This is a genomic window from Roseovarius mucosus DSM 17069, from assembly GCF_000768555.3.
Lineage (GTDB): Bacteria > Pseudomonadota > Alphaproteobacteria > Rhodobacterales > Rhodobacteraceae > Roseovarius > Roseovarius mucosus.
Genome location: NZ_KN293981.1, coordinates 57,222 through 113,072 on the forward strand (window position 1 = coordinate 57,222; position 55,851 = coordinate 113,072).

A 55,851-nucleotide genomic window follows, 5' to 3' on the forward strand; every position below is an offset into this window, starting at 1 on the left:
ACCGTCGACGGGCTGCGCCGCGCGCTCGAGGATATGGGCGAGGACGCCTTCGAGAAACACTCCTATTACGAACGCTGGATCGCCGCCGTGAACCAGAACCTGCTGGAAGCCGGGGTCTACTCGCTGGAAGAGCTGGCCACCCGGATGGAGGCGGTCGCGGCCCGTGGCCCCACCTATGCCGAGGCGCAAGATGGCTGAGCGGGTACGGGTCAAGGCTCTAACGCCGCCGGGCCATGTGCGCGCGCCGTGGTATCTGCGCGGCAAGGAGGGCGTGATCGAGCGGCCCTTGGGGGCATTTCGCAACCCCGAGCAATTGGCATACGGCCTGCCTGCCGAGGAAAAGCCACTTTACCGCGTGCGTTTTGCCATGCGCGACATCTGGGGTGAGGCGGCCGAGAACCCCGACGACACGCTCGATGCCGAACTCTACGCGCATTGGCTCGAAAAGGTGGATCACCATGCCCCATGACCACCACGATCACGACCATTTCCACCACGAGGGAATGAGCCCCTCTGGACACCCTTACCGCGCCGATAATGATGGCCCACTGACCTATTGGCAGCGTATGGAAATCGCGGTGCGCGAATTGCTGGTGGAAAAAGGCCTGATCACCCCTGCCGAGATTGCCGCACAGATTGAGGCGATGGATGCCCGATCCCCGGCCAATGGCGCGGCAGTGGTGGCGCGCGCTTGGGTCGATCCCGATTTCAAGGCGCGGCTCTTGGCGGATGCCTCTGCCGCCAGCCGCGAGATGGGGTTCGACATCGGTCCGCTCCACCTGATCGCGGTCGAGAATACCGCGCAGACCCATAATCTCATCGTCTGCACACTCTGCTCCTGCTATCCGCGCAACCTGTTGGGCCTGCCGCCCGATTGGTACAAAACGCGGGAGTATCGCAGCCGCGCGGTACGCGAACCGCGCGCGGTGCTGCGCGAATTCGGCCTCGATCTGCCCGATGATGTCACAGTGCGCGTCCACGACAGCACCGCCGACATGCGCTATATCGTACTGCCCGCCCGACCCCAAGGCACAGAAGGTCTGGACGAGGCGCAATTGGCCAGCCTTGTCACGCGCGATTCGATGATCGGCACCGGCCTGCCCCGCAAGCCCTGACGCGGCGGCGGGCATGTGCGGGCGCTTTGTCATCACCCTGCCAAACGACGCGATGGCGCAGCTCTTTGGCGCGGCCCCCGACAATGACCTGTCCCAGCCCCCCGAATACAACGTCTGTCCTACAGCACGGATCGCCGCCGTGCGTCTGGGAGAGAGCGGAGCTCGGCGGCTTTCGGCCCTGCGGTGGGGATTCCTGCCCTCATGGTATGACAGCCTGACCGCCGGACCGCTCTTGATCAATGCCCGCGCCGAGACCATCGCCGACAAGCCCGCCTTTCGCGAGGCGGCGCGCGCGCGCCGCTGCCTGATCCCATGCACGGGGTTCTACGAATGGACCCGCGACGGCGACAGCCGCCTGCCATGGTTCATCCGGCGGCGGCATGGCACACCGTTGGTCATGGCCGGGATATGGCAAAGCTGGGCGCGCGGGGCCGAGCGGATTGACACCTGCGCGATTGTCACCTGCGCTGCCAATGACAGCATGGCGCAACTGCATCACCGCATGCCCGTGATCCTCGAGCCGCAGGACTGGCCGCTCTGGCTGGGCGAGGCAGGCCATGGCGCGGCGCGGCTGATGCGCCCAGCGCCCGAGGATTGTCTGGAGATGTGGCGTGTCGCCCCTGCGGTAAATTCCAACCGTGCGCACGGCCCGGACCTGATCGCGCCGGTCCCCGACACGGCGGATTGAATGGCTTCTTTCACTGGGACCCTTTTCTAACCCCGATCAAACGATATATAGACGTCATGAAACAGACCCTGTCACATGGCAATGATCCGAGTGTACGACTGAAATGATCCAGCATCCGATGACACTGACCGGGCCCAAGGAGGACGCGGGCGATCCTGCGGTGGTCGTTGCAACACGCCCCAAGACCAAGCGTCCGCCGCTTTACAAGGTTTTGCTACTGAATGACGACTACACCCCGATGGAATTCGTGGTCGCTGTGCTCGAGAGATTTTTCGGCATGTCGCATGCGCAGGCCTTTGAGATCATGCTGACCGTTCACAAGAAGGGACTGGCTGTGGTTGGTGTCTTCAGCCACGAAATCGCAGAAACCAAGGTGGCGCAGGTGATGGATTTTGCGCGTCGTCACCAACATCCGCTGCAATGCACCATGGAAAAAGAATAGCTTGGCCCTTGCCACTCGCCTGACACTTGCCCTCGCCGACGGGGTTGCGACCCTGCCCGAGGCGGGACGCATTGCCGTTTTGACCCCGCGCGCAGGTGCTGATCTGTCGGCCCTACCTAAAGAGCGCGTGCAAGTGATTACTGCGCTCAAGCCCGATCACGATCACTTTGCCAGCTTGGGATATGACTGTGCCATTGCCACCGAGGGGCGGTATGGTGCCGCAATCCTCTGTCTACCCCGCGCAAAGGCGCGGGCGCGCGCGCTCTTGGCAGAGGCCGCCGCTGTCACCGATGGCCCGATCATCGTGGATGGTCTCAAGACCGATGGCATCGAATCGTTGCTGCGCGATTGCCGGCGCCGTGTGACGGTCAGCGCGCCACTCTCCAAAGCGCACGGAAAGATTTTCAGCTTTGCCGCAGGTCCAGAGTTTGCCGATTGGACCGCCACCGCATCGCAGCCCATCGCTGACGGCTTTGTCACGGCGCCGGGGGTCTTTTCGGCCGATGCCATCGATCCGGCATCGCGCTTCCTGGCCGAGAGCCTGCCGCAGGCGCTTGGCGCGCATGTAGTCGATCTGGGCGCGGGCTGGGGCTATCTGAGTGCACGAGCACTGGAGCGCGCAAGCATCGCGCGGCTTGATCTGGTCGAGGCGGATCATGCGGCCCTCGACTGTGCACGCAAGAATGTGACAGATTCACGCGCGCAGTTTTACTGGGCCGATGCAACCGTTTGGCAGCCGGACGCGCGTGCCGATAGCGTCATCATGAACCCGCCCTTTCACGAGAACCGCAGCGCCGATCCCGATATGGGCCGCGCCTTTATCCGAGCGGCAGCGGGAATGCTCAAACCCTCGGGTAGCCTCTGGATGGTCGCGAACCGCCACCTGCCTTATGAAACCACGCTTGCGCAAGCCTTTAGCTCGGTCATCGAGGTTACAGGCGATACGCGCTTCAAGATACTCCACGCCAGCCGTCCGATGCGACAGGGCCGATAGCACCGCCCGTGCGCCATGGACCCAGCTTGAAAGGCCAGACATGTCCTTCTCCATCACCGGGAAAACCGCCATTGTCACCGGGGGCGCCAATGGTATCGGACTCGCCATAGGGCGCCATTTCGCTGACAAGGGTGCCAATGTCGTCTTTGCCGATATGGACGAGGCGCGCCTGATCAAGGAATTGGGCGAGAATGACGACAGCAGCAACATCCGGTATTTTGCAGGCGACCTGCGGCAAAAGCTGACGCAGGCCAATCTGCTGTCAGCGACGATTGACGCCTTTGAGCAGGTGGATATTCTCGTCAATGCCTGCCGTCAGGTCGTGCCTTCAGACGCGCTCAACCCGGATGACGATGCAGTGGAGATGCTGCTGGAACAGAACCTCTTGACCGCCCTGCGCATGAGCCAGCAGGTCGCGCGCCGGATGATCAAGCAATCCGAGGGCCAGACCGAGGGCAGCGCCGGCACCATCGTGAACCTGTCCTCGATTGCCGCGCGCTGCACGCATCCCGATCTCTTGGCCTATTCTGTGGCCTCGGCCGCCCTTGATCAGATGACGCGCAGTCTGGCGCTGGCACTGGCACCGCACCGTATCCGCGTCAACGCCCTGGCCTTTGGTTCGGTCATGAGCGCTTCGCTCAAGGAAGCGCTGAGGGAACACAGCGATTACCGAAGCGACATCGAATGTCACACCCCTCTGGGTCGGATTGCATCGGCGGCAGAACTGGCCGAGGCGGTGCATTATCTGGCCTGCGATGGGTCGGCATTCATGACCGGGCAAATCATGACGGTGGATGGCGGACGCACTCTGCTTGACCCCTGCGCGGCCCCGGCGCACTAATAGGCATCATGGCCCTAGGACAAGACGAATGACCGACGATTTCACCCAGCAGAAAAACCGCGCCGCCGCATGGTTCCGCCAATTGCGCAACGACATCGTCGCCGCCTTCGAGGGGTTGGAAGACAGCCATGTCACCGGACCAATGTCAGAGGCGGCACCCGGACGGTTCGAGGTCAGCGAGACCCGCCGCCACAGCGATGACGGATCGGACGCCGGCGGTGGGCTCATGAGCGTGCTCCGTGGCGGCCGGGTGTTTGAAAAGGTCGGTGTAAATGTGTCCGAGGTTTACGGCACCTTGGGCGAAGCGGCCCAGCGTGCGATGGCCGCGCGGGGCGTGCCCGGCATGGACAGCGACCCGCGGTTCTGGGCCTCTGGCATCAGCCTTGTGGCGCATATGCAAAATCCGCACTGCCCGGCCGTGCATATGAACACCCGCATGTTCTGGACCCCTCATGCGTGGTGGTTCGGTGGTGGCTCTGATCTCAATCCCTGCATCGAGTATCCCGAGGATACGGCGCATTTCCATGACCAGCAGCAGGCGCATCTCGACCCGCACGGGTCGGATCTTTATCCCAAGCTCAAGGCCTGGGCTGATGAGTATTTCTATGTGCCGCATCGCAACCGGGCGCGCGGCGTGGGCGGAATTTTCATGGATGACCGCAACACGGGCGATTGGGAAGCCGATTTTGCGCTGACGCAGGACATCGGCCGCGCCTTTCTGCCCGCCTATGTACCGCTGGTGGAAAAGCGCAGGAGTCAGCCGTGGTCGGACGCGGACAAGGACACGCAGCTTCAGCATCGCGGCCTCTACGCCGAATACAACCTCGTCTATGACCGGGGCACCAAATTCGGTCTGGCCACGGGACACGATGCCAACGCCGTGTTGATGAGCCTGCCACCTCTGGCAAAATGGGTCTGAGCGCGTCTCAGGCGACCAGTTTCGACAAATCCGCCGCCGCCGCGCGCATTGCATCCAAGAAATCCATCGCCTGCTCGATGCTGAAGCGCTGAGTGGGCGCGTGAAAGGCAAGTGTCGCCATCAACCGGTCATTGACATCGAGGATCGGCACAGCGAGGGCGATCATATCTTCCATGAACTCCTCTCGGTCGAGCGAATAGCCCTGATCACGCACACGCTGAATTTCCGCCAAGAGCGCGTCGGGATCGGTCAGAGTGTTCGGAGTGCGCGCCACAAGATCGGTGGCTGAGAGGTAGCGCACAAGGTGGCTGCGCGCCAGCGTGCTGAGATACATCTTGCCGCTTGCGGTACAGTAGAACGGCACACGCGTGCCGATGGGTAATTGTATGCGCAGTGGCCATTGCGTCTCGACCCGCTCGAGATAGATCATCGCGTCCCGATCCGGCAGAGCGATATTGCAGGTCTCGCCGACCTCTTGGCTCAGGCGTTGAAGGATCGCCTGACGCGCGGTGCGGATGCGCAGCGAGGACAGAACCCCGCCCGCCAAGGTGCGCAGGCGTGGCCCCGGCGCATAACCGCGCCCATCGAGATCGCGTTGCAAGAACCCTTCTTCCTCGAGCGTGGAAAAGAGGCGGTGAATGGTTGGCTTGGGCAGACCTAGAGATGCATTGATCTCAGTGGGCGTGACTGGCACGCCCACGCGTGCGATTTCCTCGAGCACGAGTAGAAGTCGCAGATTGGTTGGGATTGTTCCTGCGCCTTCGCCATCCATGTTCAGCCCTTTCTTACCGTTGCGGAAGCAGCGCTGTAGACAGGGCAGGCACCAGAGCCACAAGCACCCAGACCGACAACAGCGCCACAAGGTATGGCACGGTGTAGCGTAAGAGCTTGAAATATGGAACGCCCGTCACCCCAGAGGCCACATAGAGGTTGAGGCCATAGGGCGGCGTGACAAACCCGATTGAGGCCCCGACAAGGAAGATCACCGCGAATTGCACCGGCTCGACCCCGACGGAATGGGCAATAGGGGCCAGAATCGGGGCCAGAATGATCGTCACCGGCAGGCTCTCGAGAACCATGCCGCAGACAAAGACGATGGCCATCGCGGTAAAGAGCACCGCGTAGTAGCCGCCCATCGAGGTCACGAAATTGCCGATTACTTCCTGCGCACCCAAAACCGAGAGGATTTGCTGCATAACCACCGAAACCGCGATAAGCGGTGCGAGAATGCCCGTGATCTGCGCCGAACGCATGGTGATCGAGGGCAATTCCAGGGGGCTGAAGCCTTCCACCACCAGCATTTCCGAGATCTTCTTTTCGCTGACGTCGCGCCCCTTGGCACCGCCCATCAGCTTGTAGAGCGGCAGGCTAAGAAAGCCCACGATGACGCAAAAGCCCACCGTCACACCCGCCGCCTCAGTGGGTGAAAATTTACCAGTGTAGATGCCCCAAAGCACGAGACCGATGGCAAAGAACCCCAGCCATGCGCCAATCGCGGTCTTGAAAACCCGCAGCGGGCTGAGCGGGATCAGGAACCCCCAGCCATTGCGCCAGCAGATCAGGAAGGCGGCGAACATCATGGCCAAAACCATCAATGTGCCCGGAATGATGCCCGCGACGAAAAGTTCGGAAATCGGCAGGTTGAGCAAGAAACCATAGACGATGAAGATGATCGAGGGCGGGATGATGATGCCCACCGTGCCGCCCGCCGCAGCCGTCGCCGCCGAGAAGCGCGCATCATAGCCGCCTTTGACCATCTCGGGATGCAGCATCGAGCCGATGGTCGCAGTGGTGGCCGAGTTGGACCCCGAAATTGCTGCGAAGAGACCGCACGCGCCAAGCGCCGCCATGGCCAGCCCGCCGCGTATCCAGCCAAGGCAGGCATAGGCGAAATCGCTCAGGCGCCGTGCAATCCCTGAGCGGTTGATGAGATCGCCGGTCAGAATGAAGAGCGGCATCGCCAGAAGCGCAAACCCATCGGTGAACACATCCCCGAGCGCCCCTCCAATGTTCTGAAGCGGCATGCCAAGAACAAAGGAGACGCCGATCACCCAATAGCCGATGACCAGAAACACCGGCACACCCAGCATGAAGAGAAACGTTACCCCGATGGAGATAGCAGTGATGAGAGTTGGGTCGCTCATGTCAATCGCCTCCGATCACTGCTTGGGTGATCAGGGTCTCGCCACTGCGGAAATTGGCAATATCTATCACAACATTCTCGATCACCCGCGCAACCAGCGTGGTAAAGGCCAGAGGCACGGACAAAAGGAACCACCATTGCATCACATTGTCGGTGCCCAGCATGATCTGAAAATTCGCGGCCGAGTTGATGGCGACTTTGGTTGACGTAACAACGACGACCCAGGCAAACCCGGTCCAAAGCAGTGCGTCGAGCATCAGGCACCCCATCTGACCCGCACGCGACATGGCGTTGCGGAATTCGGCAAAGGCCAAATGCGTGCGTAGTTTGACGTTATAGCTGCACCCGAAATACGTCATGATCAGAAAGAGAAACGGCGGCAGCGTAGTGGACCATGGTACCTGTTGCGACAGCGCGAAGCGGCGAAACACCTCGACAAAGATGATTCCGCCGATAGCCAGATAAGACACGACCATGATGGTCTTTTCCAGATTTCGCTCTGCCCAAGGGCTAAGGCGATAGAACACCAATATCACCAAGGCCAACGCCAGCATCGCGGCCAGACCGAGCGGCCAGGCCGCTGGTTCGTTCATCGCCTGACTCAACATCCAGGAATCGCCTGCCATGAGGGCACTCAGGATATCGCCTGTGCCCTGAAACCAGCCGGTCATGCCCGTTCCTCCCTTTGGGTTGCCGTATGTCCGTGCCGCACGTGTCGGCGGCTTGGGGTATCGGGCCACGCGGATTGCGCGACCCGATCAGAGCCTATCGTCTTAGGCTGACCGCCACCAGCGGCGCGGTTCGACGTTCTCAGGCAGCGTATCCACAGGGATCTCCCGCGCGACGTTGTAGATTTCCTGATAAGTGTCGATGCCACCGGCCCAACCATTGAGCCGCTCGCGCCATTGCGCCCAAGGCTCTGGGTTGAACTCGGGCGAGCACATTTCCTCGGCCATCTTGATCTGATCGTCGGCGAGAAATGCCGGGCGCACACCGTTCTGGGCAAAAATGGTGCCGGGCAGTTGCGGGTCTGAAAAGCCCACCGTCTTGACAAGCGCCGCCTCGTTGGCCGCCTGCACATGGACCTGCGCCAGATAGGCGGACTCCATGATTGCATCCTGCAAATGCGCCTCCATCGCGTCGAACACCTTGACCGACATCGAAGTGTGCTCTGTGCCACAGAAGAATTTGAGGTCGACCGACTGGCTGACAACGGGGGCCATATTCGCATAGGCCACGGCAGAGGCCCAAGTTTCGGCCCCGTCGATCAACCCCTGCTTGAGCCCATCGAGCGTTTCCTCCCACGCCACTGGCACCGGGTTAAGGTTGAGCAGTTGCATTGCGATCCGACCGAGTTGCGTGCCGGTCACGCGGTTCTTGGTACCGAACAATTCCTCGAGCTTCGTCACGGTGGGCTTATCGGCAAAGGACTGGCCCATCTGGAGACCGCGCAATTCGCAATGCGAGAACAGGAACTTTAGCCCATGCCGCTTTTCCAAGGGCTCGCGCAGAATTTTCTGCGAGGCGGGGCTATAGAGGAAATGATACTGCGCGGCCCGGCTGGGGAACATATAGGCATAGTCGAGCACGTTCAGATAGGGCGCACCGCCGGCAGAATTCTGCGTCGAGGCGGAATACATATCGACCACACCTGTTTGGGTCTTTTCCACGCAGTTGAGCTGTCCACAGATCTGGTTGTCGCCGATGAATTCCACACGAATTTCGCCCTCGGTCCGCTCCTCCAGATCGCGGGCAAATTCCAGAACGCCGGCGCGTTCGATCAGGAGGTTGCGCGCGTTAAATCCTGCGGCCCCCAGTTTCAGCGTGTGCTTGGGCTCTTTGCCAAAGCGCTTTTCATAGGTGCTCTCGGCCGCGCGCGCCAAAGACGGAAGCGAGACCGCCCCCGTCAGCGCCCCCGCACCCAATACCACGGATGACAGGCCGAACTGACCTGACAGGCGGAACAGGTCCCGGCGGGAAATTCCGCTCAGGGCTTTCGATACTTTCATGGTCTCCTCCCTATTGTGCAATTTTGATACTTGCAGTCTCAATATTGATCGAATTATCCTTAATCTGGCAAGGATATTTTTTCCATGCACCAAGAATGACCAAATGGAGGCCCGGAATGTCGGAGATTTCAGCGGATTACGTGATCGTCGGCGCGGGCTCTGCCGGATGTGTGCTGGCGAATCGCCTCTCAGCGAACCCCGCGATCAAGGTCGTTCTGCTTGAGGCAGGCGGCCGCGACTGGAACCCGTGGATTCATATTCCAGTGGGATATTTCAAGACCATGCACAATCCGGCGGTGGATTGGTGTTATCGCACAGATCCCGATCCGGGGCTGAATGGCCGCGCACTCGATTGGCCACGCGGCAAGGTGTTGGGTGGCTCGTCCTCTCTCAACGGCTTGCTCTACGTGCGCGGTCAGCCGCAGGATTACGATCGTTGGGCGCAAATGGGCAATCCGGGCTGGGGGTGGGAGGATGTGCTGCCGCTCTTCAAACGCTCCGAACATCAAGAACGCGGTGCCGATGAGTATCACGGCGATCAGGGCACGCTTTGGGTCTCTGACATGCGCCTCAAACGCCCGATCTGTGACGCTTGGGTGGCCGCCGCACAGGAGGCGGGCTATCCGTTCAATCCCGATTACAACGGGGCCACACAAGAGGGCGTGGGGTATTTCCAACTGACCACGCGCAACGGGCGGCGGTGTTCTGCGGCTGTGGCCTTTCTCAACCCGGCGCGCAAACGGCCGAACCTGACCATAATCACCCATGCCCAGGCCAGCCACATCATCCTTGAGGGGCGGCGCGCGACCGGCGTGGCCTACCGCGACCGGGCAGGCTTGGATCAGGTGGTCCGGGCGGGACGCGAGGTGATCTTGTCCTCGGGTGCAATCGGCTCGCCCCAGATATTGATGCTGTCGGGCATTGGCGAAGCAGCGCATTTGCAGGATCACGGAATCGAGGTGCGCCGTGACCTGCGGGCGGTTGGGCGTCACATGCAGGACCATCTGCAAGCACGGCTGGTGTTCAAATGCCATGAGCCGACGATGAACGACGAGGTGCGCAGCCTCACCAACCAGGCTCGCATCGCGCTGAAATATGCTCTCTCGCGTTCAGGCCCCATGGCCATGGCGGCCAGCCTTGCGACCGGCTTCCTGCGCACGGGCGACCATGTCGAGACACCGGATATTCAGTTCCATGTCCAACCCTGGTCCGCCGACAGCCCAGGTGAAGGCGTGCATCGCTTCTCGGCCTTTACCATGTCGGTCTGTCAGTTGCGGCCGGAAAGCCGAGGAGAAATCCGCCTCGCCTCAGCCGATCCGCGGCGCTATCCGAAGATCATCCCCAACTACCTCTCGACCGAGACCGATTGCCGGACCATCGTCGAAGGGATCAAGATCGCTCGCCGCATCGCGCGCTGCGCGCCGTTAACGTCAAAGATCTCAGAGGAGTTCCGCCCCGACCGCACGCTTGACCTTGAGGATTACGAAGGCACGCTGGATTGGGCGCGGCGCTATTCAACCACGATCTATCATCCGACCGGCACCTGCAAGATGGGACAGGGACCAGATACCGTGGTGGATGCGCGGCTGCGCGTGCATGGCATTGACGGGCTGCGCGTGGCGGATTGCTCGATCATGCCCGAGATCGTTTCGGGCAACACCAACGCCCCCGCCATCATGATCGGCGAGAAAGCCTCGGACATGATCCTCGAGGATCGCGTGGTGGGCTAAGCGCGGCTCGTGGCTAGGTTTCGGCCTGTAATACCTCGGGCGGCCCGTCTCAGCCGGATCAGTCCGCGTCGCCACGTCCGCGCAGGTGGCTAGCGCTAATCTTGGCGTTCAGTGTGCGACGCGGGATGCCAAGCTCCTGCGCCGCGCGGGCGGTGTTGCCCTTGCAGCGGTCCAGCACACGCGCGATCTCCATCGTCTCGAACTGGCGGACGCGCTCCTTCAGCGTGCCAACGGGGGCGGCGCCCGTGCCGCCGGCGCGGGTGTCGAGGCCGATGACGCGGCGCTGCGCAAGCTGGCGGAGCTCATGCGCGTTACCGGGCCAGTGGTGGCGCAGCAAGGCCTTGCGGTCGGCGAAGGTAATCTCGGGTTCCGGCAGGCCGTAGCGGGCGGCGGCTTCGGCCACGAAATGAGTGAAAAGCAGTGGGATATCGGCGGATATCTCGCGCAGCGGCGGCAGGGTCAGCTCGACCGCGGCGAGGCGGAAGAAGAGATCGAGGCGGAAGCGGTCCTGAGCGATCAGGTCCTTCAGGTCAGCGGCGCTCGCCGCCAGGATGCGCAGGTCGACGGGGCGAGTGTCGCCGTCGACCTCCACCGCGCAGGACTGGATCACGCCGAGCAGCCGGGATTGCAGCGAGAGGGGCAGCGCCTCGATCTGGTCAAGAAAGAGCGTACCGCCGTCCGCCTGGACGATGCGACCGGAGCGATAGGTGCCGTCAGAGCGGAGGTGGCCGAAGAGGTCTGCGTCGAAGTTGTCCTCGCGAAGGGCCGCGCAGTTAATGGTGACGAAGGGACCCGCTGCGCGCGGTCCTCTCTGGTGCAGGATGCGCGCAGTGAGGTCTTTGCCGGTCCCTGTCTCCCCCATCAAGAGCACGTCGACGTCGAGGGGGGCGATCTTTTCTATGCGCTTGCGTATGTTGTCGATCGCCGTGGTCTCTCCCAACAGACGCGGCTTCAGCGCGTCGAGGGAGGCGCGGAGTGCCGCGTTCTCTTTCCGTAGGTGAACGGCTTGCAGCGTTCGGGTCACAACGGAGAGAAGGTGATCGGCGTCATAAGGCTTTTCGAGGAAATCCTGCGCGCCAAGGTGGATAGCCTTGACCGCCTGTCCGACGTCGCCATGGCCGGTGAGCAGGATCAGCGGCAAGTCGACGGCGCGGCCGCGGACCGCTTCTAGAAAGGCGATGCCGTCCACGCCGGGCATCCGCAGGTCGCTGAGGATGAGGTCTGGCGTGTCGACGTCCATCTGGTCGAGGGCGGCGCGCGCGCCGTCGAATCCCTGCGCGTCATAGCCTGTGGTAGCCATCAGATCGCAAAGACCGATGCGGTGGTCGTCGTCGTCGTCCACGACCCAGATGCGGGCGCGGGTCATGCGGCGTCAACCGCTGTCGCCCCGGCGGCGCGAGGCAGTGTGATGGTGGCGCAGGTGCCGGCGCCGGGGTTAGAAGTCAGGCGAAGGGTGCCGTGGAAATCCTCCACGATGGTCTGGCTGATCGAGAGTCCGAGGCCCAGACCGTCGCCGCCGGTCTTGGTGCTGTAGAAGGGCTCTCCGATCTTGCTGAGCGCGGCAGGCTCGATCCCGGTGCCGGCGTCGGTGACGCGCAGGATGACCTGGGTGGCCGTCACTTCCCGTGACACAGTCACCGCGCGAGTCTCGACGTTTGCCACTGCGTCGAGCGCATTCAGCAACAGGTTCACCATCACCTGTTCCAACCGGACGAGGCCGCCGATGACCTCTGGTGCCGGGCCCTCTCTTGGGGCGGAAAGGGTGACGCCCAGAACGTCGGCGCGGTGGCGGACGAGGTCGAGGGCATTGTCGACCACCTGATCCATATCGACCCGGGAGAGGTTGCCGGTTTCCCTACGTCCGAAGCTCTTGAGATGACGGATGGTGCGCAGCATCCGTCGGATGTGACCGCGGGCGCTTTCTATCCGGGCGGTGGTTTCATCGTCGGTGCCTCGCGTGCTGATGACGGCCGCTGCAAGGGTCGCCTCCATCGCCGCAAGGGGCTGTGATACCTCGTGCACGATGGCCGAGGACATGCGGCCGAGGGCGGCCATCTTTTCCGAATGGATCAGCGCCTCCTGGGTGTCGCGCAGTTCGGTTTCGGCGGCGCGGCGGGTCTCGATCTCCTGGGCCAGTTCACGGGTGCGCCGCTCGACCTGCTGTTCCAAGAGGCGACCCTGTTGCAGTCGCATCGCGACGAGACGACGACGTTGCAGGAGGGTCTGCGCCAGCAGGGCAGCAGCGAGCGCCGTCAAGCCGGAGATCGCGGCACCCGCCAGAGCTGCGCGCAGGGCACCGCGCGCGGGGAGGGCGGAAAGCACCTGCCAGCCGTCGGGATCGATCGGTAGCCTGCGCATTAGCAGCCAACGCCCGTTGACGTCGACCGGGCGCGCGTTCTGAAGCGCGCCGTCTATCGAGAGGAGCGGCGGCGTGGTGTCAAGCGCGACCCCTTCGTAGCGGCGGGTGGCAGACACGCGGGCCAGCACCTCGGGGCTCAACGCCAGCAGCGGCTTGTAGAGCCAGGAGGGGTGACCGGAGAGGAAGACAATACCGTTGTCATCCGCGATGGCGACATCCGCGGCCGCGTTGCGCCAGGCGTCCTGCAGCGGCACAAGGTCGACCTTAACGACGATCACCGCACGCGTGCCATTCGGAAGGGTGACGCGCGATGATAGGAAATAGCCGGGCCGGCCGGTGGTCACCCCGATGGCGTAGAACCGCCCCGACCCCGTCTGCATGGCGTCGCCGAAATAAGGGCGAAAGCTGTAGTCCGCGCCAACGAAACTTTCCGGCGTGTGCCAGTTGCTGGCGGCAAGGGTGCGGCCCTGATCGTTCAGCAGGTAAAGTTGATCGGCTCCGGAGGCTCTGGCAACGGTTTCGAGGTAGCGGTTGGCGGCGTCGATCGCCGAAGGGTTCTGCGGGTCGGTTATGGCCTGACCGATCCGCACGTCCTCTGCCGCAACGCGGGGGAGATATCGGAAACGGTCGATCTCTGTCTCGATGGCGCGGCGTGTAAGAGTGAGGGACTGGTCCAGCGTTTCGGCCACGCGGGAGGTGGCGATGCGATAGGCAACGCCCCCCCCGGCCAGCGCCACGGCAAGCGCAAGGCATACAAGCAGGATCAGCGGGCGGGTCCGGAGTGGGCGGGTCATGGCGTCGCGCAGTCTGGCACCATGCTTGCGGAAAGTTAAGCCACTTATCGGCATGGCGAGAGCGTGATGGGCGCCCCCATTTCCGCACCAATGACACGACAGTTGCCGTCCCCGCAGAGCGTCCAGCCGTCTTCTGTCGCGCCGGAGGCGGCAAGCGTCAACTCCGGCACATCAAGGTGGCCCGGCGAGACCCACCAACCGTCCTGCAGGACGGCGTCCGGTCCGGGCTCCATCCCTGCGCCAGAGCCCTTGATCCGGGACTGTCGCAGGGTGAGACCGGTTGCCGTCACGTGCCAGGCCTCCTCCCACGTCACCTTTTCGACGGAGTGGGTCCAGGACAGTGTCACCACCGGGTCGGCCAGTGTCAGCGCAAAGGTTCCGATGGCGAGGCAGATGCTCATGCCGCTGCCCGCCGGCCCATCAAAACGACCCCCGCGACAAAGGCGGCGGCCAAGGCAAAGCCGATCTCGTCCGTCAGGGGCAGAGCCGCGATCAGCGTTCCGGCCGCGACGACGCCCAGCAGGCGCAGCGGCCAGCCGAGTGGTCGGCCCAGCCATCCGATCACCGCGGCGCCCCAGAGACCGATACAGATCACGGTTTTGAAAACGATGTAGGCGACGGCCGGCCAGTAGCCGATGGCATCCGCCAGCGGCCCGCCCGCCTGTAGCATCAGCGCCGGAGTATAAACCGCCATGAAGGGAATGACAAAGCCCGCCGCCGCAACCTTGATTGCCTCAAAGGAGATTCGCAGCCCGTTCTCTTTGGCTATCGGCGCCGCAGCAAAACAGGCGAGCGCGACAGGCGGTGTCAAGTCCGCGAGAATGCCGAAGTAGAAGACGAACATGTGGCTGACGATCAGCGGCACACCGAGCGCCAACAGCGCGGGTCCAGCGATGGAAGAGGTGATGATGTAGTTGGGAATTGTGGGGATTCCCATGCCAAGCAGGATGCAGGTAAGCATGGTCAGGATCAGGCTGAGCAGCAGGGATGTCTTGCCGACCGAGACGATGAACTGCCCGAAGGTATTGGCCGCACCCGTTAGCGTCATGGTGCCGATGATGATGCCGACGAGGGCACAGGCGACACCAACCGGCAGGGCGGTCTTGGCCCCTTCGGCCAGAGAGTCTCGGCAAAGGCGCAGCGTCTCGCGCCCTCCGTTCGTCACTGCGCACCACAGGATCAGCGCGGCGAGTGCGACCACCAGCACTTCGATCCCGAACTCAAAGAAGGCTGCGGCGACAAGGCCGAGGCAGACCCAGAACGCTAGGCGCATGGCCCCCGCGGGCAGGTTCATCACCGCCGTGCCACCGAGGATCAGCAGTACGGTGAGGCCCAGGCCGATGGTCCCGGCAAAGAGCGGAGTGTAGCCGCCGAACAGCAGGTAGATCAGCACGCCGAGTGGGACGAGCAGCATCCAGTTTTCTGCAATCGCCTTACGGGGGGAGGGCAGGTCAGCCTTGGCGAGGCCCTTGAGCCCGTGCTTGCCCGCCTCAAGGTGCACCATCCAGAATGCAGAGGCGAAGTAGAGGATCGCGGGGATCAGCGCGGCCTTCACGACCTCGACATAGGGCACGTCCAGTGTCTCAGCCATGATGAAGGCGACGGCCCCCATCACCGGCGGCATGATCTGCCCGCCCATAGAGGCCGTGGCCTCGACCCCGCCGGCGAAGGCGGAGCGGTAGCCAAACTTCTTCATCAGCGGGATGGTGAACTGACCGGTCGTCACGACGTTGGCAACGCCCGAGCCAGAGATTGTCCCCATGAGTCCCGAGGAGACCACTGCGACCTTGGCAGCACCGCCCTGCCGATGGCCGAAGAGACCCAAGGCGACGTCCGTGAAAAGCCGGATCATTCCGGCCCGTTCGAGGAAGGAGCCGAAGAGGATGAAGAGAAAGATGTAGGTGGAGGACACATACGTCGGGATGCCGTAGATACCTTCCGTACCATAGGCCATGTGGTCGATGACCTGGGTGAAGTCGAAGCCCCGGTGGTTCAGCGGAGAAGGCAGGTATTCGCCGAAAAGGCAGTAAGCCAGGAAGGCCCCAGCAATCAGCGGCAGAGCCGGGCCCATCATCGTCCACGCGGCGGCGAAGACAACGATCAGGGCAACGACGCCGACCACGATGTCCTGGGTCAGGGGACGCCCGGCGCGCATGATCAGCGGCTGGTATTCCCACCACTGGTAGAGCGCGACCGCAACACCGGCGGCCGCGAACAGCCACGCGATCGCCCTGAGTTGGACCCCCACGCCGCGCCCGTAGGCGATCAGCGGGAAGGCGAGCAACGTCAGGAAGCCGACGTGGAAGGCCCGCGTGATTTGGCTGGGCATGTCGATGATGTGGGCTGCCGTGGCGATCTGAAAGACAGAGAAGACGACGGCGATCCAGAACAGGAGGCGGCCGGTCATGTCGGCAGCAAAGGACATCTCGTGTCCCTCCTGCGGATCAGGGGGAGTGGTGACGTCGGTCATGGGAACCTCGCTTTTTCTTGAGGTAGGACCTGGCGCACCGATACGGAGCGCCAGATATTGCCGTGGCGCACCGCTTACTTGAGGACGCCAACCTCGCGGTAGTACTTCTCCGCACCCGGATGCAGCGGAATGGGCATGCCGCTCAGTGCATTCTCGATTGAGATCTGCGCGGCAGCCTTGTGGGCGGCGGTCAGAGTCTCGAGATTTTCGAACAGCTGCTTCGTCATCAGGTAGGCTGTTTCCTCACTGACACCCTCGTGGGTGACCAGAAAGTTGGAGACGGCAACGGTAGGCACATCCTCGGTCTGGCCGTCGTAGGTCCCGGCCGGAATGGTGGCCGCGACGTAGGGCGCGCCGAGCTTCGTTGCAACATCCCCGGGAATGGACACGACGTTGATCGGCAGGGAGGAAGCGAGATCGCGGATCGAAGCCACGCCCAGTCCCGCGGACTGAAGAGTGGCATCAAGCTGACGGTTCTTGATCAGTTCGACCGACTCTGCAAACGGCAGATATTCGACCTTGCCGAGGTCGTCATAGCTTATCCCCTCCGCGCCGAAGATTGCGCGGGCATTCAATTCAGTGCCGGAAGCAGGCGCGCCGACGGAAAGGCTCTTGTCCTTGAGACCGGCAAAATCGGTGATGCCGGAGTCCTTGGAGGCAACGACCTGAATATAGTTCGGGTAGATCGCCGCGATGCCACGCAGCTTGTCGAGCTTGTGGGTGAAACCCGCGTCCGGGTTGCCTTCCCAAGCCATCGCGACGGAATCACCCAAGGCGAAGGCCAGTTCGCCGCGGCCGTCCTGCAGAAGGTTCAGGTTCTCGACGCTCGCCTTCGTCGACTGGACGGATGTGCGGGCGCCCGGAATCTTCTCGCCGTAGATATTGGCCAGACCCGCGCCGAGCGGATAGTAGACGCCCGAGGTGCCGCCGGTCAGGACATTGATGAACTCGTCGGCCTGTACCGTAAACGGCACCGTGACGAGGGCGGATGCAACAAGGCACCCGCGCAAAGCGGATTTCAGATTGATCATGGTTTCCTCCCAGAAATGGCAGTCCCGCCGATCGGGCAGGTCAGTGGTGGAAGTCTGTGCCGCGGACCCCGCATCGGGCAAGAATACGCAGGTTTCTAGGCGAATCCTGTGGGCATAAAACAGCCCGGTGTCTGGCAGATTTCTGCCAAGACCCTTGTTGATATGGTTGAAACGATGCGCCGCCGGTCTGGATGCAGGCGGGTATCCAGTCATCAAAATGATGTTGTCACGTTAACTCGTTAAGATTGCAAGTTGGCATGCCGATCGTTGATCAAGCAACATTTGCGGTGCATTTCCACGCGTCTAAAGCTTTGAGCCAACCGGTGCAGCACACGGTCATTTTGCCGCCGCTGGACGAATATCAGGCGGTGTCGGCGCTTTTCTCGGGCGTGCTGCCCCCAGCCCAGGATTGTGTCAAAATTGTAGACAGGGCGATTTGCTTTACCTAAGGTTCATTGGGCGGTAGATTTCCAAGGCCTTTTTTCACATCCGTTCTTCCACCATCATTATGAGACAAGACATAGGTATGACAGAATCCAGCCCGTTTCAGGGTGTTTCCGAATTACGCTCGTGGGTTGCATCCGGCGGTGTTGCCCGCGCCGGACTTCCTGCCAATTTCATATCTGAGCTGCTGGCTTCGCTGTCAATTTTCGCCGTCCTCGCCAATAATCTATCAGAAAGTCTTGTGAAGATCGACGCCAGGTGGCGCGATATGGGCGGGGACAACATGCTGAAGGCCTCACTCGGTCAGCTTCTCGTACTTCTCGGCGACACGGTCGCTGAATCACGGCACGCCACGCAACAGGCGATGAGCGTCAAGGTAGCCGGAAACAAGGTCTTCGGAAGAATTGAGCGCGAAATCGCGATACACGGCAAACAGATCAGGGAGATGACGGCCGCAATCCAAACCTCTGAAGAGCGCATGGAGGCTGCCGCAAAGGCCGCGAAGGAGGCGAGCGCCAAACTGAACGCGGGCGATTACATCCTGCACGGTCTGGAAGCAATCTTTACCTTTGGTCAGGTCGACAAGAACCGCGACAACCTTAACAAGCTCAACACTTCAATCGCGATCCACAAGGGCGAGGCCGCCTCCCAACGCCAGCATCGAGAACTTCTTGCAATGTACAAGGCCGAGCTTGTTGCGCTGCGAAACGGGGTCGAGCGTGTACTGACCGTCGACCAGACAATGACACAGTTCCAGAATGACTTGGTCGCCTTGGGACCACTGCTACTTCCGGCCTACCAGCAGATCGAGAAATCCGAGGCTACGTCAAACCTCAAAGTCGCGAACATCCACCTCGAGCGGGCGCGTCCAAAGATGGACGCGATGTCGAGATGGATACAGGGCCTCGCCATCAATTAGGTAGCTCAGCCTGAGCTGAAAGGAACCAGCATGACCGATGACAGCATTGAAACAATCGACTTCACCAAGCCGTTCGAGCCCTTGATGTCGCTCATTGGGCGCGAAGGGTCAAACCGGTCAGAGCTTTGGCAGGCTTGGCACTTTCTTCAGGTCTACGCGAACTGGGGTATCCGTTTGCCGACGTCAGAGACGGACTTCAAGGCGATCATGGGTGCCGATGCTCTGAAGTTCGATTTTCTGCCTCCAATGCAAGACGGCAATTCGCTCATCTCGAAAGCCTGCGAGGCGTTCCTGAAGAACGTCTTCTCCGAGGTCATTCAAGTGGGCATGGACCTGAAGGTCTATGCCGAGACAACCGCCGGGGGCGAGGACGGGATGCTGCAGATCATCCTCGACTCGGTCGAAGACGGCGATACCGAGACAGCACTCGAGCTTCTGACAGATCTTCAAAAAGACGCCAATTCCGCCAGCACGAGGGCGGGCCATGTCAAAGTAGCGCTCGACGAGTTCCGGACGGAGCTTGGCAAGGCCTTGGGAAAACTCGACACCGCCCGCACGAGCCTCGATAGCGACAGCAGCACGAACGAGGAGACCCTCGGTATCCTCGCGGCGGACGCGAACACCGAGGGCTCAATCGCCTATAAACACAAGATGCTGGAAGAGGCGCGACGGCTGCACACAGAGGCGACAATAGCGGCGGCGACGTCGCCCACTTACATCTGGGTGCTGCCACCCCTTGGCCTGATCGCAACGGGCGTCGTGATGGGCATCTACACGGACAAGGCGATCCAGCGAATGAAGGATATCGAAGAACTGGAGGATTCGATCCAGAAGGAGGGTGCGCATCTTAAACAAGCTCTCGCGGCGCGCAGCGTCTTTACCCAAGGCTCAAACGGCTTGACGAACGTGATCAGCTATACCGAGGCGGCCTCGGCTAAATGCGGCGTGGTTCAAGAGACATGGAAGGGGATCGCCTCGCATATCTCCGAGATGACGAAGTACCTGGAGAACACGACGAGACAATCGCCCGACGGAGAGATCGAGGTGAAATCGAAGCGGTTGTTGGGCGTGGCTCTGCGCAAGGTCGAAAAAAACTGGCAGACGATGCTGCCAGACCTGAGCGAGCTGATGACAGACAACTACGTCAGTATCGCTCCTGGAACGGCCACCGTTGCCGAAGTGTTCAAAAAGCTCAACGGCTGAAGCGTGGGGTCCCTTGTGGGCCCGCACACCCCTTCGAGCATCCAGGGCGCAGAGAGAGTTTTCGATGACACACAATTGGGCCGAGCTTTATTCCGCCAAGACCATCCAGCGCTGGCACCTTCCAGAATATCAGCACCTCAACCCGGACTATGGAGAGTTCCGCGCGCCGCTGCTGCGTTGGAGCGAGATGGACGCAAGCATTAAGGACGCCGACAATCTGGCGATGCTGGTGATCTGCTGCGACGTTCTGGTCCTGGATAAAACACCGACGCTGCGGTGCCCAACCTTCATCTTCGCGCGCGTGATCGAGGTAGGAGCCAAGGCCGAACTGATTTTCGACCTGAGCGACGGCACAAAGCTTTCCTCCATCATCGCGGCGCAACGCATCGTTGATGCCGCCACGGGCGTGCCCGCCACGCTGACGCTTGCGACCGTCAGTCTCGACGCTGGTGGCGACCTTGTCGAGGCCGAGACGCATATTGTCGCCGACGGCAGCACAACTGCCTATGTGATGGAGCGCGGTGAAGAACGGGCGACAAAGGTCGCCGCCTCAGCCGCTGCGCTCGACTTTCTTGCGCCCGGAGAGCCGCTGGCAGTAATGCTGACGACAACGTTCCAGATCGCTTGCCTGCTCTCGACCGAAGAGCCACGCCTTGCGGCGGACCAAGTCATGTGGGTTGCTGCATTGACGGCACAGCACCCGACCTCGCACATGCTGTCGTCGGATTGTCACGCGCTTTACAAGACATTGATTCAACTGATGGACATCGGTGCTGACGCGCTTCTCGTTCCGCACCTTGACCATGAGATCTACGCCGAAAAATCGAAGGCCTGCCTTGCGTTGCTGCACCAGCGCGTACAGCGCTACGACGCTCTGGTCGAGAAGGCGAGGACAGACGAGCACTGGCGCGATCAGGTCGCAATCACTATCGCAGACAAGCAGAACGAGGCCGAGCTCGCCGCGAACCTACGCGCGCAGACCGAGGCGACCTGCGAGCAGATGCGCAAAGCGCGCCAGATAGCGGCGGCAAACCTTCTGGAATGCCAGACCGATCTGACAGATCTGATGGTGGACTTCCAGCGTGGCATCAAGAACTGGCAGCGCGACGAGACGATCAAGGCGTCGATCGAGATATTCACAGGCGTAGTGGATTTGGTTCAACAAGTCGGGACGATTGTCGCCTCGGGCGGAACGCTCGCGGCCATCCCCGTCATCGACAATATCAAGATGTTGGCAGGTATGTCGGTAGACTTGTCAACGCGCGCTGCGAAAGGTGACAAGTTCGAGGACGTCATCGATATCAGTTGGCTGTTCGAAGACAACGGTGATGACGATCCGCCGGAATATACGGCCGAGAACGCCAAAGAAGACATCATTTCGTATTTCGAGACACGCAAAGCTGATCAGGAAGCGGCCCAAAAGGAGAAGTCGCGACAGGATAAGATCAAGAAGGGTGCTGCCGATCTCAAGAAGGCCGGGATCTCGGCTGGCAAGGATATAAAGGGCATCTACGACGGCATCATGCGCATCGTCGACATAGCAGAGAAAGCGAAGAAGCTCGAGCAGCAAAGCGAGGATTTTCTCGTCAAGGCGGCAGCCCAGGTGAATACGTCCTTCGGGGCGATAGCGCCCATCGGACTCGACGTCGTGACCGGGGGTGAGGACGGCTGGGCGCAGACCGAGCTGGGCCTCGAGGAGATGTTCGATAAAGTCGGCGACATGATGGACAAGCTCGGCGGCGGACGCGCCTACCGGCTAGCGCTCAGGCGGATGGTCCTGCATGGCCGCACCATGAGCCAGACGCGCCTCGCGCTCGCCAAGGCGAACAACGACCTCGCGGATGCGATACTGCGCGAACGGGCGGCGCAGGCCTCGCGGCGACTCTACGATGGCTACCTGCGTGATCTTTCGCAGTCGCAGGCGCGCGATACGGCGTTGCGGCAACTTGCCTTTGGGCGCGTGCTCGACAGCAAGCGCAGCGTCTACTTGGCAATGGAAGCCTTCATGCGTGCGGCAAGCTACTTCACGCTGCGCCCAATCGACCGGTCCGTTCTGCCCCGGATCACCGACAGCGTCGACGCGTTCTCCGAGGCGGTGATGACGCATACGGGAACCTGGGTCACCAGCATTGCACTTGGCCGGTCGCCAGGGCCGATGGATGTCTGGCTAGACGTCGATCTGACTTCGGCGACTGGTACGGCCGACGCTCCAGACATGGTTGTTGCGCAAGGCGATGCCAGAGCCAAGGACGTGACGAACGCCGACGGAGAGGACGACCTGACTTCGTTGGCGATCATGCGAAGCGCAGATGACTCCGTCAGTGTGACGATCCCGACCGATCACCCACGGTTCAACCGGTGGTACAGGGTTCGTCTGGACGCTGTACGAGTCTACGCAGACGGCGTGCACTCCGACGGCGATCTCTGGATCGACATTCAGACAGATGGCACCTACCTCGACAAGACGCCCTCCGGTGGCACGGCGCGATTTGTGACGCAGCCCTTCGTGCGCGCCTTCGTTTATAACCCGCTGGACGCCGCGGCAATGCCCACTGGCGACAGCGCAACGACCGGGCGCTTCGCCGAGGATTTCTTCAAGCCGACACCCTTCGCGACCTGGCGCTTCACGATTTCTCGGCAGGACGGCAGAAAACTCGACCTGCGCGCGTTGACGAGGCTGCGAGTGAACTTGAAGGGAAGCGTCATGTCATGAGCCGCGCCGTTCCGCTCATCAAGCGGATCACGAACCCGATGATGGGCTTCAAGGCTTTCCATTCGGCCTCAGAGACCATCGCAGGCACTGAGACCTCCCACAGGATCCGCAAAGGTCAAATCACGGCCAACGGCGCAACCGCATTCCAAACCTTCGCGGAGCTTGCAGCATAATTCTGTCCGCAGATCAGCCTATGCCGACACTGGGCAATATTTGGGACGGAACCCCAAAATCTACCCCAACCTGTCCGAGCGATTACTCTTTGGTGCGATTACTCTTTGGTGCGATTGCCGCCAAAGAGGCGCGTCACAATAACAAAGAAGAGTGGCACGAACACCACGCCGAGCACCGTGCCCGAGATTGTTCCGCTCAGCACGCCAGACCCGATGGCATTGCGCCCACCCGACCCCGCGCCGGAACTTAGAACCAGCGGCAGGACACCCAAGGAGAATGCCATGGAGGTCATGATGATCGGGCGGAACCTCTGGCGCGCGGCCTCGGTCACGGCCTCGAGAATACTCTCCCCCGCCTCATAGCGTTCTCGGGCGAACTCCACGATCAGGATTGCGTTCTTGCCGGTCAGGCCCACCACGGTGAGCAATCCAACCTGAAAGAACACACCATTCTCGAAACCACCGATCCACGCGCCGGTCAAAGCACCGACGATGCCAATGGGCATGGCCAGCATAACTGCAAAGGGAATCGACCAGCTTTCGTAAAGCGCTGCCAACGATAGGAATACCGCCGCCAGGGATAGCGCGTAGAGAAGCGGCGCCTGATTGCCCGACTCCCGCTCTTCCAGAGACAGCCCTGTCCAGGCCAGCTCATAGCCTTGCCCCAGTTGCGCCACCAGACGCTCCATCTCAGCCATCGCCTCGCCGGTCGAGACACCGGGCGCCGGCGTGCCCTGCAACTGCACCGATGGGATGCCATTGTAGCGATACAGCCCCTGCGCGCCATAATCCCATCGCCCTTCGGCGAAGTTTGAAAACGGAACCAGCCCGCCGCTGGCATTGCGCACCCGCCATTTGTCGATATCGGTGGGCTGCGCCCGCGCTTCGGCCTCGCCCTGAACATAGACCCGCTTGATCCGGCCCTGATCGAGGAAGTCGTTCACATAGCTGCCCGCCCAGGCAATCTGGAGAAGCTGCCCAACATCCGTGGGTGTCAGCCCCATCGCCCCTGCCTTGCGCCAGTCGATATCAAGATTGTATTGCGCCGCGTCCTCTAGCCCGTTGGGGCGTGCCGAGGCGATGAGATCGCTTTGCGCCGCCATGCCCAGCAATTGATTGCGCGCCGCCATAAGGTCCGCATGGCTCTGCCCGGCCCGCGCCTGAAGGTAGAAATCAAACCCCGAGACGTTGCCCAGTTCGATCACCGAAGGCGGCACCACCGGGAATACCATCGCATCGCGGATCTGGCTGAAGGCGCCAAAGGCGCGCCCGGCAAGCGCTTGCACACTCTGCCCCGGTTCAGTCCGGTCTTTCCAATCCTTGAGTTGGACAAAGGCCAGACCCATGTTCTGCCCATTGCCCGAAAAGCTGAACCCCACGACGCCGAACAAGGAGTTCACGACATCGGTTTCCTGTTCAAGGTAATAGTCCTCGACCTGCTTGACCACCTCCAGCGTGCGCTCCGCGCTTGATCCGGTGGGCGTCTGGATGAGGGTGAAAAGAATACCCTGATCCTCTTCGGGCAGGAACCCGGTAGGTGTGCGCAGAAACATCAATGCCATACCCAAGGCGAGCGCCAAATAAACCACGAAGACCCGCACCGGGCGGCGCACGGACCAACCGACCGTGCCGCCATAGCCATTGGTCAACTTGCCAAAGCCCGCGTTGAACCATGCAAAGGGTCCGCGTGCAGCACCATGCCCCTTGGCCTTGAGCAGGGATGCGCAGAGTGCGGGCGTCAGAGTGATTGCCACCACCACCGACAGCGCCATGGCCGACACAATGGTGATTGCGAATTGCTGATAGATCACGCCGGTAGAGCCGGGAAAGAACGCCATCGGCACGAACACGGCCGAGAGCACCATTGCAATGCCCACCAACGCGCCAGTGATCTGGCCCATGGATTTATGCGTGGCCTCACGGGGTCCAAGCCCCTCTTCCTCCATGATCCGCTCGACGTTTTCCACAACCACGATTGCGTCATCGACCAAGAGGCCAATTGCCAGAACCATGGCCAGCATTGTCAGCGTGTTGATCGAGAACCCTGCCGCAGCCAGCACGCCGAAGGTGCCCAACAAGACAACCGGCACCGCGAGCGTCGGAATGAGTGTCGCGCGCAGGTTTTGCAGGAAAAGGAACATCACGAGAAACACGAGGCCAATCGCTTCGAACAGGGTCTTGACCACTTCCTTGATCGAAATCTCGACAAACGGCGTGGTGTCATAGGGGATCACGTAATCCACACCCTCGGGGAAGAAGCGGGCGAATTCTGCCATCCGGTCCTTGATCGCGCGCGCAGTGTCGAGGGCATTCGCCCCCGGTGCCAGCGTGATCGCCATGCCCGCCGCCGGATCTTTGTTGAACCGCGCCGTGGTGGCATAGTTTTCCGCCCCGATCTCCACGCGTGCCACATCGTCGAGCAGCACCAGACCGCCGTCGGTCTCGGCGCGCAGCACGATCTGGCGGAAATCCTCGGGCGAGCTCAAGAGCGATTGCGCGGTGATCGTGGCGTTGAGCTGCTGGCCCTCAACGGTGGGGCGTGCACCAAAGGACCCCGCTGAAATCTGCGCATTCTGCGCCGAAACCGCCGCCACCACATCCGAAGGGGTCAGGCCAAACCCCGCCAGCTTGGACGGATCGAGCCAGATGCGCATCGCATATTGCGCGCCAAAGACATTTACCGATCCGACGCCTTCGATCCGGCTCAGCTCGTCCACAAGGTTCGTGACCATGTAGTCCGACAGGTCCACTTGGTCGAGCGTGCCATCGGTCGAGATCATGCCCACCACCATCAGGAACCCGGCCGAGGACTTCTCAACCGTGATGCCCTGTCGTTGCACGATTTCGGGCAAGAGCGGCGTGGCCTGTCCAAGTTTATTCTGCACCTGCACCTGCGCGATATCCGCATCGGTGCCGGTCTCGAATGTCAGCGTCACCTCTGCGCTGCCAGCCGACGTCGAGCGCGACGAGAAGTAGCGCAAGCCATCCAGGCCGGTCATCTGCTGCTCGATCACCTGCGTGACCGTATTGGCCACCGTGTCGGCCGAGGCACCGGGATAGGTGGCCGTCACCGTGACCGAGGGCGGCGCAATCTGCGGATATTGCGCGACCGGCAGGATCAGGATGGCCAGCACCCCGACCCCCATGATGAGGATCGAAATGACCCAAGCGAACACCGGGCGGTCGATAAAAAAGCTGGCCATGCGGAATATCCTCTGCCCGGTCGGTTACTGTTGTGGCGCGGCGGCGCGCTCTTCGGGGGCGACCGTGGCACCGGGGGCGGTTTTCTGGAACCCGGCCACCATCACGCGATCACCGGGGTTCAGCCCTTCCTCTACCACCCAGGCATTGCCACGATTCTGAATGACGCTCAGCGCGCGTTCCTCGATCACGCCGTCACCTTTGACCACCCAAGCCATAGGCCGCCCGCGTCGGTCGCGGACTACCCCTTCTTGCGGCACGAGATAGACGTCGCGGGCCACCTCGACGGGCATTTCCACCTGCACATACATACCCGGCAAAAGCAGCAGATCGGGATTGTCGAACTGCATCCGCAGCGTGACGACCCCGGTTTGTGGATTTACATTCGGTTCCGCCGCCTTGAGCTCTCCGGTTTCGCTGTAATCCGAGCCGTCTGCCAACTTTAGGCGTACCGTCGCATCTGCGCCGGCAAGATCGCGCTCGGTTTCGCCGCGCCGCCACCTCAGCAAATCTGCGGCGGATTGTGTAACATCGACGTAAACTGGGTTGATATTGCGGATCACGGTCAGGGGTTGAGACTGGCTTGCGGTCACAAGCGCACCCTGCGACGTTAGCGACAGGCCAATCCGCCCCGAAAGCCGCGCGCGAATGGTGGTCCGCGACAGTTCGATCTCGGCGGAATTGAGCTGCGCTTCGGCCAACTCAAGCCCCGCAGCGGCAGCATCGCGGGTCGATGTGGCCTCGTCCAGAGCCTGTTCACTGGCGACGTTGCGCGATTGCAATTCGACCAGACGCTGCGCCTCGCGCTCTGCTGCGCGCAACTGCGCGGCGGCCTGCGCCACACCGGCGCGGGCCTGCCGCACGGCGGCCTCATACGTCGCCTTGTCGATCTGATAGAGCGGATCACCCTCGGTTACATCTGCGCCCTCTTCGAACAGCCGTTCGGTGATGATCCCGTTGACCTGCGGGCGCACTTCGGCCTCTGCCGAGGCCGCAACCCGCCCCGGCAAGAGAGAGGTCAGCGTCACGTCCTGCGGCGCAAGCGTTACCACGGTAACGGGCGTGGGCCCCTGCCCCTGTTGCGCTACGACACCCCCCGGCACGAGGCAGGCACAGAGCGCGAGCACGCGGATCATTCGGGGAAACGCAGCCATCAGGGACCCTTTCACGATATGGATTGGCAGAACAGCGTCCGGTCGATATAAAACGCCTGAGTTTTATAAATATGACAATCGGGAAAATGGCAACAGCACAAGGCCGCGCGCACAACCGTTGTGCGAAAATGAGGCGATAGGGTGTAGGTAGCATGCAGCGCGACCAAGCCCAGAGCAAAATCCGTCGTGGCCGCCCTGTCACGCTCAGTTGCGAAGATCGGCGCGAGGCCATTTTTGCGGCGCTTGAGGCGGTACATGCAGAGCGCGGGCTGGACGGGGCCACAATGGAGGCGATCGCCGTGCGTGCGGGCATGTCCAAGAGGACGCTCTACACCGCCTTTGCCAGCCGCAGCACGCTCTTTCGCGCCTATATCGACAAGGTGGCCAACGGGTTCATTCGTCCCCTGCCCGACAGCGACACCGCCCTTCCAATCGCCGAGCGGTTAGAACGCGTGCTGTCGCAAGGTCGTCATCAGGGCTATGGCCTGCCGCTCGAAATCCTGCGGGCCTTTGTGGCCGAGGTGCCCCACGCGCCGGACATAGGCCGCGATTTGGTCCAGACCCTGATGCGGCGCGATATGTGCATTCTCAAAGCTGAGTTGGAGCGAGGTTTGGCGCGCGGCGAAATCGCGGTCGAGGACACCACCGACGCAGCGCTGCTACTGCTTGACATGGTGCGGCCATGGCCGCTCGAGTCATTGCTCGATCCTGACTGTCTTGCCACGCCAGAGGCGCTCGCAACGCGGCAAAAATTGGCGATCCAGGTGTTTCTCAAGGGCCTTCAATCTTAGGCCCCCGATTCAAAAACCGCCGTCGCGCGCGACGGTTGCACCTGCAAGCCCCCCTCCTGCAACATGAAATCGACCACGGCATCAACGCCCAAGCCGAGGCGCAATTGCGCCAGCACATAGGGTTTGCCTGCACGGGCATGTGCGGTATCGGCCTCCAGACGCGCCAGATCAACGCCCACGTAGGGGGCGAGATCCGTCTTGTTCACCACCAGAAGGTCCGATTTCGTCACTCCCGGTCCACGCTTGCGCGGAATGTCCTGACCGGCGGCGGTGTCGATAACATAGAGGGTGATATCCGCCAGTTCCGGGCTGAACGTGGCAGCAAGGTTGTCCCCGCCCGACTCGATCAGGATCAGATCAAGATCAGGAAAGGCGGCCGACAGGTCATCCACCGCCGCCAAATTGATCGAGGCATCCTCGCGGATCGCCGTATGCGGGCAGCCGCCGGTTTCCACGCCCCGTATGCGGTCGGCGGGCAGCACCTGCGCCCGCATGAGATAGTCGGCATCCTCGCGGGTGTAGATGTCATTCGTGATCACCGCCATGGAACAGTGCTGCGCCAACGCGCGGGCCAGCATTTCGGTCAGCGTCGTCTTGCCCGCGCCCACCGGGCCGCCGATGCCCACGCGTAGCGGGCCGTTCATGCTTTTGGCTGTCATGTGCGGAATATCCTTACGTCCATGGTTTCGTGGCGCAGCGCCGCCAGATCGCCCGCCAGCGTGCAGGTTCCGATGTCGTCCAGTGTGGCGCTAGCGGCATGCTCTGCCAGCGTATGAATAGAGGGCAAAAGCCGCGCCAGAACCGCCTGCCCCTCGGTCTGACCCAGAGGCACATGCCGAATGCCGATGGTCACGAGGTTGCCGGCAAAGCCCTGCAGATAGAGCGCGATCACATCCCTTTTGGGCAATCCCAATTCGGCCGCCGCCGCTCCTACCGATACGGGCAAGAGGCGCGCGGGCAAATGATGGCCTGTCATCCCTGCCACGCACCGCGTCAGAGCGGCCCCCTGTTCCAGACTTTCCCGCAAGCGTTCCGCGCAGGGTTGCAGCGCACGGGCAAGATCGTCGAGCGCATCGCACTCTCCCTCGAGCGCTTGCGCCAGCAGCACCGCATCCTGCCAGCCCGCGCCAAAGCGCAGGATATTCCCGAGCCAAGTCTCAAGACTGGCGGCATCATGCACCACACCCGATGCAATCTCGGCCTCTAGCCCGTGGGAATAAGCAAAAGCCCCGGTCGGAAAGGCGGGCGAGAGCCAGTGCACAAGGGTGAGATGGGAAAGGGTGAGCATCAGGCGTGGCTATGTGTGTGACCGTGATCATTCCCGCCATGATCATGCCCCATGGTGCGCCCCTTGCCATAGGCCCCGCCTTCGGGGCGGAACGGACCGGTGACGGGGGTCAGATCCGCCCCCAGATGCGCCAGCATCGCCTCGATCACATGGTCGCGCCGGATCGTCAGATGATCCGCACCGATCTGACAGGGCGTGTGCCGGTTGCCGATATGCCAGGCCAGCCGCGCCAGATCTCCGCGCACCTCGATCAGGTCCTCGGGGGGCCGCCTCGACGCCCACCGCGCGCCCATCCTCCAGCGCAAAGCCCCAGTGATCGTCCAGGTTCGTCACCTCTGCCAGATCGACCAGAAACGCGAGGCCGCCGCGCCCCACCAGTCGTTTGCGCCGCATCAGCCGCGCGTCATAATCGAGCACGACGGTATCTGCGATGCAGTGGGGCGCGTGATGCAGCAGGCGGCGGGTTACGGGCAGATCGGTCATGGTTTGGCCTTCAGAACATGAAATAGCGCTGTGCGAGGGGCAACTCCGAGGCCGGCTCGCAGGTGAGCAATTCACCGTTGGCGCGCACTTCGTAAGTCTCGGGATGGACCTCGACCTCTGGTGTCAGGCTGTTGTGGATCATGTCGCGCTTGGTGATGGTGCGGGTATTGGCAACGGCCACGGTTTCCTTGGCCAGCCCGAGCGTGGCGCCAATCCCGTCCGCCTGCGCCGCTGCGCTGACAAAGAGCACGGCAGAGCGTTCGACCGCACGCCCATAGGCCCCGAACATCGGCCGCGAATAGACGGGTTGCGGCGTGGGAATGGACGCATTGGGATCCCCCATCTGCGCCAGCACGATAGAGCCGCCCATCAGCACCATTTCCGGCTTGGCCCCAAAGAACGCCGGGTCCCACAGCACCAGATCGGCGCGTTTGCCGGGCGTGACGCTTCCGATATGGGCGCTCATCCCGTGGACGATGGCGGGGTTGATGGTGTATTTCGCGATATAGCGTTTCACCCGCACATTGTCGTTGTCGCCCGTCTCTTCTGCCAAACGGCCGCGCTGTTTGCGCATCTTCGAGGCCGTCTGCCAGGTGCGGATGATCACCTCGCCCACGCGCCCCATGGCCTGGCTGTCCGAGGCCATGACAGAAAACGCGCCCATGTCGTGCAGAATGTCCTCGGCCGCGATGGTTTCACGGCGGATACGGCTCTCGGCAAAGGCCACATCCTCGGGGATCGCCTTGTCGAGATGGTGGCAGACCATCAGCATGTCGAGATGTTCTTCGATCGTGTTGACGGTATAGGGCATGGTGGGGTTGGTCGACGACGGCAGGATATGATCATAGCCCACCACCTTCATGATGTCGGGCGCATGGCCGCCGCCCGCGCCCTCGGTGTGAAAGGCATGGATCGTGCGGCCCTTGATGGCGGCAAGCGTATTCTCCACAAAGCCGCTTTCATTGAGCGTGTCGGTGTGGATCATCACCTGCACGTCCATGTCGTCTGCGACGCTCAGGCAGCAATCAATCGCGCCGGGCGTGGTGCCCCAATCCTCGTGCAGTTTCATAGCACAGGCCCCCGCGCGGACCATCTCGACCAGTGCTTCGGGTTGGCTCGCGTTGCCCTTGGACGAGAGGCCGAAATTCATCGGAAAGGCGTCGAGCGATTGGAGCATCCGCCCGATATGCCAAGCTCCCGGCGTGCAAGTGGTGGCGAGCGTGCCATGGGCGGGGCCGGTGCCGCCGCCGAGCATTGTGGTGATACCGGAATGCAGCGCATCCTCGATCTGCTGAGGACAGATGAAGTGGATATGCGCGTCGAACCCGCCGGGGGTGAGAATGCGGCCCTCTCCGGCGATGATCTCGGTTCCCGGTCCGATGACGATATCGACGCCCGATTGCGTGTCGGGGTTGCCCGCCTTGCCGATGGCGGCAATGAGACCATCGCGCAGACCGACATCGGCCTTGGTGATCCCCTGATGATCGACGATCAGCGCATTGGTGATGACGGTGTCCATGGACCCACCCGCACGCGAGGTCTGGCTCTGCCCCATGCCGTCGCGGATCACCTTGCCGCCGCCGAACTTCACCTCTTCGCCATAGGTGGTCAGATCGCGCTCTACCTCGATAATGAGGTCGGTATCGCCAAGGCGCAGCCGGTCGCCGGTGGTGGGGCCATACATGGCGGCATAGGCGGAGCGGGGGATCGCATGGGGCATTCAGAGATCTCCCATCACCTGTTGGTTAAAGCCGAACACCTGCCGCGTACCGCCATAGGGGATGAGCCGCACCTCGCGGCTTTGGCCCGGCTCGAACCGCACGGCGGTGCCGGCGGGAATATCTAGGCGCTGCCCGCGGGCCGCAGTTCGGTCGAACGAAAGCCCGCTATTGGCCTCGGCAAAGTGATAATGGCTACCCACCTGAACGGGCCTGTCGCCGGTATTGGCGACCATCAGCACCGTCACGGGCGCGCCCGCGTTAAGGGTGATCTCGCCCTCGGCGCACAGCACCTCGCCGGGGATCATTTCCGCACCTTGGCCAGGACATAGCCCCCTGCCGCCGCGATGACACCGACGACAGCCACCCACAGCGCGTCAATCCCATGCGGATGCAGATGAGGGCCGGAATGGGCCAGCGCCAGCGTGGGGGTAAGCAGGAAAAAGGCAACGGGATAGCGCATCATCAGATCCTTTTCAGCGAATGGGATTGTGAACGGTGACAAGTTTCGTGCCATCGGGAAAAGTCGCTTCGACCTGCACGGCATGGATCATTTGCGGAATGCCCTCCATGCATTGATCAGACGTAATCACATGCGCGCCCGCCTCCATAAGATCGGCGACCGTCCTCCCGTCGCGCGCGCCCTCGACCACGAAGTCGGTGATCAGCGCCACCGCCTCGGGGTGGTTGAGCTTGACCCCGCGCGCAAGCCTGCCGCGAGCGACCATCGCAGCCAGCGAAATCAATAGCTTGTCCTTTTCGCGGGGCGTGAGGTTCATCGCGTGTCTCTCCTAATTCTGCCAAACGCGGGGCAATGGGCTAGGGCGCAGAGCGCGCAAAAGGCGCATGATCTGGCGCTTGAGTGGCCACCCATCACCCGCCATGAGGCGGATCACCAACTTGCCGTCAAAGCCTGAGGCCCCGCCTGTCACGCCCTCTTCGGTCAACTCCGCCCGAGCGCGCCCGACCGCATCCACAGCCCCGGGCGCCACCAGAGCAAGCGTGGCAAATGCCCGCGCTCCGCACAAAACAGCAGGGCCTGCGGTCAACGCCTCAGCGACCAGATGCAACGGCTCTATCAGCACAGGGTGGCCCGCACGCATGATCCGGCGGGTATCGCGCAGGGTGACGTTTTCCAGCGTTTCGCCCATGGCCGCACGGCCCAGAACGACGGCCTCGAGCATCAGGCAAGAGGCATCCTCGGCCAGATCGATAGTAGTCTCGCGATGCAGGTCGCTGCTGTCATAGAGGATGGTTTCCTGCGGCAACCAATCGAGATGCGCGCCAGCCCCGACAACATGCCGGACAGTGACATGCGCAGGCCCGCACGTGCTGCAATACGCGCGCTCGGCTGTTTGCGTGGTGGCGGTCGCCTGACATCCCGCTGCCAGATCAAGGCAATAGGCCAAGGTATCGCCCCCGGCCAAGCCGCCAGAGGTATTGAGAAAGACCACCTCGGGGCCAGATGCGCCGGAATGGATAAAGGCCTTGGCCGATCCCTCCTGATGCAACCGGTCAAGCCGCGTCCCCGCAGGGCCGGGCAAGAGGCCAACATGGGCCGCGCCGTGGCTACGCTGATGCAAGGGGGCAGGACAGGCGGTCATGGCAGATTCCGGGTTGCGACAGCACAGAGGCTACTCGTTGCGTCACGGCCCGCCAGTGGTCGCGCGCGTCAATCCAGCCTGAAACCCACGCGCCGCCCGCCAACGCCTATTTTTAACGCATACCGCCCACTAAATAGACACCTCACGCAACAACCGCGCGCGCTCGACTGTTGCCGCAGGTTCGGACAACCGCACCTCGCCACGGTTCAAGACCACCAGATCATCCGCCAACCCATAGGCGAAATCGAAATACTGCTCGACCAGAACGATGGCGATTTCCCCTTCGTCGCGCAAAAGGCCGATCACCTCGCCAATCTGCTTGATGATATTGGGCTGGATGCCCTCGGTGGGTTCGTCAAGCAACAGCACCCGGGGCCGCGCAATCAGCGCGCGGGCAATGGCCAGTTGCTGCTGCTGCCCGCCCGACAGATCACCGCCGCGCCGGTCTTTCATCTGTTCCAGCACCGGAAAGAGATCATAAATCCGTGGCGGAATCCGATGCTCTGACTTTGGCAGACAGGCAAAGCCGGTTTCGAGATTCTCGGTCACGGTCAGGAGCGGAAACACCTCGCGCCCCTGCGGCACATAGCCGATGCCCGCCCGCGCCGCCTGCGCCGCGCTGAGATGGTCCAACGCAACCCCATCCAGGGAAATCTTACCCCCCGAGTAGGGATGCCGCCCGGCGATCGCCTTGAGGAGGCTGGTCTTGCCCACCCCGTTGGTACCCATGACCGCCGTCACCGCACCGGGACGCGCGGTCAGGCTGACTCCATGCAGGATTTGCGACGCGCCATAATGCAGCGTGAGGTTCTCGACGCTCAGCATCGCTCATCTCCCCAGATAGACATCAATCACCTGTTGGTTTTGGGTCACGTGATCCAGACTGCCTTCGGCCAGAACCGAGCCTTCGTGCAGCACAGTCACCTTGCAACCAAGGCGGCGGATGAACTCCATGTCATGCTCGATCACCACCACGGCGCGAGTTTCCGCCGCCCGTTTAAGAATGTCTGTGGTATGTTCGCGCTCGGCCGGGGTCATCCCGGCGGCGGGTTCGTCGACCAGCAGCAGGCGCGGGTCCTGCGCCAAGAGCATGCCAATTTCCAGCCATTGTTTTTGCCCATGGCTCAACTCTCCGGCGCGGCGCGCCAGCGCATCGGAGAGGCCGATTTCCTCGGCCAGTTCGGCAATCCGGGCGGTTGCGGTCTTGGAACGGCGATAGAGCAGCACATCGAATGGCCCGCGCCTGGCCTTGAGCGCCATCGCTAGGTTCTCGCGCACGGTCTGCGCCTCAAAGACCGTCGGTTTCTGAAACTTGCGGCCAATGCCTGCGCGTGCAATCTGGCTCTCGCTCAACCCCAGGAGCGAGACGTTCTTTTCGCCCCAGATCACCCGGCCCTCATCAGGCCGCGTCTTGCCGGTGACGATATCCATAAAGGTCGTCTTGCCCGCCCCGTTCGGCCCGATCACAGCGCGCAACTCTGGCTCTGCCACTTGAATGGACAGGTTGTTGATCGCGCGGAACCCATCGAAGGTAACAGAGACGCCCGAGACTTCGAGAAGCGTGGTCATGGTTTTCTCACGATCATGTCAAAAAGCCCCCCGATGCCACGCGGGAAAAACAGCGTGACCGCGACAAAGCCGAGACCCAAGAGCACCAGCCACCAATCGGTCCAATTGATCGTGTAGAACCCGAGGTTGATATTAGGCGCGCCGCCACCCGTGAACCAGCTTGACGCAAGGCTGACCACAGCCGCCCCGATCACAGCCCCATAGAGCCGCCCGCGCCCGCCGATGGCCACCCAGACCGCAAGGTAGATCGAGGCAATCGGCGCAATCTCTGCCGGGTTAATTATGCCCGCCTGCGGGTAATAGAGCGCACCCGCAATGGCTGAAACAACAGCGGTCAGGGTAAAGATCATCAGCTTGTAGCTCTCGACGTCATAGCCCAGAAACCGCACCCGCGCTTCATTGTCGCGAATGGCGCGGATGACCGAGCCGAACTTGCCCGAGACAAGCCAGGCAAACACCAGATAGCCCAGCCCGAGTGCAAGGGCAGAGGCCCAGAAGAACCACAACGACAAGGCGGATTGGGGCACATGGTCAAGGCCGGGGATGTTCTGCAATCCAGAGAGGCCGTTGTTGCCGCGCAACCCGGTGTCGTTCTGAAAGAGATAGAGCGACAGCGCCAGCGTCATCGCCTGCGTGAGAATGGACAGGTAGACACCCGTGACACGGCTGCGGAACGCCAGCCAGCCAAAGACCAGCGCCAAGAGGCCCGGCACCAGAACCACCATCATCAGCTGCAGCGTAAGACTATGGGCAAACCCCCAGAGCCAGGGCAGCTCGTTACTGCCCACCACGCCGAAAATCTGGCTGGCGATGGCTTTCTCGATCTCGATATCAGTCGGTGGAATGGGCGTCGCCGAGAGGGACTCCACCACGATCCCTTGGGTGCGCGCGTACATCAGCCACATGCCGATGGCATAGCCGCCAAGTCCGAAAAATGCGAAATGTCCGAGACTGAGGATGCCGCAATAGCCCCAGACCACATCCATCGCCACGGCGATGAGACAGAGGCAGAGCGTCATGCCGAGGATCTTGACCATTGACGTGGAAATCAGGGCTAGACCGAACCCCTCGGACAACACTGTCACGCCCAATGTAAAGAGCGCGAGACAGCCTAGGAACCACAGGACCGACGGGTTTTCCGCCAGAAACCGCCTGCGTGGGGCAATCTCGGGTGTGCTCATGGCTCAGTCTCCCGCCGCGCGACCCTTGAGGGCGACGATGCCCTTGGGCCGGAATTGGATGAAAAGGATGATGAAGAGGATCATATAGGTCTGCGCTGCCAGCGTGTTCGAGGGGTTGAACCACTCGATCCCCTTTTGCAGAAAGCCGATCAGCGAGGCCCCCGCCAGTGTGCCCCAGACATTGCCGACACCGCCCACGACAACGGTCATGAAACTCTGGACGATGTAATTCGCCCCCATCTCGGAGGTGACCTGTGCGTAGAGGCCGATCGCCACGCCTGCGATCCCCGCGATGCCGGACCCAAGACCGAAGGTGAGCATGTTGATGCGGTCCGGGTCGATGCCCATGCTGGCCGCCATACCGGGATTCTGCGTGACCGCCCGCACCTCAAGCCCCAGCCTTGTGCGCTTGAGGATGAAGAGCAGCAGTGCCAGAAAGATGAGCGCGAGGACGAAGATCGCCACGCGAATATTGCTGATGCTCACGATGTCATTCAGCGTTAGCGCACCGCTCAACCAATCGGGCGCGGTCAGAGGACGCGCTTGCGTGCCAAAGATGTTCTTGGCCAATTGCTGCAAGGCAATCGAGATGCCAAATGTGGCCAGCAGCGTTTCCAGAGGCCGGGTATAGAGATGCCGGATCACGAGCCGCTCCATCGCCACGCCTGCACCAAAGGTCACGACAAAGGCCAGCGGCAGAGCGATAATCAGGCTGACGGTGTAATCGGGAACGAAGAGCTGCACCACATAGCCGGTGTAGGCCCCCATCATGATGAACTCGCCATGCGCCATGTTGATGACGCCCATGACGCCAAAGGTAATGGCAAGGCCGATGGCCGCGAGGAAAAAAATCGACGCGAGCGACAGCCCATCCAGCACCAGATCGAGCGTCTGATAAAGCCCAAGCGTGTGCGATGTGGCGGACAGCGCATCCTCGGCGGCGGCCGTCACCTCGGGGTTAGGCTCGGTATAAACCTCGTAGAACACATGCGCGGCCACCGCGCGCGCCACCTCATCCTCGGCGGCGCGTGGGGGCACGGTGCCTGCGGCCTCCAGCGCCTCATAGGCACGGGCGCGGGCGGCATCCGTATTGAGCAGATGCAGGGGCACGCCGCCCACCGCACCATCGACGATATGCTGTGCCAGCACATCACGGCGATCCGTGGCACTCTGACGTGGCGGTGCAAGATTGGCAGATACCAGCCTGTCATAGGCCTCGACCTCGGAAATATCTGTGCCAACCTCGAGCACGTTCGCAATGTTGGCTCCGGTTGGCAGCGCGGTGCCCACTCCCGGCACCCGCGCCGTCAACTGATTGAGCACGCTGCGCGCCTCGATGCTGGTATCCCCCGCCAAGCCCTCTATTGCCGCAAGGCGATAGGGCAACGCCGATGCAAACTGCGCAGTCAAGAGGGTCAAGAGCCGTTCCTTGCGCTGTTTCAGCGCGGGATCGGTCTCGGTCTCGATGGACTGGCTGAGCGGGTCGATCTGGCTGGCATCACCGCTACGGGCGATTGCATCCAGCGCGGCCTCCCTCCGCGCTGGATCGGGCGCGTTCAATTCGAAAGGCACCAGGGCCGCAGCGATCACTGCCCGCACCCCAGAATTAGGTCGTATCTGGCTCACCTCGCGGCTGCTGACCTCGGCCACGGCCGCGCCGCTGTCGATGTCGATCAATCGCAGCGCATCGCCGATCTCTTCGGCGTAGAAAAACAGACCATCGGTGGGTCGCGCATAAACCCCACGATCCTGCCAGCGCAGCAGGAATTCGGCGGTGCCGGGGCGGTCGGCGGCCATCAACCCGCTCAATACCTTCTCAACGGTGCTGCGCGACGGTTTGGCGATCTCGGCCTGATACTCTTGCAAGATCGGTTGCAACCCGTCCTGCGCCAGTGCCACGACGGGCCGCAACACGGACAAGATGCCAAGGGCAAGCACTGTCGCCGCAAGCCGGGCGAGGGAGGGAATCGAACGCATCTGGATGAAGGCCTTGCTCGGGAGGAGAGGCGCGCGGCGGCATCACCACCGCGCGCCCGGTCCGCGTCAGTAGTTCGACGTCATCTGCACGCAGGTCTTGGTTTCGGTATTGTACATACCGCAGCCCAGATCCTTCCAATCGCTCGTGAGCGGCGCGCTCTCGGGCAGATAATCGGTCCAGGCGTCACCCGGCACTTCCTCGGTCTGGCTGATGATGTCGAACTGCCCATCGGCCCGAATCTCGCCAATCAGCACCGGCTTGGTCAGGTGGTGGTTCGGCAGCATGACAGCCGTGCCACCGGTGAGGTTGGGGAATTTCTGCCCCCACATCGCCTCGCGCACGGCATCCACGTCGGTTGTGCCCGCCTGCGTGACCGCATTCACCCACATGTTGAAGCCGATGTAATGTGCCTCCATCGGGTCGTTGGTCACGCGGTTTTCACCGGCATAAGCCTTCCATGCCTTGACGAATGCGGCGTTGATCTCGGTATCGGCGGACTGGAAATAGTTCCACGCCGCAAGGTGCCCCACGAGTTCGGTTGTATCAAGCCCTGACAGCTCTTCTTCGCCGACCGAAAAGGCGACAACGGGAATGTCATCGGCGCTGACACCGGCGGCGGCCAGTTCCTTGTAAAAGCCGATGTTTGCATCGCCATTGATGGTCGAAATCACACCGACCTTTTTACCGCCAGCGCCCAAAGCGACCACATCCGCGACAATGGTCGCCCAGTCGGAATGGCCAAACGGGGTGTAGTTGACAAAGATGTCCTCGGCCGCGACGCCCTTGGATTTCAGATAGGCGTCAAGGATGTTGTTGGTGGTGCGGGGATAGACATAGTCCGTGCCCAACAGCGCAAAGCTCTCGACGCCCAGTTCTTCGAGGAAGTAATCCACTGCCGGGATCGCCTGTTGATTGGGTGCAGCGCCGGTGTAGAACACGTTGCGCGAGGATTCTTCGCCCTCGTACTGCACCGGATAGAACATGAGGCCGTTCAGTTCCTCGAGCACCGGCAGGGCGGATTTGCGGCTGACGCTGGTCCAGGAGCCGAAAATCACATCGACCTCGTTCACGGTCAGCAATTCGCGCGCCTTTTCCGCAAAGAGCGGCCAGTCCGAGGCCGGATCGACCACGACCGCCTCGATCGGGCAACCCAGCAGCCCGCCCTTGGCGTTTTGTTGTTCGACCAGCATCAGGACCGTGTCCTTGAGCGTGGTTTCCGAGATTGCCATCGTTCCCGAGAGCGAATGCAGCACGCCCACCTTGACGGGGCAATCCTGAGCCAGCGCCGGAGCCGTTGCCAGAACGGTGGTTGCAACGAGGCTCGCCATAAATGTTCTTTTCGTCATTTCGTTCGGAACTCCCATGTCCGGGCTGCGCGCGTCGTGGCGTTGTTCAATTTCGGATCCCCCACCGTCATTTTGCGCCGCAGCATATTGTTTTAACCTCTCCACAGCGGGGCGCGGTCTCGCGGGACCAAGGCCTCTCTGTGTGGGGTCTGAGCCGTTTCAGACAGGTGGCAGCAAACAGAACTGGCGCAATTTGCTCTAGCCAGAGCACGCACCACGACGCATCAAGGGCCAAGATTGCCGCTTTTTGGGCAGTTCTCAGGCGCACCGCCCATTTTATTTGCGGTTGCAGAAAACAATGCCGCACCGCGGCATCGGGCTATTAGGACTTTTGCCCGCGCCCTTGGACGAGAATACCCAACAGGCCCAACAGGCCCGATCCCACCATAAGCGTCACCGACACAGCGTTGAGCACCGGGGTCGAGCCTTCGCGCATGCGGTCGAACATTGTCACCGTCAGCGGTGCATTCGACCCATTGAGGATTAGCGTGGTATTGAAATTCTCGAAGGAAATCAAAAAGGCAACGATCCCCGCACCAAAGAGCGCAGGCCGCAGCCATGGCAGGGTAATGGTCATAAAGACCACCGCCGGCGTTGCTCCGAGGTTGAGCGCCGCCTCTTCCAGCGTGCGGTCAAAGCGGCGCAGACGCGCGGCGATGACAAGGGTCGCAATAGTGGTGATGAAGGAAAACTGCCCGAGAATCACCAGAAAGAGCCCCGGTCGCAGGGCAGAAATCTCGTATCCCGTAAGAGAATTCACCGCCTCTGCCAGCGTGGACGAAAACACGAGGATTGAGATACCAAGGATCACCCCCGGAATGACCAACGGTGCCAGCATCATGATATAGGCGAACTCCTTGAACCGGAAATCATGGCGATCAAAGAGAAAGGCAGTCGTGGTTGCAACGGTCAGCGACAGGGCCGTGACCCAAAACGCAACAAAGGCCGAGTTGAAAAACCCCGCGACGATCCTCCGGTCGTTGATCAGACCCAGGCGGGGTTGCTCTGCCCCGATGAACCAATCCAGCGTGAAACCTTCCCATGGCAGGCCGGGAAACTGGCTGTCGTTGAAGGCAAAGACCGCCACCACCGCCAAGGGCAGCGCCATATAGACAAAGAAAAGCGCAACATAGGCCGCGTAAGCAAAGCGCAAGAGTGGCGAACGAGGGAGAGAGGCCAGCATCCTAGCGCCCCAGCGTATTCGAAAGCGACTGGCCCGAAAGGCGCAGCAAGAGCCAGACAAGCGCGCTCGACGTGGCCAGAAGGATAAAGCCAAAAGCCGATCCCAACTCCCAATTGAAGCGGGTGATGAACTGCGAATAGATCTGCGCGGTGAACCACTGTCCGCTCTTGCCCCCCAAGAGGGTCGGCGTGAGGTAATTGCCCAGCGCCAGCATGAACACCACGATAGAGCCTGCGATGATCCCGGGCATGGCATAGGGGATGACGATCCGTGTCATCACAGTCCAACCATTGCCGCCCAGATCATAGCCCGCCTCGACCAGCGCATCATCCATCCCGTCGATGGTGGAAATCAGCGGCACGATCATGAAGAGCATCGAGGTATAGACGAGGCCAATCAGAATGGCCGCGTCATTATAGAGCAACTCGACGGGCCCGGAGGTCAGACCCAACCCCTGCAAGGCGTTGGAAATCAGTCCGGTCTCCCGCAAGAGCAGCATCCAGCCAAACACGCGCACGATCTCGGACACCCAGAACGGCAAAAGGCACAGCATGAAGAGCGCCGCCTTGGTGCGGCCCTGCGCGATCTTGGCGATGTAATAGGCTACGGGAAAGCCGATGAGGAATGTCAAAACCGTGGCGATGATCGAAAAGACCACCGTGCGGAGCAGCGTCCAAGGATAGACCCATGTTGCCGCGAAATCCGCATAGTTGCGAAAGCCGGTTTCATAGACACGCGGGGCCACCTTTTCCCGCAGCGACAGGATCAGCATGTCGATATGCGGAATCACGATCAAGAGCGCGATCCACGCCGCAAAGGGCGCGAAGAGCAACCAAAAGACCAGCTTGCCCTCGCGCATCACGCCCCCGCCGCCGCAAAGGACACGACCGCCGCCGGGCCAAGCCCGAGCGCGACAGTGGCCCCGCGCCGCAACGGTTCGGCCTCTCCCGATTGCGGCAAGAGTGCCTCGATCACGTCGCCCCCGGGCAGGCGCGCCAAAATCCGGCTCTGCGCGCCGTTAAACAGCACGTCCTCGATCACCGCCTCCAGCCGATTGGTGCTGTCCTGCGCAGCTACGCCCACCGCGATGGATTCGGGACGAATGAAGATGTCGAACAGGCCGCCCAACTCGGCCGCGCCCGACCGGGGGTTGGCAGCGGTCAGGGTCAGACCCTGATCGGTGGCCAGCTTGCACCCCGTGCCATCCGCCGCAATCACCTTGGCACGCAGACGGTTGGCATCGCCGACAAACCCAGCGACAAAGGCGGTCTGAGGACGGAAATACAACTCCTCTGGCGTGCCTACCTGTTCGAAGCGCCCGGCGTTCATCACCGCCACCCGGTCCGACATCATCATCGCCTCGGATTGGTCATGGGTAATATAGACGAAGGTCGTGCCAAACTCGTGCTGCAACTGCTTGAGTTCGATCTTCATGTGTTCGCGCAGCTTGAGATCAAGCGCGCCCAACGGCTCATCCAACAGCAAAACCGCCGGGTCCAGTACCATCGCCCGCGCAATCGCGATCCGCTGCTTTTGTCCACCCGAGAGCTGGTCGATCCGCTTGGGTCCGGCATCCGCAAGACCCACCCGTTCCAGCACACCCGCGACAGCGCGAGCAATCTCGGCGCGTCGCGTGCCGCGACGGCGCAGGCCATAGGCGATGTTCTCGGCCACGGTCATCATCGGAAAGAGCGCCAGATGCTGAAACACAAGGTTCACGGGCCGCCGATTGGGAGGGGTATCCAGGACCGAAGCGCCCTTGATCAGGATATCACCCGCATCGGGCCGCGCAAATCCGGCCATCATCCTCAGCAAGGTGGTCTTGCCACAGCCGGACGGGCCGAGGATGGAGAAAAAGGATCCCTTTGGAATTGCAAAGGAAACATCGTCCACAGCAGTAAAGGCGCCGAACCGCTTGATCAGGTTACGGCATTCGAGATCGGCGGCTAAGCTGTCCACGTCTATTGACCTTTCGGGGTCGACGCGGCGGTTAACCCGCCGCGTCACCTATTGGTTATTGCGCCACGATCTGATCGAGCAGACGGCCCTCGATATCCTCGAGACCGGCCGGAATCGGCGGGAACCATTTGATGTTGGCAATCACCTCGGGCGGGAACGCCTCTTGATAGGCGGCGCGCAACGCCGGATCGACCATCTCGTCAGAGCCTTTGGAGGCAGAGAACGACCCAGCCTGATTGACAATCTGCGCCGCAATGTCAGGGCGCATCACAAAGTTGATCCACTGATAGGCCGCCGCATCATTCTCGCCCTTTGCGGGAAGGGCGAAAGTGTCGATCCAGCCCAAGGCGCCTGTCGAGGGCGCGACGAAATTCCACTTGGAATCCTCGGCATTCAGCTTGAACCCGGTGGCATCCCACGCCTCTGCCGCCACAACCTCGCCCGAGCGCATCATCGCCAACAAATCGTCGGCACCGCTCCAATAGGCCTTCACATTGGCCTTGCATTCGCCCATCGCGTCGGCGGCAGCGGTGATGATTTCCTCGTATTTCGCGGGATCGGAATAGGCCGCGAACGGATCCTCGCCAGCAGCAAAGGCAAAGCCGAGAAGGGCAATCCGCTTGGTCCGCATTGAAATCTTGCCTGCATAGTCCGCCGAGCAGAGATCGGCATAGGTCTTGATATCGCCCGCGACAGAGCGATCCACGGCAAAGCCCGACACGCCCCAGATATGCGCCACGCCATAGGCCGCGCCATCCACCGTGGTTGCGGCCACCGAGGCATCATAGAGATCACCGATGAATTGCTCTTTGTCGATTTGGCTGAGGTCGAGCGGCTTGTAGATGCCGAATTCCTGTTGCGGGCCAAGGATACGGTCCTGGCTCGGCTGTGCCAGGTCAAAACCTGCGCCGCCGGTCGCGCGCAGTTTGGAAATCATGTCCTCGTTGTTGGACAGGGTCACTTCCACGTCGATGCCTGTCTCGGCCTTGAAGGCCGCGACCACCGACTCGGGCGCATAGCCGCCCCAGGTCAAAATACGCAAGGTCTCGGCAGACCCCGCGGTACCAACCAGCGCAAAGGCTGCGCTGGTCAGGACAGTTCCCAACAGCTTTCTCATGTTACACTCCCTGAGTATCGCCCGGTTTCCGGGCCGTTGTTGTTGCGGCCAGACGCTAGGCCTCTGCCGCGCATGCGTCAAGCCATGCGCAGATCACGGCTAGGCGAGGGGCTTATCGAGGATCAGAGGGTCAGGATGGTCGAACCTGTGGTCTGCCGCCCCTCCAACGCACGATGCGCCTCTGCGACCTGATCAAGCGGGAACCGCTGGCCGATATTGACCTTGACCGCGCCACTCTCGACCTTGTCGAAGAGATGCCGCGCCATGTCCTGACAGCGGGCATGATCGGCAAGAAAGGTGAAGAGCGTCGTGCGCGTCAACTTGAGCGATCCCTTGGCCGCCAGCGTGAGCAGGCTCACCGGCTCAACCGGGCCAGAGGCATTGCCGAAGGACATCATCATGCCCAATGGCTTGAGGCAATCGAGCGAGCGATCGAACGTGTCCTTGCCCACCCCATCCATCACCACATCCACGCCCTTGCCTTCGGTCAACGCTTTGACTTCAGCAACAAAATCAGCATCGCGGTAATTGATGCAGGCCGACGCGCCATTCTCCATCGCAAGGCGGCATTTCTCGTCCGTGCCAGCGGTCCCTATCAAGCGGATGCCTTCCGAACGTGCCCATTGGCAGGCCAAGAGCCCGACACCACCGGCGGCGGCATGGAACAGCACCGTCTGTCCCGCCTCGAGTGGCCAGACCCGGTGAAAGAGATACTCCACCGTCATCCCCTGCAACATGATCGAGGCTGCATCTTCAAACGAAATGCCATCGGGCAGCGGACAAACCTGCGACGCGGGCATAACCCGCGCCTCGGCATAGGCGCCCGGCGGGGTTGCGGCATAGGCGGCGCGGTCGCCGGGTTTGAGATGGGTAACGCCCTCACCCACCGCCTCGACAATCCCTGCCGCCTCCATTCCCAAGGCATGTGGATAGGCGAGCGGATAGAGGCCAGTGCGTTGATAAACATCAATAAAATTCAACCCACAGGCCATGTGGCGAATGCGGATTTCACCCGGTCCCGGCTCTCCCACCGGGATATCGACCAGCTTCAACTCCTCAGCCCCGCCCGCTTTTTCGATAATGACCGTTCGCGCCATGTCCTGCTCCCTCTCATCCATTCCATGAACCCAGTCGCCATGCGGCGATTGCAGGGGACTAAAGGCCAGTCCGCAGAGAAAGGCAATCCCGGCCCCGGGATTTCCAAAGCTCTGACCAAACAGATGCAGTCGACCTCTGACGTTTCGCACCACGCCCACATACAGCGCGGTATTTTGACGATTCACGCCGCTTGACGCCTCAATTTAGCCCCTGATACGGTTGGAGAAGTGAGTATTTATCCAGCACTATGGTTTCAAGGCTGCCGAATCCGTCCCTCTGAAGCCTGAGATTTGGGGGCGTGCAATGGACCAATCAATCCACGAGCCAACAGGTCAGGGTAAACCATGAAGCGCGCCGAAAGTTTTGATATTGCAAGAGAATCCATACTCTTGCGGTCTATGCCAGAGCCGGTTGTGGACAAGCTTTTGGCAGATTCCTCGTTGCGCAGTTTCGCGCGGGGCGAGACCGTTTTTCTGCAAGGCGAGGCGGCACAGGTCATTCACGTGGTGCTTGAGGGATGGGTCAAGCTCTATCGGGTGGCCCCGAATGGCAATGAGGCGGTGGTCAATGTGTTTGCCCGTGGCCATAGTTTTGGCGAAGCGGTCGCCTTTCGCGCGCGGCCCTATCCGGTATCCGCCGAGGCTGTAACAGATTGTATTCTATTGCAAATTTCTGCGCGCAGCTTTGTTTCCATGCTGCAGCATGAGCCTGAGATCGCAATCTCGGTGATTGCTTCGACCTTTCAGCACCTGCATGATTTGGTGGCGCAAGTCGAACAGATCAAGGCGCAGACCGGTGCGCAAAGAGTGGCAGATTTCCTTGTTAAATTAAGCACGTGTGAGGATGGTGCCTGTGTTGTCACCCTGCCCTATGACAAGGCCCTGATCGCGGGCCGTCTTGGGATGAAACCCGAGAGTTTGAGCCGGGCCTTTGCAAAGTTGAAAACCGTGGGCGTGGCGATCACGCGCGAACATGCGCGGATCAACGACATCGAGGCCCTGCGCGATTACGCCGAGCAAGATCCGGCAGAGGCATGGGGTAAGGCATTGTGAAAAAAATAGAAATTGCCTTTGCCGCGATTGATGCAGCCAACCGGCATGACCCGGATTTGCGCGAAGGAGAGCCGGCGGCGTGGCTCTATGGGCAGCGAATGAGCGCGGAGTGTGACCGGCTGTTCCCGAACGCGTCAGAGGCCTTGCAAATTGCCGCGCGGGGCCAGCATATCGAGCGTTGGGTATTGAAAAGACAGGACTTTCCAGAAGGGCGCGCAGGCTATCTGACGTGGCGCACGACCCTTGCCAAGCATCACGCAACCCGCGTGGGCGAGATCATGCAAGACGCCGGTTATGACAGCCAAGACGTTGATCGCGCTCAGAAAATGATCCGCAAAGAGGGGATCAAACGCGACCCGGAGGTGCAAGCGTTGGAGGATGTGATCTGTTTCACCTTTCTCAAGTGGTATTTCGCGCCTTTTGCCCCGTCGCAAGACCCTGCAAAGCTGGATCGGATCGTCACCAAGACGGCGCTGAAAATGTCGGAGGACGGGCGCGCGCGGGTGTTGGAAGAGTTCGATCTGCCCGAGGCCTTGGCGGTTCATTTCCAAGTTTGAACCTTACAAACCTTACAAACCTACAGGCGATTTTGTTAGGTTTTCAGAGCAGTCCTGAGACCAGATAGAGCCCAAGCAAGAGCAGGCAGAAAAGCGCGAGGGCGATGTCGAATCCGCGCCGCCAGAATGGGGCCGCCTCAAGACCGAGATAGCGCCCGAGGATGACCCGCGCCTTGAGCCAGCCCAAGGTCAGGATGAGTGCCCCGGCAAGCGGGGTCAGGGTGGCGGGCCAATGCCAGAGCGAGACCCCGGTTGAGCAAAGGCTGAGGCCGATCAGCCAGCCCCACGCGCGCAAGAGAGGATCGCGGAGCATCGCCATCACCGGAGAAGGTAAAGAACCGGAAAGAGCAGCACCCAGACCAGATCGACCATGTGCCAGAAGGCGGCACCGGCCTCGATATTGCGGGGGGTGTCCTGCCATGCGACGAGCAGGAGGACAACGACGCCCGCCAGAACATGCGCCGCGTGAAAGCCGGTGAGAAGGTAATAAAAGGTAAAGAACGGGTGCGTGTCCCAGCCGATGCCGGCGCTCGCCTTGGCCGCGTATTCCGCTCCCTTGATGGTCAGAAAGACCACGCCCAAGCCCGCCGCTCCGACCAGCGCCAGTCGCGCGGGCCCGCGCCGGGCCGCTTTGCGCAGATGCAGGGCGAGGGCCGCCAAGGCACCGCTTGTTACCAGAACCACGGTGTTGAGCCCCGCCCCGGTGCGGTGCAGCATGTCCTGTGCCAGAGCAAACCCCTCGGGATCGGTGAGGCGCACGGCCAGAAAGGTTGCCAGCCCAGCGCCGAACACCAGCAACTCGCTGACAATCAGAACCCAGATCATCAGATCCCCCGGCAGGTCGTCAAAAACGCTTGTCTCACTCATGCGCCGACCAGTTCGCGGTAGATCATCGGTAGCGCCTCGGTCAGGCGTCCGGGATGGGCGATGACGTGAAAACTCCCCTGCCCGAACATCCGCGCGAACCACGCCTTAGCCTGCTTGTCGACAGTGATGCCAAAGACCGATTGCCCGGCACGGCGCGCCTCGCGCACCGCCATGGCGGTATCCTCGATGCCGTGGCGGCCTTCGTAATGATCGAGATCGTTGGGTTTACCGTCTGTTATCACCAGAAGCAGGCGGCGTTTGCCGCCCTGTGCCGCCAGCCCCCGAGAGGCGTGGCGCACCGCCGCCCCCAGACGGGTGTAAAAGCCGGGGCGCAACCCGCCGATGCGGTCCTCGACCAGCGGTCCCATCGGATCGTCAAAGCCTTTGCAGGTCTGGATATAGACGCGGTCGCGTTTGAGCGACGAAAAGGCATTGATGGCGAAGGTATCGCCGCAGGCGTCCAGCCCCCAGGCGAGAGCGGCCAAGGCCTCGCGTTCGATGTCGATCACGGCGCGGTCGCCTACCGCGCTCTCGGTCGAGCGGCTGACATCCAGCAGGATGGACACGGCCAGATCGCGGGCCTGCGGGCGGGTTTGCCGCCAGATGCGATTGGTCCCGGTGCCATTGGCGAGAATGTCGATCCGGGCGCGCACGGCGGCCTCGATGTCCAACTCGTCGCCGTCAAGCTGTCCGGGGATCGAGACACGCCCCGGTCGCAGCGCCTCGAATTGCTGACGCACACGGTGGATGCGGCGACGGGCCTGCGGATCGATGCGAAAGGTCGGCTGCGCCGTGCCCGGCTGCGCCACGCTGTCCAGGACACGCACATGATCGGGCAGATAGGCCCCGGTGCGGGTGTCCCATTCGGGATAGAGGGTGATGCCCGAGAGGCGTTCGCGGTCCACATCCTCGGGGGCCAGATCGAGATGCAGCTTGAGGCGGGTGGCGGGGGCCTTGGAAATCTGGCCTAGGCCGATTTCCTCTTGGTCGTCGGCGGCCTTCTTGGCGCTGTCGGGATCGTCGTCGTCAACCCGGCGGTTGAGATTGAGAAATTCGGCCCAGCTGAGAATGGCCTCGAACTTATGCAAGATGAGGCTGTCGCGACGTTCCGCCTGATCGGCCTTGCGGCGGCGGGCACGGTGGGTCTTGTTGCTGCCTTCCTCGGGGGGCCCATCGGTATCGCGGCTTTCGACCTCGTCGCGGGCGGAGAGGACCAGCGCGCGCAGGTCGGGCCAGAGCGGGACCGGGCGGAACGGGCGATAGCCGCGCGGGGCGGAAAGGCAGGGCAGATCATTCGATTGCACGATGCCGAGGAGCGTCTGGGCGCGGGGGCTGAGCGGCGCGGGATCATCCAGCATGTGACGGATCACGGCCTCGATCGCGGCCTCCTCCTGTGGGAGGCTGTGCTGAGGCCGCGACTGTAGCGTGACATGGGCCAGGCCTGCGTAAAGCTCGCAGAGACCGGGTGCGGCTGTGAGCGTGGCCTTGGTCATGTGCAGGGCGGTGCGCAGGCCGAGCAGATCAGCGCGCAGCGGATCGGGGTCGATCGCTTGGGCAGGTGCATGGGCCACCGCCGCCGTGAGCCAGAGGTAGAGCGCGCCATTGGCCGCGCGCGACGGAAAGAGCGCCAAGGTTTCGGGAAGGCGCAGCACCTCGCCGTCAAAGCTGGCGCGCGGCGTGATCTCGGCCTCGGTGCCCAAGCGGCGCAGCAGCCGCAAGCGGTGCTGCGAGACCTCGGGCGGCGTGGCGCGGATTTCCACCGCATGCCCGCCACCCAAGCCCCGGAAAAAGACGGCCAGCCGCCCGCTGACCTCGGAAAGGTCAACCGCGGCTCCGTGATGCACGAGGGGTGCATCGAGGCGGCTGGCAAAAGCGTGCCACAGTTTCCCGACGGTTTCTTCGGGTTCCCATGGCTCGATTTCAATCCGTGTCATGGCCATGCCTCACCCAAAGACAGCCGTGACAAGATCGAGGAGCCCGCGTTTGATGTCCGCGTCATCGGTCAGGGGCTGGATCATCGCGGCCTCGATGGCGCGCTCGATCGGCATCCCCGTGGCGATGAGGGTCGCGGCATAGATGACGAGGCGGGTCGAGACCCCCTCTTCCAGATCCTGACCCTTGAGGGCGCGGAGTTTACCGGCAAGGCGTATGAGCGCGCGCGCGCGGCTCTCGTCCAGACCGGATTCCTGCGCCACGATCCGGGTTTCCAGATCGGGGGCGGGAAAGTCGAATTCCATCGCGACAAAGCGTTGCCGGGTGGAGGGTTTCAGCGTTTTCAGGATGTTCTGATAACCGGGATTGTAGGACGCCACGAGCATGAAACCGGGGGCGGCCTCCAGTTCCTCGCCGGTGCGGTCAATGGGCAGGATGCGGCGGTCATCGGTCAGCGGATGCAGCACCACGGTCACATCCTTGCGCGCCTCGACCACCTCGTCGAGATAACAGATCGCCCCTTCGCGCACGGCGCGGGTGAGCGGGCCATCGACCCAGACGGTTTCGCCGCCCTTGAGCAGGTAACGGCCAATGAGATCCGCCGCCGAGAGGTCATCGTGACAGGCGACCGTATAGAGCGGGCGACCGAGCGTGGCGGCCATATGCGCCACGAAACGGGTCTTGCCACAGCCCGTCGGCCCCTTGAGCAGCACCGGCAGGTCATTGTGGCTGGCGGCCTCGAACAGCGCGCATTCGTCGCCTTGGGGGAGGTAGAAGGGGGCGGTTGCCGCCCCCTCGTTTTGCAGGGTGATATGTCCGTCCATGGTGCTCACTCCGCCGCGACCGATGCGCTGGCCGAGATCACCTCGCGCCGGGGCATGGCAAGGGCATAGATCAGCAGCAGCACGCCAAGGAACACCACCACGCCCGCGCCGAAGCGCATCCAGTAGAAGATGGCGATCTGGTCCTGCACATCCATGTAATACTCGCCCATCACCCGTTGCAGATGGGTCTGCACCGTGCCCGCGAAGGTCAGCGTGAAGGTCATGAACACCATGCCGCCCGACATCAGCCAGAAGGCGGCCATGTTGAGCACCTGATTGTAGGGGTCGCGGTTCCGCAGGATCGGCAGAGCATAGGTGAAGATCGCGATATTGAGGCAGACATAAGCCCCGTAAAAGGCGAGGTGGCCATGGGCCGCGGTGATCTGCGTGCCGTGGGTATAGTAGTTGACCCCGTGCAGCGTGTGCAGAAAGCCCCAGACCCCCGCCCCAAAGAAGGCCAGCGTGGCGCAGCCCAGGGACCACAAGAGCGCTGCCTTGTTGGGGTGATCGCGCCGCCCCTTCCAGACCATGACAAAGGCAAAGGCCATCATGCCGAAGAAGGGGATCACTTCGAGTGAGCTGAAAATCGAGCCGATCCACTGCCAGTACCCCGGCGAGCCGATCCAGTAGTAATGGTGCCCGGTGCCGAGGATCCCCGAGAAAAGTGCTGCGGCGACGATGACATAGAGCCATTTTTCCACCACTTCGCGGTCAACCCCGGTGAGTTTCAGCATCAGGAAGGCCAGGATCGAGGCCATGATCAGTTCCCAGACGCCCTCGACCCAGAGATGGACGACATACCACCAGTATTGCTTGTCGAGGCTGAGGTTCTCGGGGTTGTAAAAGGCAAAGAGAAAGAGCAGCGCCAAACCCCAGAGGCCCAGGAGCAGGATGTTGGAAATCGCGGTCTTGCGGCCCTTGAGCACGGTCATCGACACGTTGAAGAGAAAGATCAGCGCCGCGACAACAATGCCCACCTTGACCCAGACCGGTTGTTCGAGAAACTCGCGCCCCTCCTTGCCCAAGAGCCAGTGGCCCTCGAAGATGTTGAAGAGATAGGTCACGACCACGCCGAGCGTACCGACCACGAGGATGATCAGTTGCAGATAGGCGAGTTTGGTCGAGTGGATTTCACGCTCGGCCTCTTCGGGGATCAGGAAATAGGCGGCACCGAAGAACCCCAGCAAGAGCCAGACGATGAGCGAATTGGTGTGCAGCATACGCAGCGTGCTGAAGGGCACCAGCTCGCTCAGGAAATTGGGGCTGACATAGACCCACCCCACCAGCAGGCCGCCGATGATCTGGATCAGGAAGAGCCCGAGCGCCACGGCGAAATAGGCCAGCGCGATTTTCTGTGATTGATATTTCATGGCTGTGATCCTTTCTCAGCCCGCGTCATTGGGCGGCCAGCCCTGTGCGTCGATGGAATCGACCCAGAGCAGGAAATCGGCGAGGCCGCGGGTTTCTTCTTCGGTCAGGTCGAAATAGGGCATCTGGCGGCGGCCCTCGACGCCCGAGGGCTGGGCCTTGATCCAGCCGTCAAGCATCTCGTAGGCCGCCTCTGGATCATCGGCCACGCCCCAGCGGGTCGTGACATTGGCCAGTTCGGGAGCAAAGTAAGCGCCCTCGCCCATGATCGAGTGACAGTTGATGCAGGTCTTGTCCTCCCAGACCTTCTTGCCAAGAGCAACGCTCTCGGTGAGCGTCTCGGCATTGGTCGAGGTGGTGGTGATGTAATAGTGCGAATGCACCGACAGGCCCAGAAAGATGAGGATAAAGAACAGCGATCCCCCGTAGAAAATATTTCTGGCCATGCTTTTGGTCATGACTTCGCGCATGCGATTCTCCTTTGCGCGTAACTGCGACTGGGGCCAGCATGCGCGCGCCGGGCGGGGCACTCCTTGACTATTGTCAACGGCGCGCAGGCTTTCATCTGGCCGAAAATACCTCGGGGGGAGCCGCGCAGCGGCGTCGGGGGCAGCGCCCCCGGACCCGGCCTGAATTTCCTGCTGCTGCGTTGACTTTGGTCAAGGGTCCTGTGGCCGCTCTGCGCCATTCTAAAGGAGCCTCACCAGCGGAATGGAGTGAATCACATGAAACCCAGACAAGCCAGTTGGCGCGCGACCCTGATTTCAGGGGCTGCGATTGCCATGGCGCTCGCAAGCACTGGCGCGATGGCGCAGGATGCCTCTCATGCCGAGGGCCCCTCTGCCGCCTACGAGCCGTCGATGACCACGCTCGGCCAGCTCAAGGTCGAGATACCGGGGCGCAAGCCGGGCGATCCGGTGATGACGCAGGAAGAATATCAAAAGGCCAACACGATCTATTTCGAGCGCTGCGCCGGGTGTCACGGCGTGTTGCGCAAAGGGGCCACCGGCAAGGCGCTGACGCCGGACCTGACCCGCGAGAACGGGTATGAATACCTGCGCGACTTCATCACCTATGGCTCGCCTGCGGGCATGCCCAACTGGGGCACCTCGGGGGACCTCAGCGAGGAAGAGGTCGACATGATGGCGCGTTACATCCTGCTCGATCCGGCTGTGCCACCGGAATTCGGCATGCCCGAGATGAAGGCAAGCTGGAAGGTGCATATCGCGCCCGAAGACCGGCCCAAGGAAAAGATGAACGACATTGACATCGACAACCTCTTTTCGGTGACCTTGCGCGATGCCGGGCAAATCGCCCTGATCGACGGCGCGAGCTATGAGATCAAGGCCATCATCGAAACCGGCTATGCGGTGCATATCAGCCGGATTTCAGCCTCGGGCCGGTATCTCTTTGTGATCGGGCGCGATGCCAAGATCAACATGATTGATTTGTGGATGGAGACCCCCGCCACCGTCGCCGAAATCAAGGTCGGGGCCGAGGCGCGGTCAGTCGAGACCTCGAAAATGGAGGGCTACGAGGACAAATACGCCATTGCCGGAGCCTATTGGCCGCCGCAATTCGTGATCATGGATGGCGACACGCTGGAGCCGCTCAAGATCAAATCCACCCGTGGCATGATCTATGACGAGCAGACCTTTCACCCCGAGCCGCGCGTGGCCGCGATCCTGAGTTCGCATTACCGGCCCGAATTCATCGTCAACGTCAAGGAAACCGGGATGATCCTGATGGTCGATTATTCGGACATCAAGAACCTCAAGGTGACAGAGATCGAGGCCGAGCGGTTCCTGCATGATGGCGGGCTTGACAGCACCAAGCGGTATTTCCTGACCGCTGCCAATGCGCGCAACAAGGTGGCGGTGATCGACACCAAGGAGGGCGATCTGGAGGCGATCATCGAGACCGAGGGTCTGACGCCGCATCCGGGACGCGGGGCCAATATCAACCATCCGGTTCACGGCCCGGTCTGGGCCACCTCGCATCTGGGCGATGATACGGTGGCGCTGATCGGCACCGATCCCGAGGGTCATCCCGATCAGGCCTGGAAGATGGTGCAGCAGCTTTACGCGATGGGGGGCGGGTCGCTGTTCGTGAAAACGCATCCCAACTCCAATCACCTCTATGTCGATGCGCCGCTCAATCCCGATGCGGAAATCTCGGGCGCGGTCGCGGTGTTCAAGATCGATGAGCTGGGGCAGGAAGAGCCGCAATTCACCGTGCTGCCGCTGGTCGAGTGGGCAGGCATCACCGAAGGCCAGCCCCGCGTCGTGCAGGGCGAATACAACAAGGCCGGCGATGAAATCTGGTTCTCGGTCTGGAATGCCAAGGACCTGCAATCGGCCATCGTCGTGGTCGATGACAAGACGCTGGAGCTCAAGCATGTGATCAAGGACGAGCGCCTGATCACGCCGACGGGCAAGTTCAACGTCTATAACACCCGCGCCGACGTCTACTGACGCGGGCCAGTGCCGGGGGCCTGTGAGGGCGGGCCCCCGGACCCTCAGCCAGAATTGTCCAGCCAAGGAGCCATCCCCATGACACCCACAGGCAAAGTCCATCTGATCGGCGCAGGGCCGGGGGCGGTGGACCTGATGACGCTGCGCGCGCTGCAGATGCTGCAAGAGGCGGAAGCGGTGGTCTATGACCGGCTGGTCAGCCCTGAAATCCTGGCCTTGGCGCCTGCATCGGCACGGCTTGTGCCGGTGGGCAAGGCACCGGGATGCCATACGGTGCCACAGGGGCGCATCAATGAAATTCTTGCGGACCTTGCCCTTGAAGGGCGGATCGTGGCGCGGCTCAAGGGGGGAGATCCGCTGATCTTTGGCCGCGGTTCGGAGGAGGCGGCGTATTTGCAGGCACGCGGCATTGCGGTGGACTATGCGCCGGGCATCACCGCCGCTCAGGGTATGGCCGCCGCGACCGGCGTGCCACTCACGCATCGGGGGCTGGCCACGGGCGTGCGCTATGTCACCGGGCACCGGGCGCAGGGGGCGAAACTCGATCTCGACTGGGCGAGCCTTGCCGATGAAGAGACCACGCTGGTGGTCTATATGGGGGCGGCCAATATCGCGGAAATCGCGTTGAAGCTGATGCGCGCGGGGCTGCCCGGTGCGCTGCCGGTTCTGGCGGTGGCGCATGTCACCACGCCGCGCGAGCTGCGGCATCTGTCGCGGCTTGATCGGATCGGGCTGGAGATGGCCGAACGGCCCTTGCCCGCGCCGGTGCTCTTTGTGATCGGGCATGTGGTCTCGCTCTATCAGGGTGCGGCGGTGCCGATGGATTTGCCGCTGGAATTGCCGGAGGTGATGGCCGGTGAATAGGCTTGCCCTCTTGCTGGCGCTGCTGGGCGCACCGGCATGGGCCGAGCCGGACGCGCAGGCCCTCGCGCGGCTGGTGCATCAGGATTGCGGCTCGTGCCATGGGCTGAGCCTGAAAGGCGGGTTGGGGCCGGATATTCGCGCCGTATCGCTGGGGCATCACGACCGGGAGAGCCTGCAAGCCGTCATTCTGGACGGGATCCCCGGCACGCCGATGCCACCCTGGCGGCCTTTGCTGAGCGCGGCGGAGGCGGCGTGGATTGCCGATTACCTGTTGAAAGGAGAGGACGAATGAGCCGGATCGCGCGTTTTCTTGGGGGCGCTGCCCCCGTCGCCCTGCGGGCGACCCCCCCGAGGTATTTCGGGCCAGATGAACGGGCGGTGCGGCGTGGGTTGGGGGGGCTGGCATTTTTGCTGGCCTCGGTACTGGCCAGCGGAGTGGCGGCGCAGGCCACGGGAGATCTGGGGTTGGTGGTGGAGCGCGCCAGCGGAGCGCTCTTGGTGGTGGATCAATCCGAGCGCGCGGCGCTGGGCCGGATCGAGGGCCTGGGCGATCTGAGCCATGCGAGCCTTGTCTATTCCCCTGACGAGCGGTTTGCCTATGTCTTTGGCCGCGATGGCGGATTGACCAAGGTCGATATTCTGGAGCGGCGCATCGTGGCGCGGGTCATGCAGGCCGGGAATTCCATCGGCGGGGCGATTTCGGACGATGGCCGCTATGTGGCGGTGTCGAATTATGAGCCGGGCGGCGTGCGGGTATTCGATGCAGACACGCTGGCACCGGTCGCGGATATTCCCACCGGCGGCAAGACCATCGGTTTGGTGGATATTCCCGGCACGCGCTTTGTCTTTTCGCTGTGGGATCAGGGTGAGACATGGATTGCCGACCTGTCGGGCAAGGCACCGCAGATCACCAAGATCACGGGCATGGGGGAAAACCCCTATGATGCGCTCGTCACTGGCGATGGGCGGACCTATATCGCGGGGCTGTTCGGTGCGGATCATCTGACCGCGCTGGACCTCTGGCAAGATCCGCCGCAGCCCAAGCCCATCCTGCCCGGTTATGCCGAGGGACGCGCGGGGCTGCCGGTCTACAAGATGCCGCATCTGGAGGGCTGGGCGCTGGCGGGGACGGATTTTGCCCTGCCTGCCATGGGGCAGCATGAGGTGCTGTGGGTCGATGCGCGCAGTCTGGAGGAAAGCGGGCGCACGGCGGTCTATGGCCAGCCGGTCTTTGCCATGGCGCGCCCCGATGGGCG

Annotated in this window: 54 protein-coding genes and 2 pseudogenes (2 of these 56 running past the window's edge); 21 read left to right on the top strand and 35 right to left on the bottom strand. The window is 62.0% G+C overall.

Translation table 11 applies throughout. From position 1 onward, the window contains the following. From ROSMUC_RS21685 to hemF, 8 genes are all read left to right on the top strand, one after another. A protein-coding gene (locus ROSMUC_RS21685; RefSeq protein ID WP_037274322.1) for an SH3-like domain-containing protein crosses the window boundary here: on the top strand, nt 1-198 show its 3' portion. Its footprint begins 141 nt before the window's first position; only the last 198 of its 339 coding nucleotides appear in the window; its start codon lies beyond the left edge, outside the window; the stop codon is at nt 196-198. Continuing rightward, nucleotides 191-469, top strand: coding sequence for an SH3-like domain-containing protein (locus tag ROSMUC_RS21690; protein ID WP_037274325.1), 279 nt, complete (start codon nt 191-193; stop codon nt 467-469). The genes ROSMUC_RS21685 and ROSMUC_RS21690 overlap by 8 nt, the downstream gene beginning before the upstream one ends. Beyond that, entirely contained in the window at nt 459-1,115 is a 657-nt protein-coding gene (gene nthA, locus ROSMUC_RS13920) for a nitrile hydratase subunit alpha (protein WP_037274328.1), read from the top strand. Before ROSMUC_RS21690 ends, nthA begins: the two co-directional genes overlap by 11 nt. Nucleotides 1,116-1,128: 13 nt before the next feature. Continuing rightward, the gene (locus tag ROSMUC_RS13925; RefSeq protein WP_037274331.1) at nt 1,129-1,803 is read left to right on the top strand and encodes an SOS response-associated peptidase; all 675 of its coding nucleotides are present in this window, start codon (nt 1,129-1,131) and stop codon (nt 1,801-1,803) included. A 118-nt stretch (nt 1,804-1,921) separates the two neighbouring features. Beyond that, nucleotides 1,922-2,245 carry an ATP-dependent Clp protease adapter ClpS gene (clpS, locus tag ROSMUC_RS13930; RefSeq protein ID WP_425442817.1) on the top strand — a complete coding sequence of 108 codons (324 nt, stop codon included), beginning with the start codon at nt 1,922-1,924 and terminating at the stop codon, nt 2,243-2,245. Nucleotide 2,246: 1 nt separating this feature from the next. Continuing rightward, entirely contained in the window at nt 2,247-3,239 is a 993-nt protein-coding gene (locus tag ROSMUC_RS13935) for a class I SAM-dependent methyltransferase (protein WP_037274338.1), read from the top strand. Nucleotides 3,240-3,279: 40 nt separating this feature from the next. After that, nucleotides 3,280-4,080: an SDR family NAD(P)-dependent oxidoreductase gene (locus ROSMUC_RS13940; RefSeq protein ID WP_037274341.1), complete on the top strand. Its 801-nt coding sequence runs from the start codon at nt 3,280-3,282 to the stop codon at nt 4,078-4,080. A gap of 28 nt (nt 4,081-4,108) precedes the next feature. Continuing rightward, a complete protein-coding gene (gene hemF / locus ROSMUC_RS13945; RefSeq protein WP_037274344.1) occupies nt 4,109-4,999 on the top strand; it encodes an oxygen-dependent coproporphyrinogen oxidase in 891 nt (296 codons plus the stop codon). A 7-nt stretch (nt 5,000-5,006) separates the two neighbouring features. Here the strand turns inward: hemF and ROSMUC_RS13950 are convergent, their stop codons facing one another. The 4 genes from ROSMUC_RS13950 to ROSMUC_RS13965 form a co-directional block, all read right to left on the bottom strand. Next, on the bottom strand, nt 5,007-5,771 hold the full coding sequence (locus tag ROSMUC_RS13950; protein WP_037274347.1) for an IclR family transcriptional regulator: 765 nt from the start codon (nt 5,769-5,771) through the stop codon (nt 5,007-5,009). Between the two features lie 13 nt (nt 5,772-5,784). After that, nucleotides 5,785-7,143, bottom strand: a complete 1,359-nt coding sequence (locus ROSMUC_RS13955) for a TRAP transporter large permease (protein WP_037274350.1) — start codon at nt 7,141-7,143, stop codon at nt 5,785-5,787. A 1-nt stretch (nt 7,144) separates the two neighbouring features. After that, nucleotides 7,145-7,813, bottom strand: a complete 669-nt coding sequence (locus ROSMUC_RS13960; protein ID WP_037274353.1) for a TRAP transporter small permease — start codon at nt 7,811-7,813, stop codon at nt 7,145-7,147. A gap of 102 nt (nt 7,814-7,915) precedes the next feature. Next, nucleotides 7,916-9,151, bottom strand: a complete 1,236-nt coding sequence (locus ROSMUC_RS13965; protein WP_037274356.1) for a TRAP transporter substrate-binding protein — start codon at nt 9,149-9,151, stop codon at nt 7,916-7,918. A 116-nt stretch (nt 9,152-9,267) separates the two neighbouring features. Between ROSMUC_RS13965 and ROSMUC_RS13970 the strand changes: the two genes are divergently transcribed. Further along, entirely contained in the window at nt 9,268-10,881 is a 1,614-nt protein-coding gene (locus tag ROSMUC_RS13970) for a GMC family oxidoreductase (protein ID WP_037274359.1), read from the top strand. Nucleotides 10,882-10,939: 58 nt separating this feature from the next. On the opposite strand, the gene ROSMUC_RS13975 is transcribed toward ROSMUC_RS13970, so the two are convergent. The 5 genes from ROSMUC_RS13975 to ROSMUC_RS13995 form a co-directional block, all read right to left on the bottom strand. Next, nucleotides 10,940-12,247: a sigma-54-dependent transcriptional regulator gene (locus ROSMUC_RS13975; protein ID WP_037274361.1), complete on the bottom strand. Its 1,308-nt coding sequence runs from the start codon at nt 12,245-12,247 to the stop codon at nt 10,940-10,942. After that, nucleotides 12,244-14,034, bottom strand: a complete 1,791-nt coding sequence (locus ROSMUC_RS13980) for a sensor histidine kinase (protein ID WP_052115368.1) — start codon at nt 14,032-14,034, stop codon at nt 12,244-12,246. The genes ROSMUC_RS13975 and ROSMUC_RS13980 overlap by 4 nt, the downstream gene beginning before the upstream one ends. Before the next feature lie 44 nt (nt 14,035-14,078). Further along, the gene (locus ROSMUC_RS13985) at nt 14,079-14,435 is read right to left on the bottom strand and encodes a DUF1850 domain-containing protein (RefSeq protein WP_037274364.1); all 357 of its coding nucleotides are present in this window, start codon (nt 14,433-14,435) and stop codon (nt 14,079-14,081) included. Continuing rightward, nucleotides 14,432-16,504, bottom strand: a complete 2,073-nt coding sequence (locus ROSMUC_RS13990) for a TRAP transporter permease (protein ID WP_037274367.1) — start codon at nt 16,502-16,504, stop codon at nt 14,432-14,434. The genes ROSMUC_RS13985 and ROSMUC_RS13990 overlap by 4 nt, the downstream gene beginning before the upstream one ends. 74 nt (nt 16,505-16,578) lie before the next feature. Then, a complete protein-coding gene (locus ROSMUC_RS13995) occupies nt 16,579-17,535 on the bottom strand; it encodes a TAXI family TRAP transporter solute-binding subunit (protein WP_037274595.1) in 957 nt (318 codons plus the stop codon). 257 nt (nt 17,536-17,792) lie between these two features. Between ROSMUC_RS13995 and ROSMUC_RS14000 the strand changes: the two genes are divergently transcribed. The 5 genes and pseudogenes from ROSMUC_RS14000 to ROSMUC_RS14020 all read left to right on the top strand — a co-directional run. Further along, nucleotides 17,793-17,984, top strand: a complete 192-nt coding sequence (locus ROSMUC_RS14000) for a hypothetical protein (RefSeq protein WP_037274371.1) — start codon at nt 17,793-17,795, stop codon at nt 17,982-17,984. A 77-nt stretch (nt 17,985-18,061) separates the two neighbouring features. Then, nucleotides 18,062-18,898 (top strand): hypothetical protein, encoded by an 837-nt coding sequence (locus ROSMUC_RS14005; protein ID WP_102105966.1) that lies wholly within the window; start codon nt 18,062-18,064, stop codon nt 18,896-18,898. 30 nt (nt 18,899-18,928) lie between these two features. Further along, the gene (locus ROSMUC_RS14010) at nt 18,929-20,101 is read left to right on the top strand and encodes a hypothetical protein (protein WP_037274377.1); all 1,173 of its coding nucleotides are present in this window, start codon (nt 18,929-18,931) and stop codon (nt 20,099-20,101) included. 64 nt (nt 20,102-20,165) lie between these two features. Then, on the top strand, nt 20,166-22,814 hold the full coding sequence (locus ROSMUC_RS14015; protein WP_037274380.1) for a hypothetical protein: 2,649 nt from the start codon (nt 20,166-20,168) through the stop codon (nt 22,812-22,814). A gap of 17 nt (nt 22,815-22,831) precedes the next feature. Then, nucleotides 22,832-22,987, top strand: a pseudogene (locus tag ROSMUC_RS14020) (IS6 family transposase); the annotation flags it as partial. Nucleotides 22,988-23,085: 98 nt separating this feature from the next. On the opposite strand, the gene ROSMUC_RS14025 reads toward ROSMUC_RS14020, so the two are convergent. Beyond that, on the bottom strand, nt 23,086-26,190 hold the full coding sequence (locus tag ROSMUC_RS14025; RefSeq protein ID WP_037274383.1) for an efflux RND transporter permease subunit: 3,105 nt from the start codon (nt 26,188-26,190) through the stop codon (nt 23,086-23,088). A 24-nt stretch (nt 26,191-26,214) separates the two neighbouring features. Further along, a complete protein-coding gene (locus tag ROSMUC_RS14030; RefSeq protein WP_037274386.1) occupies nt 26,215-27,342 on the bottom strand; it encodes an efflux RND transporter periplasmic adaptor subunit in 1,128 nt (375 codons plus the stop codon). 152 nt (nt 27,343-27,494) lie between these two features. Here ROSMUC_RS14030 and ROSMUC_RS14035 point away from each other — a divergent pair, with 152 nt between their 5' ends. Beyond that, on the top strand, nt 27,495-28,133 hold the full coding sequence (locus ROSMUC_RS14035) for a TetR/AcrR family transcriptional regulator (protein ID WP_037274389.1): 639 nt from the start codon (nt 27,495-27,497) through the stop codon (nt 28,131-28,133). On the opposite strand, the gene ureG is transcribed toward ROSMUC_RS14035, so the two are convergent. The 18 genes and pseudogenes from ureG to ROSMUC_RS14120 all read right to left on the bottom strand — a co-directional run bounded on the left by ureG (nt 28,130) and on the right by ROSMUC_RS14120 (nt 44,656). Next, complete coding sequence (ureG, locus tag ROSMUC_RS14040) at nt 28,130-28,792, bottom strand: urease accessory protein UreG (RefSeq protein WP_052115369.1); 663 nt, start codon at nt 28,790-28,792, stop codon at nt 28,130-28,132. The two genes, ROSMUC_RS14035 and ureG, sit on opposite strands and share 4 nt — an antisense overlap. Further along, nucleotides 28,789-29,421 (bottom strand): urease accessory protein UreF, encoded by a 633-nt coding sequence (locus ROSMUC_RS14045; protein WP_037274391.1) that lies wholly within the window; start codon nt 29,419-29,421, stop codon nt 28,789-28,791. The genes ureG and ROSMUC_RS14045 overlap by 4 nt, the downstream gene beginning before the upstream one ends. Beyond that, a pseudogene (locus ROSMUC_RS14050) lies at nt 29,421-29,904 on the bottom strand (urease accessory protein UreE). Before ROSMUC_RS14050 ends, ROSMUC_RS14045 begins: the two are co-directional and overlap by 1 nt. Nucleotides 29,905-29,914: 10 nt before the next feature. Beyond that, nucleotides 29,915-31,624 (bottom strand): urease subunit alpha, encoded by a 1,710-nt coding sequence (gene ureC, locus ROSMUC_RS14055; RefSeq protein WP_037274394.1) that lies wholly within the window; start codon nt 31,622-31,624, stop codon nt 29,915-29,917. Next, complete coding sequence (locus tag ROSMUC_RS14060) at nt 31,625-31,930, bottom strand: urease subunit beta (RefSeq protein ID WP_037274397.1); 306 nt, start codon at nt 31,928-31,930, stop codon at nt 31,625-31,627. After that, nucleotides 31,927-32,085, bottom strand: a complete 159-nt coding sequence (locus tag ROSMUC_RS21045) for a hypothetical protein (RefSeq protein WP_170062573.1) — start codon at nt 32,083-32,085, stop codon at nt 31,927-31,929. Before ROSMUC_RS21045 ends, ROSMUC_RS14060 begins: the two co-directional genes overlap by 4 nt. A 13-nt stretch (nt 32,086-32,098) precedes the next feature. After that, the gene (locus ROSMUC_RS14065; protein ID WP_037274400.1) at nt 32,099-32,401 is read right to left on the bottom strand and encodes an urease subunit gamma; all 303 of its coding nucleotides are present in this window, start codon (nt 32,399-32,401) and stop codon (nt 32,099-32,101) included. Between the two features lie 12 nt (nt 32,402-32,413). Next, nucleotides 32,414-33,226 carry an urease accessory protein UreD gene (locus ROSMUC_RS14070; protein WP_037274403.1) on the bottom strand — a complete coding sequence of 271 codons (813 nt, stop codon included), beginning with the start codon at nt 33,224-33,226 and terminating at the stop codon, nt 32,414-32,416. Between the two features lie 129 nt (nt 33,227-33,355). Then, nucleotides 33,356-34,051 (bottom strand): urea ABC transporter ATP-binding subunit UrtE, encoded by a 696-nt coding sequence (urtE, locus tag ROSMUC_RS14075; protein ID WP_037274406.1) that lies wholly within the window; start codon nt 34,049-34,051, stop codon nt 33,356-33,358. Nucleotides 34,052-34,054: 3 nt separating this feature from the next. Next, nucleotides 34,055-34,795, bottom strand: coding sequence for an urea ABC transporter ATP-binding protein UrtD (gene urtD, locus ROSMUC_RS14080; protein WP_037274408.1), 741 nt, complete (start codon nt 34,793-34,795; stop codon nt 34,055-34,057). After that, nucleotides 34,792-35,976: an urea ABC transporter permease subunit UrtC gene (gene urtC, locus ROSMUC_RS14085; RefSeq protein WP_037274410.1), complete on the bottom strand. Its 1,185-nt coding sequence runs from the start codon at nt 35,974-35,976 to the stop codon at nt 34,792-34,794. The genes urtD and urtC overlap by 4 nt, the downstream gene beginning before the upstream one ends. 3 nt (nt 35,977-35,979) lie before the next feature. Beyond that, complete coding sequence (gene urtB, locus ROSMUC_RS14090; protein ID WP_037274412.1) at nt 35,980-37,953, bottom strand: urea ABC transporter permease subunit UrtB; 1,974 nt, start codon at nt 37,951-37,953, stop codon at nt 35,980-35,982. A 66-nt stretch (nt 37,954-38,019) separates the two neighbouring features. Next, nucleotides 38,020-39,282, bottom strand: coding sequence for an urea ABC transporter substrate-binding protein (gene urtA, locus ROSMUC_RS14095; protein WP_102105967.1), 1,263 nt, complete (start codon nt 39,280-39,282; stop codon nt 38,020-38,022). A gap of 340 nt (nt 39,283-39,622) precedes the next feature. Further along, nucleotides 39,623-40,483 carry an ABC transporter permease gene (locus ROSMUC_RS14100; protein ID WP_037274414.1) on the bottom strand — a complete coding sequence of 287 codons (861 nt, stop codon included), beginning with the start codon at nt 40,481-40,483 and terminating at the stop codon, nt 39,623-39,625. A 1-nt stretch (nt 40,484) separates the two neighbouring features. Beyond that, nucleotides 40,485-41,342 (bottom strand): ABC transporter permease, encoded by an 858-nt coding sequence (locus tag ROSMUC_RS14105; protein WP_037274416.1) that lies wholly within the window; start codon nt 41,340-41,342, stop codon nt 40,485-40,487. Further along, nucleotides 41,342-42,442: an ABC transporter ATP-binding protein gene (locus tag ROSMUC_RS14110; protein WP_037274419.1), complete on the bottom strand. Its 1,101-nt coding sequence runs from the start codon at nt 42,440-42,442 to the stop codon at nt 41,342-41,344. The genes ROSMUC_RS14105 and ROSMUC_RS14110 overlap by 1 nt, the downstream gene beginning before the upstream one ends. 55 nt (nt 42,443-42,497) lie before the next feature. Next, the gene (locus tag ROSMUC_RS14115) at nt 42,498-43,559 is read right to left on the bottom strand and encodes an extracellular solute-binding protein (protein WP_037274420.1); all 1,062 of its coding nucleotides are present in this window, start codon (nt 43,557-43,559) and stop codon (nt 42,498-42,500) included. Nucleotides 43,560-43,681: 122 nt separating this feature from the next. Next, nucleotides 43,682-44,656: a quinone oxidoreductase family protein gene (locus tag ROSMUC_RS14120; RefSeq protein WP_037274603.1), complete on the bottom strand. Its 975-nt coding sequence runs from the start codon at nt 44,654-44,656 to the stop codon at nt 43,682-43,684. A gap of 399 nt (nt 44,657-45,055) precedes the next feature. On the opposite strand from ROSMUC_RS14120, the gene ROSMUC_RS14125 reads away from it, so the two are divergent. Both ROSMUC_RS14125 and ROSMUC_RS14130 read left to right on the top strand, forming a co-directional pair. Further along, the gene (locus ROSMUC_RS14125) at nt 45,056-45,709 is read left to right on the top strand and encodes a Crp/Fnr family transcriptional regulator (protein ID WP_245875187.1); all 654 of its coding nucleotides are present in this window, start codon (nt 45,056-45,058) and stop codon (nt 45,707-45,709) included. After that, nucleotides 45,706-46,266: a DUF4202 domain-containing protein gene (locus ROSMUC_RS14130; RefSeq protein ID WP_102105968.1), complete on the top strand. Its 561-nt coding sequence runs from the start codon at nt 45,706-45,708 to the stop codon at nt 46,264-46,266. The genes ROSMUC_RS14125 and ROSMUC_RS14130 overlap by 4 nt, the downstream gene beginning before the upstream one ends. Nucleotides 46,267-46,309: 43 nt before the next feature. Here ROSMUC_RS14130 and ROSMUC_RS14135 read toward each other — a convergent pair whose 3' ends face one another. From ROSMUC_RS14135 to ROSMUC_RS14160, 6 genes are read right to left on the bottom strand one after another with little or no spacing between them, the layout of a single operon-like run. Further along, nucleotides 46,310-46,579 (bottom strand): hypothetical protein, encoded by a 270-nt coding sequence (locus ROSMUC_RS14135; RefSeq protein WP_037274605.1) that lies wholly within the window; start codon nt 46,577-46,579, stop codon nt 46,310-46,312. A 5-nt stretch (nt 46,580-46,584) separates the two neighbouring features. Further along, the gene (locus ROSMUC_RS14140) at nt 46,585-47,133 is read right to left on the bottom strand and encodes a cytochrome c oxidase subunit 3 (RefSeq protein WP_037274425.1); all 549 of its coding nucleotides are present in this window, start codon (nt 47,131-47,133) and stop codon (nt 46,585-46,587) included. Then, the gene (locus ROSMUC_RS14145; RefSeq protein ID WP_037274609.1) at nt 47,130-49,067 is read right to left on the bottom strand and encodes a nitric oxide reductase activation protein NorD; all 1,938 of its coding nucleotides are present in this window, start codon (nt 49,065-49,067) and stop codon (nt 47,130-47,132) included. The genes ROSMUC_RS14140 and ROSMUC_RS14145 overlap by 4 nt, the downstream gene beginning before the upstream one ends. Before the next feature lie 9 nt (nt 49,068-49,076). Further along, nucleotides 49,077-49,889, bottom strand: coding sequence for a CbbQ/NirQ/NorQ/GpvN family protein (locus ROSMUC_RS14150; RefSeq protein ID WP_037274428.1), 813 nt, complete (start codon nt 49,887-49,889; stop codon nt 49,077-49,079). A 5-nt stretch (nt 49,890-49,894) separates the two neighbouring features. After that, nucleotides 49,895-51,259 (bottom strand): cbb3-type cytochrome c oxidase subunit I, encoded by a 1,365-nt coding sequence (locus ROSMUC_RS14155; protein ID WP_037274431.1) that lies wholly within the window; start codon nt 51,257-51,259, stop codon nt 49,895-49,897. A gap of 15 nt (nt 51,260-51,274) precedes the next feature. After that, nucleotides 51,275-51,727, bottom strand: coding sequence for a c-type cytochrome (locus ROSMUC_RS14160; RefSeq protein ID WP_037274434.1), 453 nt, complete (start codon nt 51,725-51,727; stop codon nt 51,275-51,277). A gap of 255 nt (nt 51,728-51,982) precedes the next feature. Between ROSMUC_RS14160 and ROSMUC_RS14165 the strand changes: the two genes are divergently transcribed. The 4 genes from ROSMUC_RS14165 to ROSMUC_RS14180 form a co-directional block, all read left to right on the top strand. Then, nucleotides 51,983-53,731: a nitrite reductase gene (locus ROSMUC_RS14165; RefSeq protein ID WP_037274436.1), complete on the top strand. Its 1,749-nt coding sequence runs from the start codon at nt 51,983-51,985 to the stop codon at nt 53,729-53,731. 78 nt (nt 53,732-53,809) lie between these two features. Further along, nucleotides 53,810-54,595: a uroporphyrinogen-III C-methyltransferase gene (cobA, locus tag ROSMUC_RS14170; RefSeq protein ID WP_037274439.1), complete on the top strand. Its 786-nt coding sequence runs from the start codon at nt 53,810-53,812 to the stop codon at nt 54,593-54,595. After that, on the top strand, nt 54,588-54,887 hold the full coding sequence (locus ROSMUC_RS14175; protein WP_037274441.1) for a c-type cytochrome: 300 nt from the start codon (nt 54,588-54,590) through the stop codon (nt 54,885-54,887). Before cobA ends, ROSMUC_RS14175 begins: the two co-directional genes overlap by 8 nt. Then, nucleotides 54,884-55,851, top strand: the 5' portion of a protein-coding gene (locus ROSMUC_RS14180) for a cytochrome D1 domain-containing protein (RefSeq protein WP_102105969.1). 271 nt of this gene lie beyond the right edge of the window; 968 of the gene's 1,239 nt are visible here — the first part of the coding sequence; it begins with the start codon at nt 54,884-54,886; the stop codon falls past the right edge of the window. The genes ROSMUC_RS14175 and ROSMUC_RS14180 overlap by 4 nt, the downstream gene beginning before the upstream one ends.

Bases quoted from the DNA above. Each gene is read 5' to 3' on its own strand.
- ROSMUC_RS14150 (WP_037274428.1), bottom strand. From the start codon at position 49,889: ATGGACGGACATATCACCCTGCAAAACGAGGGGGCGGCAACCGCCCCC.
- ROSMUC_RS14005 (WP_102105966.1), top strand. From the start codon at position 18,062: ATGACAGAATCCAGCCCGTTTCAGGGTGTTTCCGAATTACGCTCGTGG.
- ROSMUC_RS14045 (WP_037274391.1), bottom strand. From the start codon at position 29,421: ATGCTCACCCTTTCCCATCTCACCCTTGTGCACTGGCTCTCGCCCGCC.
- ROSMUC_RS14060 (WP_037274397.1), bottom strand. From the start codon at position 31,930: ATGATCCCCGGCGAGGTGCTGTGCGCCGAGGGCGAGATCACCCTTAAC.
- ROSMUC_RS14010 (WP_037274377.1), top strand. From the start codon at position 18,929: ATGACCGATGACAGCATTGAAACAATCGACTTCACCAAGCCGTTCGAG.
- urtA (WP_102105967.1), bottom strand. From the start codon at position 39,282: ATGGCGAGCCTCGTTGCAACCACCGTTCTGGCAACGGCTCCGGCGCTG.
- ROSMUC_RS13950 (WP_037274347.1), bottom strand. From the start codon at position 5,771: ATGGATGGCGAAGGCGCAGGAACAATCCCAACCAATCTGCGACTTCTA.
- ROSMUC_RS14105 (WP_037274416.1), bottom strand. From the start codon at position 41,342: ATGCGCGAGGGCAAGCTGGTCTTTTGGTTGCTCTTCGCGCCCTTTGCG.
- ROSMUC_RS14160 (WP_037274434.1), bottom strand. From the start codon at position 51,727: ATGCGCGAAGTCATGACCAAAAGCATGGCCAGAAATATTTTCTACGGG.
- ROSMUC_RS14115 (WP_037274420.1), bottom strand. From the start codon at position 43,559: ATGAGAAAGCTGTTGGGAACTGTCCTGACCAGCGCAGCCTTTGCGCTG.
- ROSMUC_RS14035 (WP_037274389.1), top strand. From the start codon at position 27,495: ATGCAGCGCGACCAAGCCCAGAGCAAAATCCGTCGTGGCCGCCCTGTC.
- urtC (WP_037274410.1), bottom strand. From the start codon at position 35,976: ATGAGCACACCCGAGATTGCCCCACGCAGGCGGTTTCTGGCGGAAAAC.
- ROSMUC_RS14030 (WP_037274386.1), bottom strand. From the start codon at position 27,342: ATGGCTGCGTTTCCCCGAATGATCCGCGTGCTCGCGCTCTGTGCCTGC.
- ureC (WP_037274394.1), bottom strand. From the start codon at position 31,624: ATGCCCCATGCGATCCCCCGCTCCGCCTATGCCGCCATGTATGGCCCC.
- ROSMUC_RS14015 (WP_037274380.1), top strand. From the start codon at position 20,166: ATGACACACAATTGGGCCGAGCTTTATTCCGCCAAGACCATCCAGCGC.
- cobA (WP_037274439.1), top strand. From the start codon at position 53,810: ATGACACCCACAGGCAAAGTCCATCTGATCGGCGCAGGGCCGGGGGCG.
- ROSMUC_RS14025 (WP_037274383.1), bottom strand. From the start codon at position 26,190: ATGGCCAGCTTTTTTATCGACCGCCCGGTGTTCGCTTGGGTCATTTCG.
- ROSMUC_RS13925 (WP_037274331.1), top strand. From the start codon at position 1,129: ATGTGCGGGCGCTTTGTCATCACCCTGCCAAACGACGCGATGGCGCAG.
- ROSMUC_RS13985 (WP_037274364.1), bottom strand. From the start codon at position 14,435: ATGAGCATCTGCCTCGCCATCGGAACCTTTGCGCTGACACTGGCCGAC.
- ROSMUC_RS14145 (WP_037274609.1), bottom strand. From the start codon at position 49,067: ATGACACGGATTGAAATCGAGCCATGGGAACCCGAAGAAACCGTCGGG.
- urtE (WP_037274406.1), bottom strand. From the start codon at position 34,051: ATGCTGAGCGTCGAGAACCTCACGCTGCATTATGGCGCGTCGCAAATC.
- clpS (WP_425442817.1), top strand. From the start codon at position 1,922: ATGACACTGACCGGGCCCAAGGAGGACGCGGGCGATCCTGCGGTGGTC.
- ROSMUC_RS14155 (WP_037274431.1), bottom strand. From the start codon at position 51,259: ATGAAATATCAATCACAGAAAATCGCGCTGGCCTATTTCGCCGTGGCG.
- ROSMUC_RS14140 (WP_037274425.1), bottom strand. From the start codon at position 47,133: ATGAGTGAGACAAGCGTTTTTGACGACCTGCCGGGGGATCTGATGATC.
- ROSMUC_RS13955 (WP_037274350.1), bottom strand. From the start codon at position 7,143: ATGAGCGACCCAACTCTCATCACTGCTATCTCCATCGGGGTAACGTTT.
- urtD (WP_037274408.1), bottom strand. From the start codon at position 34,795: ATGACCACGCTTCTCGAAGTCTCGGGCGTCTCTGTTACCTTCGATGGG.
- ROSMUC_RS13995 (WP_037274595.1), bottom strand. From the start codon at position 17,535: ATGATCAATCTGAAATCCGCTTTGCGCGGGTGCCTTGTTGCATCCGCC.
- hemF (WP_037274344.1), top strand. From the start codon at position 4,109: ATGACCGACGATTTCACCCAGCAGAAAAACCGCGCCGCCGCATGGTTC.
- nthA (WP_037274328.1), top strand. From the start codon at position 459: ATGCCCCATGACCACCACGATCACGACCATTTCCACCACGAGGGAATG.
- urtB (WP_037274412.1), bottom strand. From the start codon at position 37,953: ATGCGTTCGATTCCCTCCCTCGCCCGGCTTGCGGCGACAGTGCTTGCC.
- ROSMUC_RS13980 (WP_052115368.1), bottom strand. From the start codon at position 14,034: ATGACCCGCCCACTCCGGACCCGCCCGCTGATCCTGCTTGTATGCCTT.
- ROSMUC_RS14100 (WP_037274414.1), bottom strand. From the start codon at position 40,483: ATGCTGGCCTCTCTCCCTCGTTCGCCACTCTTGCGCTTTGCTTACGCG.
- ROSMUC_RS13940 (WP_037274341.1), top strand. From the start codon at position 3,280: ATGTCCTTCTCCATCACCGGGAAAACCGCCATTGTCACCGGGGGCGCC.
- ROSMUC_RS13990 (WP_037274367.1), bottom strand. From the start codon at position 16,504: ATGACCGACGTCACCACTCCCCCTGATCCGCAGGAGGGACACGAGATG.
- ROSMUC_RS14120 (WP_037274603.1), bottom strand. From the start codon at position 44,656: ATGGCGCGAACGGTCATTATCGAAAAAGCGGGCGGGGCTGAGGAGTTG.
- ROSMUC_RS14165 (WP_037274436.1), top strand. From the start codon at position 51,983: ATGAAACCCAGACAAGCCAGTTGGCGCGCGACCCTGATTTCAGGGGCT.
- ROSMUC_RS13970 (WP_037274359.1), top strand. From the start codon at position 9,268: ATGTCGGAGATTTCAGCGGATTACGTGATCGTCGGCGCGGGCTCTGCC.
- ROSMUC_RS21045 (WP_170062573.1), bottom strand. From the start codon at position 32,085: ATGCGCTATCCCGTTGCCTTTTTCCTGCTTACCCCCACGCTGGCGCTG.
- ROSMUC_RS21690 (WP_037274325.1), top strand. From the start codon at position 191: ATGGCTGAGCGGGTACGGGTCAAGGCTCTAACGCCGCCGGGCCATGTG.
- ROSMUC_RS14065 (WP_037274400.1), bottom strand. From the start codon at position 32,401: ATGAACCTCACGCCCCGCGAAAAGGACAAGCTATTGATTTCGCTGGCT.
- ROSMUC_RS13960 (WP_037274353.1), bottom strand. From the start codon at position 7,813: ATGACCGGCTGGTTTCAGGGCACAGGCGATATCCTGAGTGCCCTCATG.
- ROSMUC_RS13975 (WP_037274361.1), bottom strand. From the start codon at position 12,247: ATGACCCGCGCCCGCATCTGGGTCGTGGACGACGACGACGACCACCGC.
- ROSMUC_RS14070 (WP_037274403.1), bottom strand. From the start codon at position 33,226: ATGACCGCCTGTCCTGCCCCCTTGCATCAGCGTAGCCACGGCGCGGCC.
- ROSMUC_RS14000 (WP_037274371.1), top strand. From the start codon at position 17,793: ATGCCGATCGTTGATCAAGCAACATTTGCGGTGCATTTCCACGCGTCT.
- ureG (WP_052115369.1), bottom strand. From the start codon at position 28,792: ATGACAGCCAAAAGCATGAACGGCCCGCTACGCGTGGGCATCGGCGGC.
- ROSMUC_RS14135 (WP_037274605.1), bottom strand. From the start codon at position 46,579: ATGCTCCGCGATCCTCTCTTGCGCGCGTGGGGCTGGCTGATCGGCCTC.
- ROSMUC_RS13965 (WP_037274356.1), bottom strand. From the start codon at position 9,151: ATGAAAGTATCGAAAGCCCTGAGCGGAATTTCCCGCCGGGACCTGTTC.
- ROSMUC_RS14125 (WP_245875187.1), top strand. From the start codon at position 45,056: ATGCCAGAGCCGGTTGTGGACAAGCTTTTGGCAGATTCCTCGTTGCGC.